Annotated in this window: 47 protein-coding genes and 1 pseudogene (1 of these 48 running past the window's edge); 39 read left to right on the plus strand and 9 right to left on the minus strand. The window is 71.7% G+C overall.

From position 1 onward, the window contains the following. The first annotated feature begins 199 nt into the window (after window positions 1-199). Together AB0P03_RS28955 and AB0P03_RS28960 are read left to right on the plus strand one after the other, a co-directional pair. Window positions 200-2,107, plus strand: coding sequence for a site-specific integrase (locus AB0P03_RS28955; RefSeq protein ID WP_363631573.1), 1,908 nt, complete (start codon window positions 200-202; stop codon window positions 2,105-2,107). Continuing rightward, the gene (locus tag AB0P03_RS28960) at window positions 2,104-2,667 is read left to right on the plus strand and encodes a DUF6262 family protein (protein ID WP_363631575.1); all 564 of its coding nucleotides are present in this window, start codon (window positions 2,104-2,106) and stop codon (window positions 2,665-2,667) included. The genes AB0P03_RS28955 and AB0P03_RS28960 overlap by 4 nt, the downstream gene beginning before the upstream one ends. 235 nt (window positions 2,668-2,902) lie before the next feature. Here the strand turns inward: AB0P03_RS28960 and AB0P03_RS28965 are convergent, their stop codons facing one another. Together AB0P03_RS28965 and AB0P03_RS28970 are read right to left on the minus strand one after the other, a co-directional pair. Then, window positions 2,903-3,343: a hypothetical protein gene (locus AB0P03_RS28965; RefSeq protein WP_363631576.1), complete on the minus strand. Its 441-nt coding sequence runs from the start codon at window positions 3,341-3,343 to the stop codon at window positions 2,903-2,905. A gap of 56 nt (window positions 3,344-3,399) precedes the next feature. Next, a complete protein-coding gene (locus AB0P03_RS28970) occupies window positions 3,400-4,050 on the minus strand; it encodes a hypothetical protein (protein ID WP_363631578.1) in 651 nt (216 codons plus the stop codon). Between the two features lie 359 nt (window positions 4,051-4,409). Here AB0P03_RS28970 and AB0P03_RS28975 point away from each other — a divergent pair, with 359 nt between their 5' ends. The 22 genes from AB0P03_RS28975 (at window position 4,410) to AB0P03_RS29080 (ending at window position 31,247) form a co-directional block, all read left to right on the plus strand. Beyond that, window positions 4,410-4,979, plus strand: a complete 570-nt coding sequence (locus tag AB0P03_RS28975; RefSeq protein ID WP_363631579.1) for a hypothetical protein — start codon at window positions 4,410-4,412, stop codon at window positions 4,977-4,979. 482 nt (window positions 4,980-5,461) lie between these two features. After that, window positions 5,462-5,932 (plus strand): hypothetical protein, encoded by a 471-nt coding sequence (locus AB0P03_RS28980; protein ID WP_363631581.1) that lies wholly within the window; start codon window positions 5,462-5,464, stop codon window positions 5,930-5,932. 386 nt (window positions 5,933-6,318) lie between these two features. Beyond that, window positions 6,319-7,413, plus strand: a complete 1,095-nt coding sequence (locus tag AB0P03_RS28985) for a hypothetical protein (protein ID WP_363631582.1) — start codon at window positions 6,319-6,321, stop codon at window positions 7,411-7,413. Between the two features lie 1,599 nt (window positions 7,414-9,012). Further along, a complete protein-coding gene (locus tag AB0P03_RS28990; RefSeq protein ID WP_363631583.1) occupies window positions 9,013-9,543 on the plus strand; it encodes a hypothetical protein in 531 nt (176 codons plus the stop codon). A 1,411-nt stretch (window positions 9,544-10,954) separates the two neighbouring features. Then, a complete protein-coding gene (locus AB0P03_RS28995; protein WP_363631585.1) occupies window positions 10,955-11,482 on the plus strand; it encodes a GGDEF domain-containing protein in 528 nt (175 codons plus the stop codon). An 871-nt stretch (window positions 11,483-12,353) separates the two neighbouring features. After that, complete coding sequence (locus tag AB0P03_RS29000) at window positions 12,354-13,949, plus strand: ISL3 family transposase (protein WP_363631587.1); 1,596 nt, start codon at window positions 12,354-12,356, stop codon at window positions 13,947-13,949. A 44-nt stretch (window positions 13,950-13,993) separates the two neighbouring features. Next, window positions 13,994-14,800, plus strand: a complete 807-nt coding sequence (locus tag AB0P03_RS29005; protein ID WP_363631589.1) for a hypothetical protein — start codon at window positions 13,994-13,996, stop codon at window positions 14,798-14,800. Window positions 14,801-15,063: 263 nt separating this feature from the next. Then, entirely contained in the window at window positions 15,064-15,576 is a 513-nt protein-coding gene (locus tag AB0P03_RS29010) for a hypothetical protein (RefSeq protein WP_363631591.1), read from the plus strand. Window positions 15,577-15,843: 267 nt separating this feature from the next. Continuing rightward, the gene (locus AB0P03_RS29015) at window positions 15,844-16,467 is read left to right on the plus strand and encodes a hypothetical protein (RefSeq protein ID WP_363631592.1); all 624 of its coding nucleotides are present in this window, start codon (window positions 15,844-15,846) and stop codon (window positions 16,465-16,467) included. 636 nt (window positions 16,468-17,103) lie between these two features. Further along, window positions 17,104-17,937, plus strand: coding sequence for a hypothetical protein (locus AB0P03_RS29020; RefSeq protein ID WP_363631593.1), 834 nt, complete (start codon window positions 17,104-17,106; stop codon window positions 17,935-17,937). A 557-nt stretch (window positions 17,938-18,494) separates the two neighbouring features. Further along, a complete protein-coding gene (locus AB0P03_RS29025) occupies window positions 18,495-20,591 on the plus strand; it encodes a hypothetical protein (protein ID WP_363631594.1) in 2,097 nt (698 codons plus the stop codon). 868 nt (window positions 20,592-21,459) lie between these two features. Continuing rightward, complete coding sequence (locus AB0P03_RS29030) at window positions 21,460-22,068, plus strand: hypothetical protein (RefSeq protein WP_363631596.1); 609 nt, start codon at window positions 21,460-21,462, stop codon at window positions 22,066-22,068. A gap of 418 nt (window positions 22,069-22,486) precedes the next feature. Then, the gene (locus tag AB0P03_RS29035; RefSeq protein ID WP_363631597.1) at window positions 22,487-23,239 is read left to right on the plus strand and encodes a hypothetical protein; all 753 of its coding nucleotides are present in this window, start codon (window positions 22,487-22,489) and stop codon (window positions 23,237-23,239) included. 370 nt (window positions 23,240-23,609) lie between these two features. Beyond that, complete coding sequence (locus AB0P03_RS29040) at window positions 23,610-23,840, plus strand: hypothetical protein (protein ID WP_363631599.1); 231 nt, start codon at window positions 23,610-23,612, stop codon at window positions 23,838-23,840. 172 nt (window positions 23,841-24,012) lie between these two features. Continuing rightward, window positions 24,013-24,294 (plus strand): hypothetical protein, encoded by a 282-nt coding sequence (locus AB0P03_RS29045; RefSeq protein ID WP_363631601.1) that lies wholly within the window; start codon window positions 24,013-24,015, stop codon window positions 24,292-24,294. Window positions 24,295-25,484: 1,190 nt separating this feature from the next. Next, entirely contained in the window at window positions 25,485-26,228 is a 744-nt protein-coding gene (locus tag AB0P03_RS29050) for a hypothetical protein (protein WP_363631603.1), read from the plus strand. A gap of 119 nt (window positions 26,229-26,347) precedes the next feature. Further along, window positions 26,348-26,809 (plus strand): hypothetical protein, encoded by a 462-nt coding sequence (locus AB0P03_RS29055; protein ID WP_363631605.1) that lies wholly within the window; start codon window positions 26,348-26,350, stop codon window positions 26,807-26,809. A gap of 277 nt (window positions 26,810-27,086) precedes the next feature. After that, window positions 27,087-27,533, plus strand: a complete 447-nt coding sequence (locus AB0P03_RS29060) for an XF1762 family protein (protein WP_363631606.1) — start codon at window positions 27,087-27,089, stop codon at window positions 27,531-27,533. 193 nt (window positions 27,534-27,726) lie between these two features. Further along, window positions 27,727-27,861, plus strand: coding sequence for a hypothetical protein (locus AB0P03_RS29065; RefSeq protein ID WP_363631608.1), 135 nt, complete (start codon window positions 27,727-27,729; stop codon window positions 27,859-27,861). A 24-nt stretch (window positions 27,862-27,885) separates the two neighbouring features. Further along, entirely contained in the window at window positions 27,886-28,374 is a 489-nt protein-coding gene (locus AB0P03_RS29070; protein ID WP_363631610.1) for a hypothetical protein, read from the plus strand. 246 nt (window positions 28,375-28,620) lie between these two features. Further along, window positions 28,621-28,899, plus strand: coding sequence for a hypothetical protein (locus tag AB0P03_RS29075; protein ID WP_363631611.1), 279 nt, complete (start codon window positions 28,621-28,623; stop codon window positions 28,897-28,899). Window positions 28,900-30,041: 1,142 nt separating this feature from the next. Further along, window positions 30,042-31,247, plus strand: a complete 1,206-nt coding sequence (locus tag AB0P03_RS29080) for an IS110 family transposase (RefSeq protein ID WP_363631613.1) — start codon at window positions 30,042-30,044, stop codon at window positions 31,245-31,247. Here the strand turns inward: AB0P03_RS29080 and AB0P03_RS29085 are convergent. Further along, window positions 31,214-31,729, minus strand: a complete 516-nt coding sequence (locus tag AB0P03_RS29085; protein ID WP_363631615.1) for a hypothetical protein — start codon at window positions 31,727-31,729, stop codon at window positions 31,214-31,216. The two genes, AB0P03_RS29080 and AB0P03_RS29085, sit on opposite strands and share 34 nt — an antisense overlap. A gap of 649 nt (window positions 31,730-32,378) precedes the next feature. Between AB0P03_RS29085 and AB0P03_RS29090 the strand changes: the two genes are divergently transcribed. The 7 genes from AB0P03_RS29090 to AB0P03_RS29120 all read left to right on the plus strand — a co-directional run bounded on the left by AB0P03_RS29090 (window position 32,379) and on the right by AB0P03_RS29120 (window position 39,841). Then, entirely contained in the window at window positions 32,379-33,059 is a 681-nt protein-coding gene (locus tag AB0P03_RS29090) for a hypothetical protein (protein WP_363631617.1), read from the plus strand. 188 nt (window positions 33,060-33,247) lie between these two features. Further along, window positions 33,248-33,586: a hypothetical protein gene (locus tag AB0P03_RS29095; RefSeq protein ID WP_363631619.1), complete on the plus strand. Its 339-nt coding sequence runs from the start codon at window positions 33,248-33,250 to the stop codon at window positions 33,584-33,586. Window positions 33,587-34,647: 1,061 nt separating this feature from the next. Beyond that, window positions 34,648-35,043 (plus strand): hypothetical protein, encoded by a 396-nt coding sequence (locus AB0P03_RS29100; RefSeq protein ID WP_363631620.1) that lies wholly within the window; start codon window positions 34,648-34,650, stop codon window positions 35,041-35,043. 325 nt (window positions 35,044-35,368) lie between these two features. Then, entirely contained in the window at window positions 35,369-35,668 is a 300-nt protein-coding gene (locus AB0P03_RS29105; protein WP_363631622.1) for a hypothetical protein, read from the plus strand. An 824-nt stretch (window positions 35,669-36,492) separates the two neighbouring features. Continuing rightward, complete coding sequence (locus AB0P03_RS29110; protein WP_363631623.1) at window positions 36,493-37,020, plus strand: hypothetical protein; 528 nt, start codon at window positions 36,493-36,495, stop codon at window positions 37,018-37,020. Window positions 37,021-37,203: 183 nt separating this feature from the next. After that, the gene (locus tag AB0P03_RS29115; protein ID WP_363631625.1) at window positions 37,204-37,638 is read left to right on the plus strand and encodes a DUF6283 family protein; all 435 of its coding nucleotides are present in this window, start codon (window positions 37,204-37,206) and stop codon (window positions 37,636-37,638) included. Between the two features lie 688 nt (window positions 37,639-38,326). Beyond that, window positions 38,327-39,841, plus strand: a complete 1,515-nt coding sequence (locus tag AB0P03_RS29120; protein ID WP_363631627.1) for a hypothetical protein — start codon at window positions 38,327-38,329, stop codon at window positions 39,839-39,841. 148 nt (window positions 39,842-39,989) lie between these two features. Here AB0P03_RS29120 and AB0P03_RS29125 read toward each other — a convergent pair whose 3' ends face one another. Together AB0P03_RS29125 and AB0P03_RS29130 are read right to left on the minus strand one after the other, a co-directional pair. Then, on the minus strand, window positions 39,990-40,430 hold the full coding sequence (locus tag AB0P03_RS29125) for a hypothetical protein (RefSeq protein WP_363631629.1): 441 nt from the start codon (window positions 40,428-40,430) through the stop codon (window positions 39,990-39,992). Further along, window positions 40,430-41,041 (minus strand): hypothetical protein, encoded by a 612-nt coding sequence (locus tag AB0P03_RS29130; protein WP_363631630.1) that lies wholly within the window; start codon window positions 41,039-41,041, stop codon window positions 40,430-40,432. The genes AB0P03_RS29125 and AB0P03_RS29130 overlap by 1 nt, the downstream gene beginning before the upstream one ends. Before the next feature lie 384 nt (window positions 41,042-41,425). Between AB0P03_RS29130 and mobF the strand changes: the two genes are divergently transcribed. The 4 genes and pseudogenes from mobF (at window position 41,426) to AB0P03_RS29150 (ending at window position 49,759) form a co-directional block, all read left to right on the plus strand. Further along, entirely contained in the window at window positions 41,426-46,237 is a 4,812-nt protein-coding gene (gene mobF, locus AB0P03_RS29135; RefSeq protein WP_363631682.1) for a MobF family relaxase, read from the plus strand. A gap of 172 nt (window positions 46,238-46,409) precedes the next feature. Beyond that, the gene (locus AB0P03_RS29140; RefSeq protein ID WP_363631632.1) at window positions 46,410-48,344 is read left to right on the plus strand and encodes a hypothetical protein; all 1,935 of its coding nucleotides are present in this window, start codon (window positions 46,410-46,412) and stop codon (window positions 48,342-48,344) included. Between the two features lie 38 nt (window positions 48,345-48,382). Further along, window positions 48,383-48,628: pseudogene (locus AB0P03_RS29145) on the plus strand (WhiB family transcriptional regulator); the annotation flags it as partial. Window positions 48,629-49,381: 753 nt separating this feature from the next. Continuing rightward, the gene (locus AB0P03_RS29150; protein ID WP_363631634.1) at window positions 49,382-49,759 is read left to right on the plus strand and encodes a hypothetical protein; all 378 of its coding nucleotides are present in this window, start codon (window positions 49,382-49,384) and stop codon (window positions 49,757-49,759) included. A gap of 143 nt (window positions 49,760-49,902) precedes the next feature. Here AB0P03_RS29150 and AB0P03_RS29155 read toward each other — a convergent pair whose 3' ends face one another. Next, entirely contained in the window at window positions 49,903-50,934 is a 1,032-nt protein-coding gene (locus tag AB0P03_RS29155) for a hypothetical protein (protein WP_363631635.1), read from the minus strand. Window positions 50,935-51,195: 261 nt separating this feature from the next. Between AB0P03_RS29155 and AB0P03_RS29160 the strand changes: the two genes are divergently transcribed. Together AB0P03_RS29160 and AB0P03_RS29165 are read left to right on the plus strand one after the other, a co-directional pair. Further along, window positions 51,196-51,849 carry a hypothetical protein gene (locus AB0P03_RS29160; RefSeq protein WP_363631637.1) on the plus strand — a complete coding sequence of 218 codons (654 nt, stop codon included), beginning with the start codon at window positions 51,196-51,198 and terminating at the stop codon, window positions 51,847-51,849. 515 nt (window positions 51,850-52,364) lie between these two features. Then, window positions 52,365-53,426 (plus strand): hypothetical protein, encoded by a 1,062-nt coding sequence (locus AB0P03_RS29165; RefSeq protein ID WP_363631638.1) that lies wholly within the window; start codon window positions 52,365-52,367, stop codon window positions 53,424-53,426. 41 nt (window positions 53,427-53,467) lie between these two features. On the opposite strand, the gene AB0P03_RS29170 is transcribed toward AB0P03_RS29165, so the two are convergent. The 3 genes from AB0P03_RS29170 to AB0P03_RS29180 are packed head-to-tail and all read right to left on the minus strand — an operon-like array spanning window position 53,468 to window position 56,063. Continuing rightward, window positions 53,468-54,256, minus strand: coding sequence for a hypothetical protein (locus AB0P03_RS29170; RefSeq protein ID WP_363631639.1), 789 nt, complete (start codon window positions 54,254-54,256; stop codon window positions 53,468-53,470). Between the two features lie 41 nt (window positions 54,257-54,297). Beyond that, window positions 54,298-55,755, minus strand: a complete 1,458-nt coding sequence (locus AB0P03_RS29175; RefSeq protein ID WP_363631641.1) for a DnaB-like helicase N-terminal domain-containing protein — start codon at window positions 55,753-55,755, stop codon at window positions 54,298-54,300. Further along, on the minus strand, window positions 55,752-56,063 hold the full coding sequence (locus tag AB0P03_RS29180) for a hypothetical protein (protein ID WP_363631642.1): 312 nt from the start codon (window positions 56,061-56,063) through the stop codon (window positions 55,752-55,754). The genes AB0P03_RS29175 and AB0P03_RS29180 overlap by 4 nt, the downstream gene beginning before the upstream one ends. A 509-nt stretch (window positions 56,064-56,572) precedes the next feature. Between AB0P03_RS29180 and AB0P03_RS29185 the strand changes: the two genes are divergently transcribed. Further along, a complete protein-coding gene (locus AB0P03_RS29185; protein WP_363631644.1) occupies window positions 56,573-57,067 on the plus strand; it encodes a hypothetical protein in 495 nt (164 codons plus the stop codon). 22 nt (window positions 57,068-57,089) lie between these two features. Beyond that, on the plus strand, window positions 57,090-57,671 hold the start of the coding sequence (locus AB0P03_RS29190) for a hypothetical protein (RefSeq protein WP_363631646.1). Its footprint extends 948 nt past the window's final position; the window shows 582 of its 1,530 coding nt (coding positions 1-582); it begins with the start codon at window positions 57,090-57,092; the stop codon falls past the right edge of the window.

Below are 57,671 nucleotides of genomic sequence, written 5' to 3' on the forward strand. Positions count from 1 at the left end.
CAGCGCGGCAGCCTCCAAGCGCACGGCCTCACGGCGCTGTCGTGCCTTCGCCGTCAGCCCGCCCCCATCCGCATATCGCATGCGAGACGGTCTACACCGACAGGTGACCGTCCGTCAGTAAAACGGCAGATCCGTCACCCCAAAGAGCAAATGTCAGTACGACCGCTGGCGGCGGGATCGGAGGCAGTCGGGGACCGCGATGGGCCCTGAGCAGTGGGCGCGCAAGCAGCTCCCGTACTTGACGGGTGCCAGCTTCTCGCTGATCGGCCTGAGGCCGGTCGTCCAGTTGGAGCTGCTGTTCGCTCTCCAGGCCCGCGACGCTCGCGGCGGGAGGATCGCTCCGCATGTGCTGAGGACGATCACGACGAAGATCGCGGATCTGCCCAGTCTGGTGATGGCCCCACCCGAACGGATGGCCGTGGAGGTGTTCGGTAGAGGCGGGGATGTCCACGCCTTCGTGCGCGAGGCGATGCGGCATCTGAACGGCGCGTTCGACGAGCTCAACGGTGTTGACCCGACCGAACGGAACGTGTGGGACCTGGTGACGGTCGGCATCGCTTCGGAGAAGGGCGACGCTCCGCGCCGCAACACCGGGTATGCCGACTTCACGACCGTGGTCCAGCCATGGCTTCGGCAGGTGGTCATGGAGTGGGCCCGAACCGTCCGCCCGCAGGGGTCCCAGCTGAGCAAGCGACTGTTCGCGACGACGGCCGCATCGCGTGCGCTGTTCAGGCGTGTCGGCGGCGGAATGGAACCGTCCTCGCTGCAGTTCGCCGACATGACGGCGGTCGCGGACGCCTTCCGCGGCCTGCAGAAGGAGGACGGCAGCGACTACGCCAACAAGTACCGGGCGACGCTGTTCTCCGAGTTCTGCCAGTTGCTGGAATTCGGGCGGCAGGCGGGCCTGATGGACACCGTCCCTGGCGGTTTCGCCCGCCACAGTTCGCTTCGGATCGTCGTCGAGGAGCCGAACGAGGACGAGGTCGGCAAGGCGGTGCCAGAGTCCGTCATCCGCCAGCTCGACGCCTACCTAGGCAGCTTCGGCGACGGCATCACCTATGGCGACCTGGGATCCGACGACCTCAAGCTGATGTTCCAGGCCATCTACGAGTTGCTGCGGGATACCGGTCGGCGGCCGAACGAGATCGCCTCGCTGCACATGGACTGCTTGGAGCGGATCGACGGCGACTACAACCTGGTCTGGAACAACTACAAGGGCAAGCGGATGAACCGCCGGCTCCCGATCGACTCCGACACGGCAGGGGTCATTCAGCGATGGCAGCGGCGGCGTCGGGAGATGGCCGGGGCCGAGCACAGTCCGACGTTCATGTTCCCGGCCGCCACATCGGGCGACACGCGCCGCCACATACGCACCGGCGCGATCTCGAACGCAATGCGTGCCTGGGTGGACGGCATCGAGCGTCTGGACTCGGAGGTCCCCGACAGTGATGGCCGGCCGCTGCCCTTCGACCGGCAGCTGGTCTACCCGTATGCCTTCCGGCACTCCTACGCCCAACGGCACGCGGACGGCGGGACCCCGCTTGACGTGCTGAAAGAGCTTATGGATCACCGGGATGCGAAGACCACGCTGGGGTACTACAAGGTGTCCCTGAAGCGGAAACGCGAGGCCGTGGCGACGATGCGTCAGCACGTCGTGAACCGCTCCGGTCAGCCGGCGCCGATGTCTTCCAACACCGCCTACGAGCGGCGTTCGGTGCAGGTGGCGTTCGGTGGCTGTGTCGAGCCTAGCAACGTGAAAGCGGGCGGCAAGGCCTGTCCGATCCGCTTCCAGTGCGCCGGATGCGGATTTTACCGGCCTGATCCCTCCTACCTGCCCGCGATTGAGGACCACATCCGAGGCCTGAAGGCCGACCGGGAGATCGCGTTGGCGATGGACGCGGAGGACTGGGTCGTACGCAACATGACAGAGGAGGTTGCGGCGTTCAAGGACGTTGCCGAGAGGATGAAGACAAAGCTTGACCAGCTCGCTCCCGGAGAGCGGGCCGAGATCGAGGAGGCGAGCAAGATCTTGCGCAAGACCAGGGCAGTTAGGGGCCGCACCGTGCTGCCGGTGACCGTCGTCCAGCGGAAGGAACACGGGGCGTGAAGCGCACCCCGGCCGAGGTGCTGGCCGAAGCCCGCCGCCGTGACAGCCGCGACAAGCGAGCGAGGGCTCTGGCCGTGGTGGACGCTCTTGCGGCCCGCGGGGAGCCGGTCACCTTCGCCACGGTGGCCAAGACGGCCGGGGTGTCGAGCTGGCTCGTCTACGCGGAGGGAGTCCGTGAACACATCGAAGCGGCTCGCGCCCGACAGGCGGCCACCGACCGACGTGCAGGTGCTGCCGTCACCGGGGCCGGTACAGCGGGCTTGAAGACCGACCTGGAGTTGGCCCGCCAGGAAATCACCGCCCTCCGCGGCGAGCGGGACCGGCTTAAGGGCGCGCTGAGGCGACAGTTGGGCCAGCAGCTCGACCAGGCCGCCGCCGGCGACCTGGTCGCCCGTATCGAAGAGCTGACCCAACAGAACGAGGCACTGACCGTTGAGCGGGACACCCTCAGGCGTGAGAACGCCATGCTGGCAGAGAAGTTGGAGGAGGCGGAGGAGGATCTGATCGTGGCCAGGACCAGCCTGCGTCAGATGATCCGGGCCGAAAACAGGACCGACTAGCGGCAGACATTGGCCGCGTCCAGGCGGTGATCGAGCGTCCGGTCCGGATGCGCCTGTCGATGACAAGAGGCCCCCGCCAGCACAGGTGGGGGCCTTTCGCGCTCTGGGTGGTTGTCCTCGATATGCGCGCCCGCCTCCGCAACATCCCCGACGTCGAGAAGCTCGACGACCGCGCAGGAGAAATCGGAGATCCATCTCAGGACTGCAGGGTGACCAGCCATGGCCTATCGCGGACTTACGGCGGCGGTGGCTCGGGGGACCTCTGTGCTTGTGAAGCCGCGTTCACTGAAGTCTGCCCAGCCATGGCGACGGCCTTCATGTCGCCAGCATCGCTTCGTCGCAAGACGAAGATCTTGGCCAGGGCAAGCAAACTCGGCCCGCACAGCATGACGGAAAGCCACCAGGAAGTCGTCGCAACAAAAACGCCAGCGCCGAGCATCGCGATAGACACAACTGTTCCGGCCATGAGGTCAGCCATGTGTCGCCTGTGCGCCCGTTCTTCCCGCTTCTCGCATGCAGCTCGCTCCTCGGAAGCCATCTTCATGTCAAGCTGCCGCACACGCAAAAGGTGCTCACGTTTGAGCTGAGGCTCCAGCCCCTTGAGCGCAATGTCGAGCTTTTCGGGTCCAAGTACCTGGCCCCACTGAGCCGCAATGTTCATGGCAGCGGACAGCATCGGGTCGTCGCTGATGGGAGGCTGCCAGCGTGGTGCCGACGAGTCCTCATATGTACTCAACGTGTGACCCCTCCGCCTCCGCCAGAACCGATGCCGCGGGTAAGCGCGGTCGGCTCTGGCGGCGGTCCAAGACGCAGGAACAGCCGTGCCAGTGAATGGTCGATAGTTACTTCTGCAGCCTCTGCAAGCTCGGCGTCGACAACACCATCGGGCCGTTCAACCCGATACTGCCCAGGCGGCCGCAGCTCCCGTGCGTAAGGGATGTACCGCCAAGGCAGGCCCCAGGAAAGCGCTGGGGCCTTCTCCGTCTGCAGCATCTGTGCGAATTTCGAAAGATCACCGATGATGCTGACCACTTGAAGGCAGAACTCCCGGGCTTCCGTACTGCGCTCGCTGTCCATGAGGAGCTTGATGAGGTGGTTGTCAGCGATGACCCGTACCGATCCGTCTACTGTATCTAGATCAACCGAGTCCAGCGCATGGCTGACATCTTCCTCAAGCGCGTTCATTGAGGAGATCTCTTTGAGACCTTCCTTATCGCCGATGAGGAAGGCGTAGATCGCAGCCCGCTCTAGGTAGGTCAGATCAAGTAGTCCGTCCGGTAGGCGTTTCGTGACTACAACTTCGGCCGGCTGCCTACAGCTCTCGCGCTTGCGGTCCTTGCGCCACGAGATGAGGGACCGGAGCCGGGGGCTCACCCTTCCCATGATCACCTCCGCTTCACGCCAAGAGGCTTACAGGATATGCGCCTTGGAGCGCCCGTGGGGATGGATCCGCGATTGCGAGCCAGAAGCTAGACCTTCTGCAGCCACCCAAGCGCTGGATCCCTGCGGCAGCACGGTCCGGTCGTGTTGACCCCGGCGTCGAAGAGCATCAACCAGCGGGCAGTAGCTCTCATGCAGCATCCTCGCCAGGACCTGCTGGAGGCCTGGCACATCGGCAATGTTCCTTATGTGTCAGAAGGACGGATAGCTAGCTGACCTGGCTAGTGACTTGACAGCTCTAGATAACCAAGGATCTTTGGCGGTTCGCGCAAGATGCCAGCCGGATTCTCGACATTCCGCTGGTGCGGGTCGCGGACGGCCGCGACCCGTTCCAGGTCTTCCATGACGAGAAGTTCCTCGGGAACAGCCGGTTCACCCCGTGCACCCGCGTCCTGAAGATCATCCCGTGCCTCAGGTGGCTCACCGAGAACGCTGATCCCGAGCAGACGACGCTCTACATCGGCATCGACGCCAGCACGCACGACCGCCGGCGCATCCCGCCGATCGCCACCAACTGGCGACCCTGGCGCACTGCCTTCCCCCTGTGCGAAGAAGGAGAGCCGGCGCTCACCAAGGAAGAACTTCTCGACGAAGCCAGAAGAATGGGGATCGAGCCGCCCCGGCTGTACGAAATGGGCTATACCCATAATAATTGTGGGGGAGCGTGCGTGCGCGCTGGAAAGGCTCAGTGGATTTTGACTCTCAAGACCTTCCCCGAGCGATACGCGATGGCCGAGGCGCAGGAGGAGGAATTCCGAAGGAAGAACGGGGACTATGCCATCTTGAAGGAGCAGAGAAACAGGGTGGTCTACCCGCTGACCCTCAGGGAGCTCCGAGAGCGCGAGCAGGCCCGCCAGGGTGCCAACTCCTGACCGCACCCACCCTGCGCCCCCGCCGCTGCAAGCGGCCCAGCCGCCGCGCCGACCAAGTCCCCGGTCGGTGCGGCGTGCCCCTTGCCCGGCCTTGATCGAACCAGGGTGACGGCGCCGGAGCCGGTGGCATCGGGGTTGGCCGGCTCCACGCCGTCGCTTCGGTGCGACCAGCAATCCGGAAGCCCCGCAACCGCCCCGGCATGACCCGCTGAGGCCGCCCGCTCGCGGCGTTCAACGGTTCAGGTCGGCCGGACCGCTCCCGCACGTCACCGGGCCCGCCGGCGTGACCGGCCGGCCTGGCCGGGACACGCCCTCGGCGGTTCGGAAAACAACCCGGCAACCCCCTTGAATCGCCCAGCCACGCCGCTAAGTTGACGCCGTCGGCCGACCTGGATGAGGCGTACTTCTCTCCCGCGACCGAGACCTGCCGTGCGTGCGATCCGCCGCAAGCGGCCCCCCTACTCTCCACCCGGAGCTACCCCATGCCCCGATTCCTTCGCCTCCTCTCTGCCCGTGCACGCGCCCCGCACCCCGACCGGCCGCAGAACCCGCCCACCGACGACCGGCCCCGTCGCTACACCGCTACCGTCCTGCTCAACGTGACCACTGGCCCGCGCGGCGAGGCCCTCCACCTCTTCGGCTACCAGCACGGCCAGCCGCTCGCTCTGGTGGAGGTCCTCGGCGACGGTCCACTGGTCCTGACCGTCGACACGAGCACCATCGACGCGGCGGCCAACTCCGTATTTATCATCGGCAACGGTTCCTTCGCCGACTCGCTCGGCCGAAGCTGGCCTGGCGGCGTCCGGTGGGTGTCCATCGGCGATGTCCTGCAGATCACTGATCCCGGCGGCGACGTCCACTACCTGGCTGTCGCCTCCGACACGCTCGATCCCGTCGACGCCCCGACCAACCTCGTGCCGCTGCTCGGCAGCACCGCCACGAGCCACCCGTAGACGCGACCGCCGCGGACTCACACCGGCCGCCCGATTGTCCTGGCGGCCGGTGTCTTCAGCCGGGCCCGAAGGAACCCCAGCACCGTCCCCGGGCCACAGCGACATCGCTCTGCCCCGGGCCCGACTGGCCGCAAGCGCGAAGACCAGCCCCGTGTGGTGAACAACGCAAGCTCCTTCCCGCCGCTCGCAGGCGGGCGGAGGACCACGTCGAGTCCCTCCGCCCGTCGGCGGCCGATGTCCCATCGGCCCGGTCCAAGGCCGGTGCAGACACCGGCTGCGGGGGTCGGCTCATGACCTCCTTTCCTAACACCCCTTCCCCGTCCGCCGCAACGCATCGGTAGGCGTGGCGGCGGCGCCACCCACCGCCCTGACACTCAGGAGAACTCATGACCATGCCATCGCGTCGCCCGCACGCAGCCCGCGGATGCCTGCCCGAGCACGCCGATGTGGCCACCGTCCGATCCGTGCTCGACATCCTGGCCGGTGCCCGGATCCCCCGCGCCGACCTCGCCTCTGAGGAGGACCACCAGGCCGACGGCACCGGCTGCGGGGCCGGCGCCGTTGTGACCCCGAACGACCACCGCGCAGGGGTGACGGTGCAGTGGTACGAGGACGGAACCACCGATGAGGCCGGTCTCCCGACCCGCCGCGTGCCGACCGTCCGCGGCATGCGAAACCGTGCTCTCGACGAATGCGCCAGTCTGCTGATGGGCTTCGGCTACTCGGTGACCTCCTCGGCCTCGCCGCGGACCCGCACGAGGCGGGTGCAGTCCCTGCTCGTCTGCGGCGAACCGAGTGAACTGGCCACGACGGTGGCGCACGCCCTCGCCGCCCACGGCTTCGCGCCGGTCGGGGTGTTGCCGCTCTACTGGGACAGGCCGGACTGGTACCAGCTCGCGAGCGGGTCGGAAACCCTCAGTCTGAGCCTCTCCTACGCGACACCGGTGGAACGAGTTCGGGACGCGGTCGCCGCGCTTCGCGTGCGAGGCCTGAACGCCAACGAGGACCAACCCAGGCCGTACGGCAATGGCTACGGCATCCTGGTGCGCAAGGACAAGCGGCCCACCGGGGAACGCGACGGACTGCTCCCGGACACCCCCGAGTGTCGGGCGGCACGGGAGGTGCTGTGGCTTCGCGGCTTCTCCCGTGAGAACACCGAGCACGGGACGATCGGGCACCGGGTCTATCCGCAGCTGACCTCCGACCTGCGGAGCACCAGCACCGTTGGCAGCACCCCGGCCTTCGCACTCCCCGCACTGCACGACAAGGTGAGTGTCACCGCGCCGGACACCGCCTACGCGGAAGGGCGCGGCCGAGAACTGGCAACGGCACTGTCGGCCGCGCACGAAGAAGCGTTCACAGCGGTTGGCTGGCGGGTGGTCCGAGAAGACCCGATCACCATCACCGTGTGCCGGCGGCCCGCGTCCGAGGACGCGACCGAGCCGGACACGACACCCGCGGACGCTGAACCCGCGGCCTGACGGTTGCCCACCCGGGCACGCGTGCGCCGGGATCGGAACGGGCAGGCCCCCTTTGCGGTGCGCCACGCCGACAGCAGCGCACAACGGCTCAGCGCCACCTGCGGCCCAGCCGCGGAGGCCCTCCGGCCCAACGCAGTACCACCCTGTGCCGACCCCCGGCGCCCCGGACCGGACCCGGGGCGCCGGAGCGGTCGGTGCCCGCCCAGCGGCGAGCGGTCGGCCCGCGCCCGGGCCTCGACTTCATGCAAGCCCCGCAATCTGGGCACTCGCCGCGCTTGATCGGACGTGGCGTATGGCTACCTTCCGGTTGGGGGAGCGCCCCGGCGGCTGCACGACCAGCGAAGTCCCGCCGGGTCGCGCCGACCGGGCACCACACTCACCGTGCGCGGCCGAACGCCGTTGCCGACGTGCGTGCTGACCCTCACCCACATCCCCGCTTCGAACGGAGAGCCATGACCGCCCCACAGAACACCCCGGGATCCGTCACCGCAGCCATGCTGCTTTCGGCGGCAACCTGCCTGTACTGCCTCTGCTTTAGCGACGTCCCGGAACCCGCGACGCACCTCCTGACCCACCACCCCCGCGGCGAGGTACTGACGGTGTGCGGCCCGTGCGCAGAAGATCCCTGGGTCCACAACGCACTCGAGGAGATTGCGCTGGCTGCCGCCGCCCCATTCCGTCTCACGGGCTGACCGCAGGCGCCCCCCGGGCGCAGCCGCCGCAAGCCAGCGGCGCCGCTCCTCGGCGTCGGACTGGGCGTTCGGCCCCCCCCGAGCGGGGGGCACGCGGTCCCGCCACCCGCCGTCCATCAACGAGGGCAGTCTGCCATCACGCCCGTCCCGTAGCCGCTTCGGGACGGGCTCTTGGCGTGGTGTCGAACGGCGTGGCCGACTCCCTTGGGGGAGGCAGTTCAAAGATGCAAGTGTTGGTGACTTCGCTATCCGCCGACCGGGGGCGGACACAGTGCCCACCGTCCTGGGCAGCGGCGTCGGTGGAACGGGACTGGACAGCCCGGCCCGCCAGCGGCAACTGCGGTGCGCTACCACGGAGGTCGACTGCCGAGTCCGCGCGAGGACATACGGACGGCATACTTCCCAGCCCCGCTTCTGGAGGTTGACCGGAGAGCTGTCACGCCTAGCGTGCCCACAGGCGCCGGCTCGGCTCCGACCTTCTGATGCTCCTCGCCGACAGGCGCGCGAGCCATCCCAGCACGACCGCGCCCCGGCGCCCTCGCCCGACCTGCGGTCGACGCCGGGTCGACCGCCAATACCCCCTCAGGGAGCCAACCAGCCATGACCGATCCAATGAAGGCCGCGCGCAACCCTGTGGACCGGCTCGCAGGCCTCGCCGGCCGCTTGGGCGTCGACGCGCCACATCGCCGACGAGATCCACGAAGCTCTTGCCGCCTTTCACCTCGCCGACCAACACCTGGACGACGCAGAGGCTGAAGCGACACCCCTCACCGTCCGCTGGGGCGGGGAGGAGACGTGGAAGGAGCCCGGCCCGGACGGCACCACTGCGTGCGTTCCGCTCACCGGTCCCGGCGGAGTCCCCCTGGTCCTGCGCCTCGACGGTGAGGCACCGGAGGTTCTCGCCGGCATGCTCACTCTCGGAGACCTGCCGGTGGAGTTCGAAGACGAACCCGCCCGCACCGACCCTTGCCAGGCCACGGGCAGGGGAGGCCAGCACGACTACGACGTCACTGAGACGGCTTCCGTGCGCGGAGCCAGCCTTCTGGAGGCCGCCCGCGTGGCGGCCGAGGCGAGGCCGTGCTCCCACCCGCGCGACGTAGACGACCTCGGCATCGACGACCCCGCCACGGGTTCCACCACCATGGTCGACCTGGCCGCCGGCACCGGCCGGGCGGGCCCCCGGTCGCCGGACGTGGACGTGCTGCTGGTCGACCACCACCACGACGGGACCGAGATCCACGTCTTCGTCGACGGCGTCGAGACAGATCCCGAGGACTCCACCTCCGGTGCCGCCTTCCACATCGTCGACCCCGGCTGTGAGGAGGACACCCCCGACCACGAATGGTTCCTCGCCCAGGTCACCCACCAACCGCGCACGCCGGCCGCCGTACGGGCCTTCCCTCGGCACTGTGGCCAGGCGCTACCACCGCTGCGATGAGGCCTGCAGGCCCCAGCCCGGTATCAGGAGCGGGGCTGACCAGTGAGCACGACCCACTGATCACACCTCACCCGGGTATCCCCGCCCAGAGGCAGGCCGGCGATACCCGCCCCAGAGCCCACGGCTCCGGTACCCGGCGGCCTGCGGGACGGGACCCACTCGCCGGGACGTCGTCGGCGCCCGCGCGGTGCTGGCCGACTCAAGCACCGTCGCAGCCGCGCCCACCGGCGCACCGCCGCAGCCCGCCCCCGGTCCAGCAGTGCTTGGGATACGGGGTCTGGCTCTTGCGGGACACCTACCGGGACGCCCGCTGCCTTGCCCACGGGCACGGACACCGTGCTGGCTACCGGCGTGCCACACAGTCCGCCGCCCGCCGCCCGTTCGTCGAGCAGCAACTCGACCAGGGCACCGCCTCGGCCGAGCCGACGAAGGACGGCACCTGGTCCTCGGACGACATAGCCACCACGAGCGGTCCGGCCGCACACAGGCGGCCGGACCACTCGTGCTACCGCGATCCGCCCTCCCGCGCAGCCGCTCCACCGCGTCGCCCCACTGTTGAACCCCCAGCGCTATAGCCGGCCCCGCCTCTGCCCGCCACCTTGGCGCGATTCCGGGGGAACCGCGCCGCTGGCTCACCCCCATCCCGTGGAGAGCGGCCGGCCGCGACACCGTTCGGCAGTCCGTCCGCAACCCAACCGGCGGCAGCGGTGGTCGCGTGCCGACCAAGGGACGGCCCACCCGTCCACTCACCAGGATGGGGACGGGAAGCGGTCGGCCGGGCGGCCGCCGCCGCTGCCGCTGCCGCTGCCGTTCTGCAACCAGAGCCAGGCCGGTCGGGGGTTGATTCCCGAAATCGCGCGCCTACGTTCCGGGGTGGCCCGAGTACGGCCTTCAATCCCGCATCCAACGTCACCCCCCGCCCGCGCCGTCCCACCCCTGCCCGGGTGGATCTGGCTAGCCCCAGGGCGGTGCGCAGGGGAGATGCCGGGGGGGCAAGGCACCCGGGCCTGCCCCGGGGCCCCACAGCCCCGGAGTGTGGTTGTTCATCTGGCCAGACGGTGACCACACCCCGGAACGGGGTCCCCAACTCCGCTACAGGAGAGGTGGATCCACCATGGCACACGCGAGTCCGCGAATTCCAGCAGTACCCCGACGAGCCACCCCACAAGGCGATACCACGCCCGCCCGTCGGACCAGGTCCGCCGTCCCACCCGCACAGGCCGGTCCCAGCGGCCACGACCAGGCCTCACCCGGCGCCGAGGGGAAGGCGTCCTCGACGGCAGCGGCCCGGGCCCTGGCCCTGGCCCGAACCCCGGCGACTGTACGGATCGCCGTCCTACGTGACACCGTCCGACGGCTCCTGGAGACGAACCGGCGGCTGCGGCAGCAGCTGGCCGCGAGCGAGGACCGGGTGCGGGCGCTGACCGAGGAACGAGGCCACCTGCTCACCGAGTTGGCAGACGCCCGCATCGACCCGCTCAGCGGCCTGGCAGTTCGCCGGGCCTTCACTCGCAACGCCACCGAACTGCTGCGCGCCACCGGCCACAGGTACTGCCTGCTCCTGCTCGACCTCGACGAGTTCAAGCCGGTGAACGACCAGTTCGGACATGCGGCCGGTGACGCCGTCCTGACAGAGGTCGGAGCACGCATCACCCGATGGCTGGGACCGACAGAAACCGCCGCACGATCCGGCGGCGACGAGTTCGTCGTCATGGCCGCGCAGGACGCCCGCCTGCTAGCTCGCATTCGGGCCCTGCGCGAGGCGATCGCCGAACCCGTCGCCTACCAGGATCTGCACCTGACCGTCGGAGTGACGGTGGGATCGGCCGAGGTGACAGACGGCTTGTCCAAAGCGCTCGGCGAGGCCGACCAGGCGATGTACAAGGCCAAGGGCTCCGGTCGGCGGGGACGCTCCGCCATCACACCCGGCCACGCGTAGCGGCCCTCCCGCCCGGTACCTCACACGAGGTGCCGGGCAGCCGCGTCCGGCCCCGGCGCCGGACTGACCCCGTGCACGACGCCGGGGGTTGCGCACGCGGAGACCGGCTGCGCCCGTCGGACCCAGACATCTCGGCCGATGGCCGCCCGGGCCGGGGCGGAAGCCCAGGCCGGAGCAGACCGGACTGGATCAGTTGACCGGCTGTCCGGAGTGGCTACCTTCTACCTTGCGGCCGGCGGTCGCAGCCGAGCGCCCGGCCTCGTGTGCGGGTGGTACGGGACCTTCGCGCCCGACACCCTGCTGAATGAGTCGCAAGACGCCGACGCCGCCCCGTCTCTCGGTGTCACCACACCGAGGCCCGCGGCGGCCCGTCGGCCGCGGGGCCGAACCCCGACCGCGCTCCGTCCGCCATTCACACCGCGCTGCTGCCCACCCGGGCTCCCGGCGTGTTCGCCTCTCAAGCCGCCACCCCCTAGGGACAGGCGGGGACGGCCGAACCCGCAGCGACGGAAGGCCAACCAACCCTCTACCAAGGAGGTTTCCGCATGCTCTGGGACCTTGTCCCCGGCCAGCGACTCGACCGCTCCGACGTGCACGCCCGCTTCGGCGGCCTCGCCCGAGGACGCATAAGCCCCTCACGTGCCAGCGAGAACATCCTGCTGTTCACCACCCCGACCACCATCGCCAGCGCCTTCGACGGCTGGACCGGCGACCGCGTCCTGTTCGGAGGGACAGGCGGCTCCAACGGTGGGGCTCTGGTCCACTTCTTGTGGGCGAGTACGCAGGGTGACTGTCGCTTGTCGTCAGATGGCTGTCGAGGTCGCCCGAAAATCGTCCCGACTGGGTGGAGTGGGGTCGACAGTTCTGCCCCGTGAACGAAGTACAACCGCAGCTGGACGAGCTGTTGTTCTGGTCGGTGGAGAACGTGTCGGTGGAGTCGGTAGATGTGGCCGACGCTGTCGTGCGCGTGGAGGCCCGGACTTTGGCCAGCGGGGCAGCCTGTCCGGGCTGCGGGTGTTGGTCGGAGCGAATACACGGCTCTTACCTGCGGTTTCCCCGCGACCTGCCGACCGCTGGCAAGCTGGTTGTGGTGTCGTTAAGGGTGCGCCGGTTCGTTTGCGCGGAGGGCTCCTGTCCGCGCAAGACGTTTGTCGAGCAGGTACCGGGACTCACGCGTCGGTTCGGTCGGCGGACGGAGCGGCTGCGATCGACGCTGGTCTCGGTCGGTCTCGCGCTCGCGGGACGGGCCGGTGCCCGAATGTCGGACGCCTTTGGGGTACGGGTCAGCCGGAACACGCTGCTGCGGCTGGTCACCTCCCTGCCGGATCCACCCACCGCCACACCCCGCGTTGTCGGCGTGGACGAATACGCTCAGCGCAAGGGCCGGGTCTACGGAACGGTGCTCGTCGACGTTGAGACACGTCGGCCGGTGGACCTCCTGCCAGACCGAGAGGCGGACACACTCGCCGCCTGGCTTTCCGAGCGGCCCGGAATCGAGATCATCTGCCGTGACCGCGCCGTCTTCTACGCCGAAGGCGCTACCCGCGGCGCCCCGCAGGCCCTCCAGGTGGCCGACAGATGGCACCTCTGGCACAACCTCGGCGAAGCCGCCGAGAAATGCGTCTTCCAGCACCGCGCCTGCCTGCGCCCGGCACCGGCGCCGTTGGAGGGGCCAAAGCCGGCGCCGGATTCACCCGTGTCGTCACCGTGGCCGACCGGCCACCGATTCGCTGAGCGGACCCGCGCCAAGCACGCCGCCATCCACGCACTCCTGGCCGCCGGCCACAGCAAGCGGTCCATCGCCCGCCAGCTCGGTATGGGCCTCAACACCATCCTCCGCTTCTCCCGAGCCGCCGAGCCCGAGCAGTTGTTCACCGGCCAGTGGCAAAGCCGCCCCACCAAGCTCGATGCCTTCAAGCCCTACCTCGACCAGCGATGGCAGGACGGCTGCACCAACGCCTGGAAGCTATGGGAGGAGATCAAGGAACAGGGCTACCCAGACGGCTACGGCAGAGTTCGCGACTACGTCAGCCGGAACTTACGCGGCAAACCCCAGCCGGTCGGCCCTCGGCCGCCATCCGCCCGCGCCGTCACCCGCTGGATCCTCACCCACCCCGACGCCCTGGCCGAAAGCGACCAGCTCCAGCTAAAAGCCGTAATGGCCAACTGCCCCGAACTGGACGCACTCGCCAGGCACGTCCGCTCCTTCGCTCACATGCTCACCCAGCTGCAAGGCCACCAACTGCCGGAATGGATCGAGGCCGCGACGACCGCCAACCTGCCCAGCCTCCAGCGATTCGCCCGGCACCTGGAACGCGACCTCGACGCCGTTACTGCCGGACTCTCACAGCCGTGGAACTCCGGAGTCGTCGAAGGCCACGTCAACAGGATCAAGATGCTGAAGCGCCAGATGTTCGGCCGCGCCGGCTTCGAACTCCTCCGCAAGCGCGTCCTGCTTTACACGTGACACCCGGGCAGGGCTCCGGCTCGTCGACGCAATAGCCTCGGTCTGTGACCCAAAGCCGCAGACAGACCGAGCAGCCTCATCCCGCCGAGCTCCCTACCTTTCGGACACTGCTGGACAGGACGAACTGGGCGTCGCTCGCCACGGCCCGTGGGACGGGTGAAGCCCTGCCGGCGGCGCTGACACTCCTCACCGACCCTGACCCGGTCATCAGGGAGTCTGCTATCCAGGATGCGCTGGGGCCCGTGTCTCACCAGAACAGCATCTACGAGGCCACCGTGCCCGTGGCGCTCTACGTCGCAGCGATCCTCAACCATCCGCCTGTCACGACAGGCGACTTCAGCCACGACGCCAAGACACCCCCGACCCGCCCGACTCTCGTGCGGCTGCTCGACTGGCTCGGCGACACCGCCTACGACGCCGACGACGAGTGCGTTGCCATTAGCGAACGTCACTACGGTAAGAGTTTTCTCGATGAGTACGAGGAAATGCGTGCGTTTCGGGACGCGCGCCCTGCAATCTTCTCCGCTGTTCATGCCCTCCTCAGTCATGACAACGCCGACGTGCGCCACACCGCCCTTGTCGCTGCCATCCCCCTCATAGAGCACCCCCTTCTCACCCAGCACCAGGCCGATCTGGCCGGCCACGCCCGACGTCTACTGGCCACCAGCACTGACCGGCGCCACCGAGACCGCGTCCTGGACGCGCTGAAGGCTTGGGGTCACGACACCGGCGGCCTGGAGAACGCGTCCGACGTCGCAGCCCGCGAGCACTACGCCCGCCTCGAAGCTGCACGCGCTTCTGCGGACGGCAACTGGACGGGCTGCGGCTACAGCGAAGACCCGCCGTTCTGACTCAAGGTTCAAAGCGCTCCGAATCACCCACTGATCACCCGGCGTGGCTGCCCCACAAGAAGTGGACCAGAGCCAACGGTGGGGACCAGAGCCTGACCTACGGCAACGCGACTATCCTCCGGCACGAGGAGGAACAGCGCGCACTGCGCCTGTTCCTCCAGCAGGACAACGGCATCGTCGAATACGTCGGCGCGTACCGCCTCGACCCACTCCTGCCCTTCGTACACGCCGACGCCCCCGCAGACCTTCGCCGCTCGCTGGAGGTGAGGCGCGTCGTCATCTTCCGGCTGATCCCGGTCGACGACCCGCCGAAAGGCCTGCCAATCGCGTCCCCCACCTCCAGCGAGCGTGAGATCCACAAGACCGAGCCAGGAGTCCGCAGCAGCCCATTCGACGGAGAGCCGAGCCCGGCCCAACAAACGGCCGCCAAGCTGCTGCTGCGATACGCAGCATTCGCACGCTGGTCCCGTCAAGCAGAGGTCACCGGATACCGGATCAAGACCCGCGCCAGCCTTACCGATCTGCACGTCGACCTGTTCGACGTCACCCACAACGAAGTGCTGGTGGTACTGCCCAGCTGCGCCCGCCCGGGCATCTGGGAGGCGTTGGGAAGGTTGCACGACCAGGCCCGGTTCTTCACACCCTTGCCCCGTCGTGTGCTGCTCCTGCCCGATGAACCCGACGCCGACCTAACCGAACTGCTCCTGGTCCAGCACGTCACCGCCGTGTGGCCCTCCGGCCCGCGTGAGTTCTCCCGCACCAGCTCCATGCTCTGATCGCCCCGCCCCGCCGTTCGGCATAGGCGGGGCGCCAGCATGTTCGGGGCCCGCCACCCGCCTCTGCGGGTCGAACAGAGTTGCGCCCCACAGCGCGTAGAGACTGCCAGCAGCTGCCGCACACACAACTGCAGGTTGACCGGCTCGACGCCGTGTCTACCGTCCACCCCGGCAAGCACACCGGCCGGACCCGCCCCCGTAGCGGAGCACATTGCCTGTGCCACCCGGGCGGGCCCCGAATCTGACAAACGAGGAGGTCACCCGACCATGACCCCGTTCGCCGCGCACGTCCGCGCGCTGCTTACCGACGAGACCACCGCCGACATCGGCGCCGTCCTCATCGAACTGGAGAAGACAGTCCAGCAGGCCACTCCGTTGGAGGCCATCGGACCACTGAACGAGAGCGACGTGCTGCCGCGGTTGATGCGCATCTGTCGCCCCGACCCCGAGACACACCGCTTCCAGGGCATACAGCCCGGCGCTGAACTCACAGCTGTCGGAGACCTCGAACTCCCCGGACGGATCCCGGGCAGCGGTATCTCATTCCCGGACGACATGCTGGCCTATGCCCGCTCCCTCGCCGACAACGTGCGGACCCCGCGCTTGGACAGCCTCGACGCGGTCGAGGGTACGACGGTCGGAGTACTCCTCATCGTTGGCTGTCGGATCGTCGGGCCGGTCGGGAGAAATCGTCAGCGTGCCCTGTTCGCTGTCCTGGCAGACGGCACGGTGTTCTCCATCGTTCGTACCCAGGGGCAGAATGCGCTCTGGAAGGGCAGGCACCACATAGCCACCAGCCGACACGACCTTCTGTCGGCTCTGTGGCGTATCGGACAGGCAGTGCGGGTCTTCCCGACCGTCACACCGCTTCCGCCTGCTCACTTCTGGTAGAAGGAACTCTTCGTTGATCAATCTCGGCCGCGGTCTGTAGAGACCGCGGCCGACGACCGTTTCCTCGCCGAACTGCATCCGAGCCCGGTCTGTCGGCAGCCTCATCACCCAGGGTTGACCGCTCTCGCACTGGCCTTGGAGGCAGCGATCGCCGCTCTCGTTGCGTACCGGGACGTTGCCCTGACAGCGGGCGCCTCGGTCGGCACGGCCCCGCCTTCGAACCGCAGGACGTGCCGGAGACACTGGGCGCGGCGGACGCCGTCCTCTACGAGATCAAGGGCCGACAGCCGCCGGGGATGCGACGCGGCCGATCACAGGGCACGGTCGAGGGGACCGCACTCCCGCGTACCACCGCCCGGGCGGGGTCCCGAAGCGGACAGGGGCCCCGCCCGGACGGGCAGAGCCAGGCAACGACGCGGGCCGCTGCCTGCCGGCGCGCCAACGCCGGAACCGGATAGTGGACTTGACCGGCTACGCCCGGCGCCTACGGTTCCTCCCATCCGTCCGGCCACCCCAGGTCGCACGGCGCCACGCACCGGGTCCCGCCGATGGGCAGCCCGGCCAGCCCGGCGACACCACAACCGTCCGCTTCCGGACGGTGTGTGCGGCCCAAGCCACGAGCCCTGGAGACCCCCGATGCTCAACGACCTAGCCCTCAGCGTCACCGAACTCCTTCCCAAGCCCGCAACGCAACCACGCTCCTGGACCCTCGAAGCGGAGCCGTGCGTCCTCTTCAACAGCAGCCCGGCGGCGGCGCTGGCCGACGGTGCCCGCCGAGTCCTGATCGGCCAGGACTCACCGGACACGCTGATCGTGGCCGGCCACTACGGCCACGCAGTGCCTTTCCCGATCGGCGACTATGAATTCGTGCGCGTCGATCAGGCCGCCCCTCAGCGCATCGCCTCCGCGATCCTGCGTACGATCCTTCCCGACCTCGACCAGCACGCCGCCCGGACCGAAGGCAGCGGACGCCGCCTGCTGCGGCGCATGCGAGCCCAGCACACGCTCGTCCTGGCCGTACCCGAGGGCGCGATTGCCTCCGCCGTTTGCGAAGGCCAAAGCCTCTGCTGGACCCCCAGCCCGGGAACAGCAGCGAAGGCCACCGTGAACGAGCGCGGTGACATGGTGACCATCACCGCCGGGCTGACCCTCGCTACGGTCGAACGAGCCCTTCCCGTAGTCCTCCCGCACGGGCCCAGCCCCTGGACCACGCTCAACTCGGTCTACGGCCCCGTGGCCCGGCGGCTGATCGCCGCCCACCACGGCCTGCGCACCCACAAGAACGAGGACCGCCCGGGTACGGACATCATCGACACCACCGAGCTCGGCTACACCGCGGTGGACCGCCCTCTGTCCGTCGCCCTGAAGCTGCCCGTCCCACAGCGGGCTACTCCTACCGCCCGTGTCACGCTGACCACGACGACCGGCCTGGATCTGGCAACCGCCCTCATCCCCAAGCTCTCCCACTGACCCAATGGCCCGCCTTCCGCGCGGGCGCCAACTGGGTCTGGAGCCGGCTCCACACGCTGAGAACCTTTCCGGTCCGCTACGCCATGGCCGGGTCCGAGGAGGAGGTCATCCGGGCCGAGCGCGGGGATTAATCGATCCTCAAAGAACAGCGCAACAAAGTGGTCCACCGCCTGACGCTTCGAGGGCGGGGCCTGAGCCTGCGCGAAGAGGAAGCCCGAAACAACCAGGACGAATAACGGGACAACGCCGCAGCCGCCCCATCCCATACGGGACAGGGGCGGCTCGGCCGTTTTCCTGACCGCAACCCATAGGGGCGCATCCGTCGACGATCCCACGCCATGCGCGACCACACACATTCGGACCGGAAGACCAGGGGGAGAACCCCCACGGCCCTGGCCCGGCACAGGGAAGGGCCCGCAAAATGCCTACAGGAGAGGCCTCTCCGAAGGGGATTTCTCCCGGTTTAAGCACGACTTGACTGGCCCTTTCGAGGCCGTACCTTCACCTCCATCGAAAGCGACCCAAGAAGGAGTCGCTAAAGATGGAGAGAGAAATACATGAGCATCCCGAAGAATCATCGCGACCTCGGGCAGGGAACCGTCGTCCCATTTCCCATCTCGCCGGAATACGTGAAGGGATGGACCACCCCGAGGGCGATCGTCGAACTGATCGCCAACGCCCTCGACGAGGACCCCAATGCGACCGTCCACTGGGCCGACGGGAACCTCACCATCGAGGACAACGGCCCCGGAATCGCCCAGGACGCATTCCTCCTCGGAGCCTCCAAGAAGACCGCCAACCAGATCGGCCAGTTCGGCGAAGGCAAGAAGCTCGCCGCGCTCGTCCTGGCACGCGACCCGGCCATCGGCGAGATCTGGTTCGACACCGTCGGCTACACCTTCACCCCGACCATCGAGAACCGCAGCCTCCTGGACGGCATCGTCCCGACCCGGAACGGCACGGCATCCGCAACCCTGGTCTACACCCTCTACCCCTTGGACCGGACCGCCGGGACAAAGATCACCATCCAGTGCCCCCAAGAGGTCGCGGACGAGGCCATCGCACGCGTCCTGTACCTCACGGAACCCGACTACACCCCGCCCGCAGGCAAGGCCCGCATCCTGCTCGGCGGGGTCCCCGGACGGATCTACATCGGCGGAGTCCTCGTCACGGACGACCCACGGCTCTCCGTCAGCTACGACCTCCCTCTGGCCCTCGCCAAGGGGGACCAGAACCGGGACCGAACCTTCATCGACGGCCGGGCACTGGAACGGCACCTCACTGGCGCCCTCGCCAGCTGCGCCGAACCGGGCGTCATCGAGCACTTCGTGAGCAGGGCCCTCGCCAAGGAGCCCATCGCCGCCCAAGAGCAGTACTTCGCCGCCGTCCACGACTACGACGTCCGACTCGCTTTCCGGCGGATCGCCGAGCAGGTCCTCCCAGCCGGAAAGCGGGTGTACTACCAGGGCAAGAACGAAGGAGTCGAGGGCATCGAAACCGACGCCTGGCTTCTGGACAGCGGTGTACACCTCGTGGAGACCGATCTGCCCAGGTGGCAGCACGAAGAACTCATGAGGCTTCTCGGGGTCGAGCGCAGGCACACGGCAGAGCACAGGGAGGCCGACCGGCAAGAGCGCACGACCATATGGGTCAACCACAAGGACCTCTCCGAAGCACAGCGTCAGAACCTGGACGACGCCGCAATGCTGCTCCGCTCAACCCTGGGGGAAGAAAGCGTCGGAAGGGTCCGGGCCTATACCGAGAGCCGCCTGGTCGGCTACGGCACCCTCGGAATCTACGACCACAAGGCCGATACCATCGGCTTCCACCTCGACACACTGAGCAGCCGAGACACGACCATCAGCACCGCCATCCGTATGGCGGGCCACCGCAAGGCCTATCTCCAGAAGACCCGCCACACCGAAGGCGCCCACGGATTCACGGAGGCCCTCACGGAGATAGCCGTCACCTTCCTTGAGGCGTATCTGGCTCTGGCAGCCGACTCGACTGTCAGTCGCCAGCCCGCCGCCGACGGAACCCAGCAGGGAACAACCCTTCCCGCCGACACCGGGTCCACCAGTCACAAGTCCCCCACCAAGTACACCAAGCCGAACCGCAACGAAATCGCACGGGCGAGGCACCTCCGTGACGCGCCGCCGGTGCGCCGCCGCCTCGCCGAACTGCTCCACCAACGCATGAACGAGGTCCAGACCGCGACCGAAACCAAGAGCATCGTCCGCATCCTCCAGACCGTTGCCCTGACCAAGGCCTACTGGGACGTGCTCGACAGCCCCCACCCCGTGGGCTGGCGCCGCCGCCAAGGCATTAGCTGCGTGATCGACTATGACAAGATCACCGCCATCGCCGACCTCGTGGGGGTCAACCCCGCCGTGATCTTCCTCGCCCACATGGCAGAGGAAGGCCCCACCTACAACCGGCGCGGCAACGACCACAGCCAGAAGCCGTGGTCCGGCCGCCTCCAGGGACCGGTCACCCGAGCCATCTCTGACCTCCAAGCAGCCGGAGGCATCTACGCCGAACAGATCCCCAGCATCCAGGCCATGGCCAACGGACAGACCCCCTACGACAACGAAGGACAGTGGCTGAAGCCGCTTCACACCCTGCTCAAGGCCGAAGAGGAACGACTCGGTTAAAGCACCAGTGCCGCCCGGCTCACCACATGGAGAACCGGGCGGCACACCCATCTCTACCCGCCAAGCAGGAACACGGTCCGGACGGCAGCGCATTCGCCTGCGACGTTTTCCGGTCCGACGAGGAGTTGGGCTGCCCGTCTGGGAACTCCAGCGTGAGGAGCACAGACTGCACGTCCCCCGCGACTGACACCCGTGTCGTGCGGGCCGCAGGATGCAGAGGGGAATCCTGCCGGGGGTTGACCGGCCGGGCGCCAGGCCTACCTTCCCTCTCGCACCGCACCGCCTGCTGTACCGGCAGCCGGGCCGTGCGATCGGGTGCCCGCCCCCGGCCCTGTCCCGCTCACTCCTGGCCGGCGGCGTGCACCCCGGGTACCGACGCCCGCCCGGCACTCCCGGGCCCGCACCCGAGCCGCCCGCACGCCTCGACTCGGTGCGGGCACCCACCTGCCGCCCACCTGCGTGCACTGTTCCGCCGACCGCGCCCGCCTCACCGCCCTCCACCTGCACGCCCTGAACGGTCTCGCAAACCAGCGCGGTTGGGGTGTTGACCGGTTCGATCCCGTGGCTACTTTCCTCCCCGGGAGAGCGCCCCGGCCCGGCTGCTGTGCTGTACACCACCGCCCCGGCCGCGCCCTGGCCGGTTTGCCAACTCGTGCCTACCGTCCCACGGCCCCGGTCCGCTACGCCGCCCCAGTCCGTGTCCCGTCTGACAACTGACCATGCCGGGCGGGCGGTACCCAGGCCTGGCCAGCCCACCTCATCGTCCCGAACCCCCTGCACGCCGCGCCTTCCGAGTGCGCGTCACCATCCGAGCGCCGCTCGCAGCCACACGTCCGGCACTACCCCAGACCAGCCACCAGGAGAAGAGATGTCCGACACCACCACGAAGCTCACTGAGAAGATCAAAGCGCTGAGTGCGTTGATCGACCATCCGCGCACCGGAGAAGGGGAACGAGACACGGCCCGCCGGATGCTCGCCCGGGCACTGACCAAGGCGCAGAGGGACGGCGTTGACGTCGGCGAGAGGGAGTCACGTGATCACCGGGTGTACGGCGAGAAGTACCACCAGGTACGGACACTCGGCCTGGTGGCGATCGCCAAGCTGATGCGTGAGGACGTGAAGCTGGCCCGAAGGCTCGGCCGACTTCCGGCGACCACACCGGGCGCGCTCGCCCTGGTCGACGGGCTCGGTGCCCTCCCACCTGAGGTGAAGGTCTCGATTCGCAGCGAGTACTACTCCGGCGGAGGCTCGATCCACATCCGGGTCAAGGCCATCCCCTGCGGTTGGGGGTTCGTTCAGGGGACGCGTCACGGCCGGGAGGTAATGGTTCCCTCGCCCATATTCCAGGCCGCTCTAGATGACCTGAAGGCGATCCACGCCGCCTACAACTATGACGGCAGCGACCTGACAACGGACCACTTCGACCGCAACTACCTTGGCATCGTCGACTACGAGCGTCCGACGGAACGTGCCTGACAGCCACCGCCCACACTTGAACGCACCGCCGCTGCGTCCCGTGCCCAGTCGGTGCCCGGCCCAGGCGGCCACCGTCTGCCGCGCGGCCGAGGCGTTGCCGCTGTACCCCGGCCCGCCTGCCCCGTGCCTGGGGGCGTGCCGCCGTGCGCATGCTGTTCCCCGGCTCCCGGCAACCAGAGGGGCGGGTCCAGCGCGGGGTGAGTGCCCGCGTCCGGCTGTCCGACCCCCACGCAACCCGCTTGGCGCCCGGCTAGGTCGGATGTTGACCGGCCCTGTCCCGCGGCTACCTTCCAACCCGGGAGAGCCCCGGCGCTGCGCCGCGCCGCCGGCCGCTTTCCTACGCCTGCCCCCGGGTAGGCGGGCCCGTTCGATCCGTTCCGGGCCCTCAGAGCCGTCCACCAACTCACCGGAGCACACCATGGACCCCACCGCTACCGCACACGCTCTCGCGACCGCTCTCTCCCAGCACGGCATCCCCGCCGAGAGGACCGACCTCTCCGGTGACCGTGCCGTCGCGGTCGAGCTCACCATCCGTACCAGCCCCGCAGGATCCCGTGACTACCACGTCCTCTACCTCGAACCCGACGACCAGGGCGACACCGTGCTGTGGCAGCTCACCACCGCCCACGGCGAGATCACCATCAACGGCACCGGCGCCTGGCACATCCCCGACGCCCCGCTGCTGACGACCGAGTACCGCCACCAGCACACCGTCACCGCCCTGTCCGGCTGGATGAAGGAGCGCGGCGCCCGTCCCGGCGCCCCCGCGCTCCCCCCGACCGAGGTCCTCCTCAGCCTCGAACTGCAAGGGTGGGAACTGGGGCTTCTGCGTCTCACCGCCGCCTACGCCGAGGCACTGATCAGCGGTCAGGCGACGGCCGACACCACGCCCGCCGACCTCGCCGCCCTCCACCCCGAACTCACCGCCCGGTACGACAACCCGAACCTGGATGGATGGCACCTCGCAGGGGACGCCATACGCGCGCTCGCGGACGGCCGCGTCACCGAGGACACGTCCGCCGCCAGTGACCACATCGACGTCACCCCCGACCTGGTCAACAGGTACGGTCCGCGCGCCCTCGCCCGACTTCGGCAAGGCTTCGACGGCGACGTCCTCGCCGCCGCCCGCTTCTTCCTCGCCGCCAACACCCCTATCTCAGATACCCCCTGACCCCGCTGACTCTCCGGGGCCGCGCGGAGCAACACCGCGTGGCCCCGTCCGGGCTGGTCCGCAGACGCGGCCAGCAGGAACAGACCCGTAGCAGGCCCGCAGCGCTGTCCGCCCGTTGCGGCCGGGGGTTGACTGGTTGTCCGCCGGTTCTATGGTTCGTCGTGCTCCCAGCCGGCCACTGTCGAGGGCTGATGCGCTCTGGTGGTGCGGGTCCCCCGCCCCGGTCCCTCCGCGCCCCCGGGGGCGGGTGGCACACCGGCGGCCGGGACCCCGTACCCCCATTCGCAGGGTCCCGGCTGCTGGGGCGGGTCGTCAAGGGCGGGAGTTCCCCGATCGTCAGACACACAGCGAGAGGGAAGAGAGACACCACATGGGCGTCACACTCGGAAAGAATCAGCGCGCGGTGCTGGAAAGCATGGCCGCCCCGGACCACTCCGACACCTGGTACCCAGGCTGTGGGTGGATATGGGGCAATCGCTCCGAAACCGAGCGAATCATGGTTGCTCTCGAACGACGCGGCCTCCTCGACCGTGTACCCGTCACCGATCGCGTGACCGGATGGCGGATCAACACCACCGGCAAAGCCGAGGCCGCCCGGTGATCAAGCGATGAGGCCACGCGATCCAGATTCAGTTCGAGGTCGGTCCCCGCCGTGTGACGGCGCCGCATCTCTTCGCTGTGGCCGACGGCTTCCTCGCCGTCGGCACCGGCACCGTCCTCATCGCCCGCCATCCACACGGCCGCACCCAGCAGCCACCCGAGACAATAGACCCGTGCGCCAGACCGCCGAGACCAGCGGCCTTGTTCCCGCGACCCGGAGGTACCACATGATCAAGCGCCACCAGGTCTACCGCGACTGCGACCCCCGCAGCAGCGTCACCATCCGCATCCTCCGCTACACCCCCGGCGACGTGCGGGCCCTGGTCGTCGACGCCATCACCGGCAAGCGCCAGCGCCAGATTCTCGCCAGCCGCCTCCACGCCAGCGCTGTCACCGCAACCGGGCAACCCCGCCGCAGCGGCTACGTGCTCGTCCAGGACGCCGGGGAGCCGTAGCCGTGACCGCCTACGCCCGCCCTGCACCGCTCTCACCCTCGCCGAGATCGACCGGCTCGGCGCCGTCCTCGATGGAGCCCGTAGCACCGCGCTCACCGAGGCCGCCGAGCTGATCGAAGCGTTCCCCGCCGACTACGAACTCGTCGAGGCCAACCGCCTGATCGACTAGATCATCCGCACACGGCGGAACCTTCGTCTCGGCTGAACACCACCGCCCGGCCGCGCACGACTCGTCCGGCTGGGCCACCACACCACTGCCCGACCTCGCACCGCGCGCTCCGCCCGCTTCCCCCGGCCAGGACATGGAACCGGCCACGCCGCTGCTGATGCCCCGGCCGGCCCCCCTCCAGGCCTGGTGCCGGCTGTGTCGCCGTTGCGTTTCCGGCGGTCCTGGCCGGCATCCCAGGGCCGCCTGGCGGTGTGTGCTCTCCCCTCCTGGTGCGGCCGGGTGGGGGGCCGGGGTACCTTCCCTCCCCTGTTCCTCGCCTCCTTCCCTCGGAGGCGGGAGGCGGGAGGCGGGTTGCAGGTGCCGTTGCCGCCCTGTCCTGCCCCACCCGCCGGCCAGGGGCCCGTGTGGCGGCACGCCGACCGGGGGCCCTTCCTTGCCCTGACGGTGCCCCGGCCAGCACCCCCGAAGGCCGCTCGGCCGGGTGACCACAGCACCCGGTCCCGCCTGGCCGATGGGATGCGGTCCGTGCGGTCCGCTCCGCCAGCCGGGCATCCCACCCGCCCGAGCATTCTGCCCCGGGAACCGGCAGGGCGGTGCCCGCCCCGACCCTGCTCCGGGTGCAGGGGTGTCGCTGGTCGGTGTCCGGCAACCAGGAGGGGGAGGCCCGGTGCGGGGCGGGTGCGCCGCGTCCGGCCGCCCGTTCAAACCCACCCCTCACCCGGACTGAACGGGCCTGTCACCCACTGGGGTTGGGGTGTTGACCGGCTCCGTCTCGTGGCTACTTTCCTTCCCAGACAGAGCACCCGGCAGCCCGGCGCCCAGCCGTGCCGTACCAGCCCCGGTCCGGGTACGGGCCAACACCGACGGCCTGGACCCCCCTTTCACCCCGAGCGGGGTCCCGGCCGTTCCGCGCACACCACGCACCTGCCTCTCCGTCCCCGTGTCGGGGCCTCTGTCCCGTGCACCCCCGTGCCTTGACCCAGTCGCCCGCGCCACCGACCAGTGAAGGAACCACCAGCCGATGACCGCCCGCCGCCACCTGTCCGATCTCGCGTACGAGCCCGAGTCGGGCGCCGCCGTCTACGAGGCCGTCGCTGCCTGCACCGATTTCTTGAACCAGTGGGGCGAGTACGGTTTTTGCGATCCTCGCACCCTGGCGCTTTACGCCTACCGCGCCGCGGCCGAGGAAGCGTTCGAGGACACCCTCGCCCTTCTGGCCCCCCGCCCCCCCGAGCAGACGGCCGAGTCCCTGGGGCGCGGTTCCCGCATCCGCCACGCCGTTCAGGTCCGGGGCTGGACGCTCGCTCTCACCGCCGCCTCCAGCCACCTGCACGCCACCCTCACCCGCCCCCACCTCCCGGGCCCCGGCCGGTGGCGCGGCCCCGAGCCCGCCCTCGAACTCACCGTCAACGCGCGCCTCACCGACCCCCACACCCCCACCCCGGACCCGGTCCACGCCCACGACCCGCTGCGCCAGCGGGCACTGCGCCTGTGGCAGCGCTGGGCCCACCGCCACCCCGCGGCCCGCTACCAGCCCGGCGGCCTCACCCGGCCCGGCGTCCTCACCGCCGGTCCGTGGCTGATCGCCGTCCACCGCCTGAGCGTGATCGTGGAGCGCCTGCCCGAGTTCGACTGCCCCTGGCACGAGCCCTTCGACGACGGGCCCCACTGCTACCCCGAAGGGTGCACCTGCCCCCGGATCCGGCCCCGGCTGGAGGCCTCCTTGACCCGGCCCGAGCGCCACCCCGAGGAAGCTCCGTTCTGACCGGCCCCACGCCCCGCAACCCCGGGCGGCACCGTGCCCCCGCCCCGTCCGGCCGGGGTGGGGCGCGGTGCCGCCCCGGCGGTCCACACACACCGACCAACACCATCATGGAGCACCCCATGACCACCGTCACCGTCACCGGTTACCGGCTCGCCAGCGCCGCCCGCACGCTCATCTTCGACGACCTCAACTACGATCCCGTGCGCGACGCCCTCACCGACCTGATCAGCGGCGGCCACACCGGCGAGGTGTACCTCTGGGAGAGCGTCGACACGGGCAAGCCAGACCCCTCCATCCCCGGCCGCACCATCACGGACTGGCGCCTGGTCACCATCCGCAATCCCGCTCCCCAGCGCTTGCGGCCCGCGCACCGCGCCGACTGCGACGACGACGAGCTCTGCGCGTGCGAGCCGACCGTGCCCGTCCCGCTGCCCGCGTGGTGCAACCTCTTCGCCGGACTCACCCTCAGCCCCCTGTTCCACCTCCACCCCGCCGACCGCGCCCGCCTCACCGCTCTTCAGTGGCCCGCCCCCAAGGACGCCGAAGGGTGGACCTACCCCGACGGCACCACCACCGGCTGAACACCCCGGCCCGCCGCTCGCCGTCGCGGCCCGGGTTGACCGGCGCTCAGCCGTTCCTACCGCGCGCCCTGTTCCCGCCGGTGGCCGTGACCGCCCCGGCCGTACGGGCTCCCCCCGGCCCGCCCCCGCGGGTGCGGGGCGGGCCAGCCCCGTACCCCGGTCGGTCCGGAATCCGCCGGCGACGGAGGGCCACGTACTTACGAACCATCCCACCCCCGCCGACCCGCTCCATGCCACTGCCCGGCCATCGGAGTCCTACCCGCACCAGGAAGCCGCGATGCTCCACATCACACCGGTCCGCTCACGTGCCGCGCGCGCCTTCGTCGCGATGTGGCACCGGCACCTCCAGCCACCACCAGGCCAGATCTTCGCCCTCGGCGTCGCCGACCACGACAGCGTCCTTCGCGGCGTCGCGATCGTCGGCCGACCCGTCGCACGCCACCTCGACAACGGTCACACACTGGAGGTCGCCCGAGTGGCCACCGACGGAACCCGCAACGCCTGCTCCATGCTGTACGCCGCCGCCTGGCGGGCGACCTCAGCACTCGGCTACACCCGGCTGGTCACCTATACGCAGGCCGGCGAGACGGGCGCATCGCTGCGCGCCGCAGGATGGCGTGTCATCGGCCAGCGCACGCCCCACGCGGGCTGGGACCGACCGTCGCGTCCGCGTCGGGCGCTCGGCAGCGAGCACATACCCCGCACGCTCTGGGAAGCACCCTGATCACCCGCCCTTCCCCGGCCCCTGCCGACTGGCCTGTCCCCAGCCACTGACCCACCCGGGGCGCGGTACTGCCGCTGCGCTCCGGGTCGGGCCTGCCGGCTCTGGTCCGGGGGCTGGAGGGGTTGACCGGCCGTCTGCCGCTCCTACTGTGCGTCCTGTTCCCGCCCGGGGGCCGTTGGCCCGTCCCGGCCGTGTGGGATTTCCCGGCGCCTCCCCGCCCCCTGGGGGCGGGGTCTGGGCCGCCACCGACAGCAGGCACTGGGCGGCCGTCACCGCCGTCGCCGGCCTGATCCGGCTCGGCGAACTCATCCTCGACGACCTGCTCTGACCCGTCCCTCCCGAAGGAGCCCCGATGCGCAAGCCCCATTCCCTGACCAGGGCCTGCCCGCACCGCTGGTGCCGCCCCCTGCACCGCGTCCTCACCACCGAAGGCATCGTCCTCATCGTGGCGATATCCATCCACCAACTGGCCTACCTGGCCTACATGCTGGTGCTCATCGTCCTCGTGAACTCCGTCGTTTCCCTCGCCACCCGGCGCACCGTCGCCGACATGGCGATGGACGACTTCAAGAAGGTCGACCAGGTCAACGTGCGTACCGGCTGGGCGAACCTCGCCGTCAGCCTCGACCTGGCCTTCGCAGTGATCAGCCCGTTCGTTATCGCCGGCGTCCTCCAGGCAGAGCACAACACGATGATCACCACCGCGGTCGGCCAAGGCCCCGCCGCCACCGTCATCGGCACGGTCGTCGGCTGCGCACCCGCCATTCTCTGCCTGGCCGCGCACTACCTCGCCACGAGGCCCCGCCGCCGCAAGCGCGCCCTTGCGCCCGCCACCAACTAGCCACCCACCGCCCGGCCGAGCCGCTCCGGCCAGTACCCCCGAAAGGCTGCCCGGCCGCCCTCGCCCTCCCCCTTTGGTGCGGGCGGCCGGGCTTTCCCCCACCGTCCCCACCTTTCATCCCCTCCCAAGCGGTGGGCTGAGACGCCGCCCGCCGCCCCACCCCGCCCCGCCCTGTTCCGGCTTCCTGTCGCCGGACTCCGGCCCGGCCACCACCGCTGTCCGCGATCCCTTCCCCTGGAGACGACGATGTCCCGCTACGCCCGTTCACTCGACTCCACCACCTCCACCCAACTGGAGTGGGGCTACGACCGGCCGCTGCACAACGTGTTCGCGTACCTGGTCATCGACGACGACTTCGTCGACGACCGCGGCCTGTACCCGCCCATCACGACCGTCGGCGAGCTGATGCCCGCCATCGCCGACATGCTCACCCGCAACAACGTCCGCCTGCTGACGGACGAGGAGGCCATCACGATGATGGCGCAACTCATCGCCGACGGCGCCGACGGGGGAACCCTCACCTGACGTCCCCGCCGTCCCCTGCGGACGTGTCCGCTGCGCCCGCCCCCGCCCTGCGCGGGGGCGGGCGCAGGCGTGTCCCGGTCGGCCCAGGTCGGCCCGGCCCCGGCCCCGGGCCGGGTGTGTGCCATGGCGCTACCGCCCGCCGCAGGCTGCGGCCGGCGTGTCGGGGCCGCCTGCCCCCCAGGCCGTCGCTGTTCCCCAGACCGGTGTCCGACCCGGTCGGATACCACGCAGGCCGGGGGAGCGGCCCGGTGCCGCAGAGGCCGGTATCCGGGCCGGCCGGGTGTCGCGGTGGCCCCAGGGGCGACCACACAGACTGCGCCAACTCCGACCAATGGCTAGTGGGTTGACCGGCCAGCTGTCGTGCCTATCCTCCGTTGCGCCTGCCGGGCCCTACCGCCTGCCCGGGGCCGTGGACGCGCCGCACGGCCGTCCCGTCCTCGCGCGCCGGTTGCCAGCACACTCTGCTGCTCCCCTCGAAGGCAACCATGCTCGACAAGCTCCTCAACGACTTCCTCACGGCGCGGACCCCGAGCAGCATGCTGATCAACAGCCTGTCCCTGTACGGGGCCTTCCACCTGGGACTGCGCTCCGGGCGCCGTGAGGCCGCCGCGCCCAGACCGACGTACACGCCGACGACCAGCCGGCCGTCAAAGCCCTCCACTGACAGATCAGCACCGGAGCCCGGCGGCCCGCCCACCCCTTGGCGGGCCGCCGGACCCTGTCGTTCCGTGGCCCGGCCGCCGCGCCCGTTCGGTCTGGTCGGGTCTGGTCCGTCCGGTTCGGTCCAAGGCCGGGGGTTGACCGGTCGTCTGCCGCCCCTACCGTGGGTCTTGTTCCCGCCCGGCCGCTGTCGAGTACCGACGTGCTCCGGCGGTGCGGGCTTCAACGGTGTCTCCCCGCCCCCCTCCCCCCGTTACCGTTTTCGTGACCCCGCAACGGGGCTCCCGGCCTCCGGTCCGGCATGACTGTTCCCCCCTGTAGTTCGCATGATCCGGGGGGTGGTGTCACCGGGCCGGAGGCACCGGTAGACCGCTGATAGAGGCAGGACCACCAGCTCGCTGGGAGGCTCTTCGTAACGTGGATGCCGGCGACTGGTGCCACGCCAACGAGGCCGGGACAGCACGACCTCGTAAGGGAACAGTGTGATCGACATCGGCGATGTGGACGTCTTCCTCGGCCTGGACGTCGGCAAGGGCGAGCACCACGGAACCGCCCTGACCCGGGTCGGCAAGCGCGTCTTCGACAAGCGGCTGCCGAACAGCGAGCCCAAGATGCGGGCCATGCTGGACAAGCTCACCGCCAAGCACGGCACCGTCCTGGTCGTCGTCGACCAGCCCGCCTCCATCGGCGCCCTGCCGCTCGCGGTGGCCCGGGACGCCGGCTGCCGCGTCGCCTACCTGCCCGGCCTCACGATGCGCCGCATCGCCGACCTCTACCCCGGCGAGGCCAAGACCGACGCCCGCGACGCCTTCGTCATCGCCGACGCCGCCCGCACCATGCCGCACACCCTGCGCGGCATCGAGCTCACCGACGAGACCGTCGCCGAGCTGGAGATGATCGTCGGATTCGATGACGACCTGGCCGGCGAGGCAACCCGCATCGCCAACCGGCTGCGCGGACTGCTCACCCAGATCCACCCGCACTTGGAGCGCGTGTTGGGGCCGCGGCTCGATCACCCGGCGGTGCTGGCCCTGCTGGAGCGGTTCGGCTCCCCGGCCGCCCTGCGCAGAGCCGGACGCCGCCGCCTGCTCACCGTCGCCCGGCCCTTGGCCCCACGCATGTTCGAACGCCTCGTCGAGGACATCCTCACCGCGCTCGACGAGCAGACCGTCGTCGTCCCGGGCACCGAGGCGGCCGCGCTGATCGTGCCGAGCCTGGCCGGCTCGCTGCGAGCCGTCCTCGACCAGCGCAAGCTCCTGGAGAAGCGGATCCAGGAACTGCTGGACGAACATCCGCTCTCGAAGGTCCTGACCTCCATGCCCGGCATCGGAACCCGCACCGGCGCCCGCGTCCTGATCGACGTCGGCGACGCGAGCGCCTTCCCGACCGCCGCCCACCTCGCCTCCTACGCCGGCCTCGCCCCAGCCACCCGCAGTTCCGGCTCCTCCATACGCGGCGAGCAACCCGCCCGCCGGGGCAACAAGCAGCTGAAACGGGCGTTCTTCCTAGCCGCGTTCGCCGCGCTCAACGACCCCGCCTCCCGGGCCTACTACGACAAGAAGATCAACCAGGGAAAGCGCCACACCCAGGCACTCCTCTGCCTGGCCAGACGCCGGGTCGACGTCCTGTTCGCCATGCTCCGCGACGGCACCTTCTACGAGTCCCGGCCCGCAGCGGCCGGCAGTTGAACTCCGCGGGGATCCGCCAGCAGCACCACACGGTCAGCCGCCGGTTCGAACCCGAGCACCGGGTTCCCCCAGTCGCCCTCCGCGGTCATCCGCACGGGCTTGCCCAGCCGGCGCCCGATCGCACCCAGGAAGCCGCACAGGACATCCACCCCTCCCTGGCCCTGCAGCTCCCGGAGGTCGACGTCGAAGTCGATCTCGTCGGCAGACATCGGACGGAAGATCGCCAGCACTTCCGGGACCGGCCAGACCCGCAGATCGACCGTCTCCGCGTCGGCCGGTCGCGCCAACACGTCCGCCGCAGAGGGCAGCTGTCCGGCGACGCCGCCCTCGGAGTACTCCCACGTCCACCCGCTCGACCGGACCAGCTCGAACACCGCCTGCCAGTCCTCGACCGAGGTGTCGGCCACGGACATATCCGGCAGAGCACCCATCAGGTCAGGGTCGAAGAAGTTCCTGACGTCATCCCACAGCAGGTCCGACATCCCGCCATGCTGCCTGCTGGCCCGCCCGAACGCAGCCCGATTTCCTTGACGAACCCCATAGAGGCACCCCCCCGGGGCGGGTGGGTCGAGACACCCTCGGCACCCCGCCCACCCCTCACCCCCCGGGGCAGGTTGCAGGTGCCGTTGCCGCCCCGCTCTGTCCGGCCCCACACGCCGAGCAGGGGACCGTGTGGCGGCACGCTGGCCGGGACCCCTGCCCCACCCCCGGGGCAGGCGCCCCGGCCAGCACCCCGAAGGCTGCCCGGCCACTCTCGCTCCCCCTTGACATGGGCGACTGAGCTTCCCCCGGCACCCCGCTCGCCCCACCCCTGCCGCCGGGAGCGGGAACGTGTCGCTGCCCGGGTGCCCGGCAACCAGCAGGGCCAGGCCCGGCACGGGGTGCCGCCACCGCTGCTGCGCCCCACACCCCCCGGCCCGGGTGCGGGGCGGCCCCGCCACCCGGCGTTCACCGCCGTGTCCCAGGGCATGCCGGACGGGCCGCCGCCCTGCCCAAAGCCCCCAGCTGAATCGGGCCCAAGCCACCAGACCACCCCACAACGGTGACGGCCCCCGCCGCACCACGCCAAGCTGCGCGCGACCGTCCACCCGGCCGACGACGGCGGCCTCCAGTTCCGCATCCCCGGACCCGATGACACGTTCGTCCTCATCGGCAGCCCGGTGGACCTTCCCGACCCCGACGAGGCCCCCACCGGCTTCCACACCCAGCTCTACACCCCAGACGGCGACTACACCGACATCCTGCACCGCGGCTGCACCGACCCCACGTGCTGCACCCCGGCCGCCGGCCGACCCGCTCAACCCCCGCACCGCGGCGACCGCCATCGCCACCGCGCTGCGCACCCACGCCGCAACGCTCCCCGCGGTCGTCCCCACCACCGGGCAGATCCTCCACCGGGTCGCCGAGCTCATCGACGCCGACACCGGCCGCACCACCGCCCTCTACAGCCACCCCGTCGTGGTCCCGGGCCGCATGCTCGACTACCTGACCCAGCAGGCCGTATACGGCACCGACCCGCTGTGGTTCGGCAAGCGCTACGCCCACCTCGGCCGCCTGTGCGGCGTCGACGCCGTCACCGCCTGGACCCGGCTCCTCGACGCCGCGCTGAACGCCGTCCGGGGCCTGCTCCGTCCGCTCATCACCAACGCCGCGACGACCCTCGACCCGGACACGGTCCGCGAACTCGCCGACGCCCAGGACCGTCCGGCAGGCCCGCCCAAGGCGCCGTGCGACTGCTACAGCCAGGACCGCGGCGGCCGCTCGCACGACCCCGACTGTGTCGGCTTGCGCACCCCCGCCCCGACTGCCTGACCCCCGCCCTGGTCCGGCCGCTGGTGCGGCTGGTCCCGCCCCCGGAGGAACCCTCGTGAGCAGCCCCGCTGCCCTCGTGCCCTCGCTCTCCCCCTTTGGCGCGGGCGGCCGGGCTTCCCCCGGTACCCCCGCCGAGGGCGGCCGGTAACCACCGGCCGCCACACCCACCCACCACGGAGGATCCCGCCATGACCCACCACCCCGACGACGTCCTCACCGAGTTGTCCAAGAACTGGGTGGCCGCGCAGCCCAGTCCCGCCATCGCGGTACAGCGAGCCCGGTACGAGTTCAACCTCAACTTCGGTCTCCTCGGCGGATTCGCCACCAAACTCCACCGGTTCGAGGCCGCCATCCGCGCCGATGCCCTGGAGCGGGCCGCCGACGAACTGGAGCGCATCGCCGATGAGGCCGAGGCCCGCGTCGCCGAGCACTACGGAGCCGCATCCGCGATCGGCCCCGGCTCGGCCGACATGGTTCGCGAGGCAGCGAAGACCGTTCGCTCGATGACGGCCCGGGCTGACCGGTGACCGACACCACGCCGCCGGCCGACCTCACCGTCCGCAGGGGGCCGGAGGGGTTGACCGGCGGCCTGCCGTCCCCCGCGGTCATATCCCGTTCCTGTTCCCGCCTGGCGGCCGTGAGCCATTCCGGCCGTGCGGGCTTCCCCGGCGCCTCCCCGCCATTCTTCCCCGCACACGGGAGAACATCCGTCTCGGCTGAGCACGACCACCCGGCCGGGCCCCGGGCCGGCGCCGACCCCCGCCCGCCCCGCCGCCTCCGCACCGTCTGCCGTACCGGCGGCCGGGTTCGGGTGCCTTCCCGTGTCCTGCCGGGCCCGGCATACGGGAATCCTGGCGGGGGTTGACCGGCCGGGCGCCAGGCATACCTTCCCTCTCGCAGTGCACCGTGCCGCCTGCTGTTCCGGCGGCCGGGGCGTGCGATCGGGTGCCCGCCCCCGGCCTTGTCCCGCTCACTCCTGGCCGAAGGCGTGCACCCCGGGTACCGACGCCCGCCCGGCACTCCCGGCACGGCGGCCGGTCCCACCGTCCCGCGCCTCGCCGCCGACGAGAACAGGCGAGGTGCGGGACCCCGAGCCTCCGGGCCCCTGAAACCGTCCGCACGGCCCGTCGACTCGATCCCCACCAGGCCCGGCACCGCTGACCACCCCGGCCACCACCCCGGCCACCAGCCGGGCCACCCGGAGCCCGGAGCGGGCCCGGTGACCACCCCGGCCACCCGGCCGGACACCCGACAACGAAGGACCTCATGACCACCCACACCAAACCGCCTCCGCCAACTGCTGCGCACCATCCTCGACGCCGCCGAACCTGCGGCCACCATCGCCGCCGGCGCCATCGCAGGCCTCGCCACCTACCGCACCATCAGCACGAACCGACCCACCGAACTGCGCGCCACCCTGGCGCTGGCCGCCGCAGCCCTGGCCGCCACCACCACCGACAACCACATCGCCGACCTCACCGCACCGCTGCGCCGCCGGTTCGCCCTGCACCGCCACCCCCACCCGTCCATCGACACGCTCTCCCACGACGTCCTCGCCACGGCGGCCCGCGACGCTGCAATCCGCTCCTTGCGCATCGCGGCCTACAACAGCTCCCTCAGCCACCCCGACTCCTGGACCGGGCACGCGGACGGCACCGCCACCTCCAAGCTCGCCTCCGGAGCCGTCCTGCGCTTCCAGCCCGCCCACAAGGACCTGCACACCAGCGCCTCGCGTGGCTGGGACGAGCGTTACGACCTGATCGTCGACCACCAGCAGATCAAGATCGAGTCGGTCGCGCAGCTGCATGAGCTCCTGAAGAAGCTGGCCGCGGGCCAGTCGACGAACGAAGCGGAGGCCGACGCCGTCGACCCCCTGGGTGACGGCGACGACCGAACCGAACCGCTCGTGTATGAGGACGACGACCAGTGGGCCGACGCCGAGACGGGCGAGGACCCGCAGTGGGACACCGTCGAGGCGATCTGACCACCCCTGCCGCTGAACCGCCGGGCGGGGCACCCGCCCGGCGGTGCCCCACACCTGGCCCAGCCTGGCTTGGCGGGGGAGGGGGCACCCACCCGCCGCCCGGCTGGTGTCTGTCCGGCCGGTGGGGATTCACCGGGGCGGGGGGTATGCCGCGACCGCACCCGGCCACCCGCCCGCCCGCTGCTCGGATTCGGCGGTTGACCCGCCCCGCACCGCGGCTACGTTGCACCCCGGCAAGAGCACCGCGAGCCATCCCACCGCCCGCACCTATCCCGCCCCGCCCCCGGACCACGGGCCCGCCCCTGACGTCACGAGGAGACTCCGCATGACCGTACACACCCGCCAGTTCCGGCTCCGCGGTTGGACGATCGCGCTCACCACCGCCCGCAGCCGCTTGGACGTCACCCTCACCCGCCCCCACCCCCTGGACCCCTACCGCTGGGACGGCCCCCAACCCGCCCTCGCCCTCACCCTCCACGGTGGCCTGACCGACACCCACGCCACCGACCCGACCCCGGAACGGGTCGACCTGCTGCGCCGCTACCCCCGCCGCCTATGGCAGCGCTGGGCCCACCGCCACCCCGACGCCGCCGATCAGCCCGGTACCCTCACCGTCGGCCCGTAGACCGCCACCCTCGACCGCCGCGGCCTGGACGTGCGGCGCCTGCCCGAGTACGACTGCCCCTGGCACGCGCCCATTCCCGACGACGACTGCTACCCCGAGGGCTGGTGCGGGTGCGCGTCCGTGCCCGATACCCAGCCTGACGCCGACGCGTGCACCTGCCCCCGCATCCGGCCCTGGCTGAGCGCGCGCCTGCTGAGGCCCGAACTCCTCCCGGTGGATCCGCCGTTCTGACCCCCGCGCCCGCTGACGGGGCGACCGCCCCGCCAGCCCTCACCAGCCCCGTCACACCCCCGAATGCGATGCCGACTGCCAGGACCACGAGCAGTAACCCCGCCCGCTGACGGCTGTGCCCATCCCCGGGCCGGCCTGAGCGCGACACTGTCGCTGGGCCCGGCCCGCTCTGGTTCGGGGCCGTAGGGGTTGACCAGCGCCCGGCCGGCCCTACGGTGTGGCCTGTTCCCGCCCGGTGGCCGTGACCGCCCCGGCCGCGCGGGCTTCCCCGGGGTGCCTTCCCGCCCCCGCCCCCCGAGACGGGCAAGGCGCCCCTGTGCCGCCCCCGTATCCCCCGGGCGGGGCGGCACGCACGGCGGCCGGGCCCCTCCGACTCCCCCACAGGGGCCCGGCCGCCCACCAACCGGACGACCCGGCGGAAGAGCGGCGAGCGGCCACGGCCTCCCCGCCAGCGACACCCAGGCAAGCACGCAGACCGTCGCCCGCCTGCCCTCACGGCCACGTGACCCGCCCGCGAGCGGCCGCCGGAGCCCAGACCGGTGCCCCTCGGCCCAACACCCAGAACCGCACCGAACCGACAGGAAGGCCACACCATGAGCCGCACGATCACCCTCCACCCGGACGCCCTCGCCGCCCTCACCCCCCACGCGTTCGGAGCGTTCACCGTCGCCGTGTGGGAGGACGGCGGATACCTGGCCAGCTGGGATCACACAGTGACCGGCTGCGCCTGCCTGGTGAGCGTCTGGCCCGAGAACATGGTCAACGACCCCCACGCCCCAGCCGAGTTCATGCCGGCCGGTCCGTGGTCGTACACCGGCCGGTTCGACGTCGCCACCGCGGAAGCCTGCCTCAACCCCGACGACTGGACCAACCCCGACAACCAGGACGACCACCCGACCCCGCACCACGCCCTGGCCGCCGCCCTGGACGAGCACCGAGCCGTGTGCTTCGAATACCGGTTGGCGATCACCCTCTGCCTGAACTGCAACCAGACCAAGCAGTGGCACGGCCCGGAGGGCAGCGTGTTCGCCTGCCAGGACTTCCGGCCCGGCGAGCAGTCGGGCCGCCGCGCATGGGAACGCCAGCGCGAGGAACGCGGACTGCACGTCCCCCGCGACTGACGCCCCGCCAGAGGGGGGAGCACCCCACCCGGCACCCGGCGGCCCGCACACCGACTCAGGCACCACGTCGTTGCGTCCCCGCAGCCGCCCCGTCACCCGGCCTGTCCCGGCCACCACCGCACCGCCCTGCACCCGCCGACCCCGAAAGGCCCCGCCGTGCCCCGCAACCCGCATACTCGTTCCGTGTCCTCCACGATCCGCCCACCCGCGCCGCGTCCCTGCGACAGCTGTCCCTACCGGCGTGACGTCCCCTCGGGGATCTGGGCCGCCGAGGAGTACGACAAGCTCCGCGCCTACGACGCCCCGACAGCAGAACAGCCGACTGCGGTCTTCATGTGCCACCAGACGGACGCCGATAGCCAGGCGCGCCGCGTGTGCGCGGGCTGGGCCGGATGTCACGGCGAGACCCTGCTGGCGCCACGGATCGCCCTGATGAAGGGCGTCATGGACGGCTCGACCCTCGAAACCGTGGTCACCTACGTATCCCCAGTGCCGCTGTTCTCCTCGGGAGACGAGGCGGCCGCCCACGGCCAGGCCGACATCGACAGCCCCGGCCCCGAGGCCGACCGCCTGGGCGACAAGATCATCCGCACGCGGCGGCACATCCGCCTCGGCTGAGCACCACCACCCGGCCGGCCGGGCCGCCATGCCACCATCCGATGTCGTGCACCACCCGGCAAGCACGCTTCCCAGCGGCACCTGAGATCTCGCCGCCAGGACCGGGTGGCCGCCGCCCCCGAGGCCGGGCCGGACGCCCAGCGCGATGCGGTAGCCCGGCGCACCAACCCGAGGCCCGCGCCACCACCAGGGCCACCACCCGGCCTGTTCCGGACCCGGCCGCTGCCACACCCGGCAGAGCCCACCGACACGGTGACGTGCCCGCCCCCGCGCTGCGCCCCGGCCCCGGTCCCGGTCGGGTGAGTCTGCCACTCGCCAGGACCACTGAGACCGGCCGCATCACCCGCTCTGCCCGAGCCTGCCCGGCGGTCCGCCCGCGCGGGCCGCTGCTCAGCCCCCAGGCCAGGAACGCCCCGCTGCTCCCCGCCCCTGCCGGTCCGGCAAGCCGGGAGGGGAAACGGCCCGGTGTGGGGCGTGTGTCCCGTGCCCGGCGTACCAACCCCAACCCGGCCGTCCGTCAGCCCGGTTGGCCCGGTTGACCGGCTCCCTCCCGTGCCTACCTTCGGGCACATCGAGACCGGCCAGGCCCCGCCGGGCGAGCGCGTCAACCGCCCCGGCCTCCGTCACCCGCTCCCGCCCCACGGGCCGGAGCCCGGCCGCCGGTCACCCACTCCAGGCCGGGAGCCACATGCCCACACCCACACCCGCATCTACCCCTGCCACCACACCCGCCACCCGCCCCACCGGGCACGAGGATCTCCCCCTCTTCGCCCACGAGGACCTCCCGCTCTTCACCCTCGACACCGACCAGCCCACCACGCCCACGCCGACCCACGAGGACCTGTTCGCCCTCGACGGCCCCGAACTCACCGCCCTCCTCGACTCCCTCACCACAGCGCAACGCGCCCAGCTCGCCGGCCCCTACCCGGCCCGCTGGCTCTACCCGCCCCAGCCCGGCGACGCCCCCCGCGGGGTGAATGTCTGCGCCGGATGCGGCGGCGGCTGCGCCGGACTGCGCCTGGTCCTCGGCGTCGAAGCCGACATGGTGTGCATCGAGCTGAAGAAGGACCCGGCTGCCACCAGCACAGCCGCCGGATGCACCGTCATCCAACAGGACATCAAGACGCTCGACCCCCGCCACCCCACACTGCGCTGGACCCGCCGCGTCATGTGCACGATGCCGTGCATCGACTGGACCCGCGCCGGTCGCGGAGCCGGTCGCGACGCCTCCAACCTCGAAATCCTCCTCGACGCGATCGACCAGGTCGGCGCCCACATGGGAAACGTGTGGGTCGACGGGGCAGAAGTCTGCACCCACGACGACCCCGCCGACTGCGACGACAACTGCTACGACCACATGATCGAGCCCTCCGGCGCCCCCATCACCGAACTGTGGGAACTGGTCGACGACATGACCGCCGACACCGCCGGACTCATGCTCGCCCCGGTCATCTGGATCCTGGGCCTGCGCTCCATCGGCGCACCGGTCGAGTCCATCGTCATCGAGCAAAGCTCCGCCCTGCCGGAAGACGTCCAGGACTACATCCAGAGCGAACTATGGATCGCCGGATGCGAGTCGGTGCAGTGGGCAGACCTGGACGCCGCCGACTTCGGCTCACCCAGCAACCGCAAACGCGCCATCATGTCCGCGCACTGGTACCGCAGCCCCGGCCCGGTCACCATCCCCGGGATCCGCACCAACGCCGCCCTCGTACTCGGCTGGCCAACGGACACCCGCATCAACACCCGGGGCGAACGCAAGACCAGCGGCGGCAACGTGTTCACCCTGAACCGCACCATCCCGGCCGTGACCGGGAAAATCCGCGGCTGGTACTGCCAGGAGACCGGACGCCGGTTCACCATCCCCGAAGTGTGCGCACTGGTCGGCCTGCCCCGCCACCACCCGGTGACCGGCTCCCGCACGAGCCAGTGCCAGCAACTCGGCGACATCCTCTCACCGCTGGTCTCCGCCGCCGTCTGGGGCACCCTGCTGGGCCTGCCCTGGCTCGACATGCTCCGCACCTACCTCGCCCAGATCTACCCGACCGTCCACAGCCAACCCACCGCGGCCATCCTGTACAACCCCGCCCCCGCCCCCACCCGCCCCGCCCCGGCCGTCACCGACGCCGACATCCTGCGCCTGTTCGCCCAGGGCGACTACCCGCGCCTCCGCATCCAGACCCACCCGACCACCCCGCACTGACCAACCCCACACCGCCACCCTGCCCGGCCGCCAGTCCCACGGCGGCCGGGCACCGCCCTGCGCACCCCCGGCCAGCAACCACCCCCTGTCTCACCCACCCCACCGGGCCCGCCCCACCGCGCCAGCAGACCGCCCGTCCCCGGCCGCGTCAGCTCGCCGGCGGCCGCCGCATCCACGGCGCGGCCGGACCCCCCGGCCCGGGCGGGGCAGCGACGGGCCCCGGCTGCGCAACCGCACCTGGCCCCGGTTGCCCGGGCGCCACCGGATACCCGCCCGCCACCGGATATCCCACCCCCGCCACCGGCTGCGCCACCACCACCTGCGGCGCGGCTCCGTCCACCAGCGCCCCCGTCCACCCGTCCGCCACCGCCACAGCGACGTGAAACGCCAGCCGCACCGACGACTCCACCACCACACTGGTGTTCTCACCCACCAGCACCACCCGCTCCCGCCCCATCACCTTCCGATAGGACACCAGACGCATCCCGTGAACCAGCGGACCGTCCTGCCCCTCCTCCACAACCTCGAGCGCACCCCCCAGCCACGTCGGGTCCAACTCACCCGCCGTCACCTCGGACACCCGCGCCATCACCGCACCTCCTTCACACCGTCCACCACCCCGGCCCCCCGCGCGGCCTCAGGCACCACAGGCCCGCCGCCACCCCCGCCCGGCCCCTCCACCCCGGCCCCCACCGGCCGCCCCGTCACCAGCCCGCCCCCGCCCAACAACGCCCCCACACCAGACCCAACCAACTCGCCACCACCCCCCGCCGCCCGCCGCGCACCGGACCCCGACCCGCCCGCCACCCCCGCCGCGAACCCGCCCCGCCCGCCGCCCGCCGCCTTCACCTGCGCGAGCATCCGCCGCAACTCACCCACCTCCACACCGAGCCGGTCCGCGACCTCCTCCTCACGAACCCCCACCCCCCGCACCTGAAGACCCCGCATCCGCGCAGCCACCCGCGCACCCTGCTCCCACCCCTCACGCCGCGCCTGATCCCGCGCCGCCTCCAGCCTCTCGATCTGCTGGTCGATGACCTCCACCGCCTTGCCGGTGCGTTCCTGAAGCGTCAGGAACTCCTCCGCACCCTGGACCAGCGCCACATCACGGGCCTCGTACATGGCCCGCAGCTCACGCGCCCGCCGACGAGCCGCCACCGACGCCACGGCGCCGCGCTCAACCGCCGCCCCCTTCGCCATCCCACATACCCTTTCCGCCAGGAGCCCCGGCACGAACCGGCACCCCGCCACAGGCACACACGCCCCACACCGGGGCGCCGCACCAGCCCAGGCAACCGGCCACCGCCGCTCGGCGAAAGGACACAGACCCCCGGATCCCGTCAGACGGGATCCGGCCCGCACGGCGACCGGCGAAGTTCCCGCCCGGCCGCACACCGCACCCACCCACCCCCACCCGGCCCGTGCCGGCGAGCACACGCCCCCGCCTGCGCGAACACCCGCCACCCGTACGCCGAAGCCACCACCGGACACGGCACCCCACAGTCGTGGCGGCCGCCAGTCAGGGGGCCGACTTCCCAACACCTCTTGCATCTTCGAGGTGTCCCTGCGGAGCCTGGCGGCGTGATGGAAGCCCATACGTTCACCCCGGGCGACGGCTGGCTGTACTTCAAGAACCAGATCGCCGCGGGTGACGAGCCCCGCAGACGGGGCCGCGACCTGGCTTCCCAGCAGCGTGAGCGGGGCGTTCCGCCGGGCCGTTGGGCGGGACGCGCGGCCGCCCTGCTCGGCGTGGAAGGGGAGGTGACGGAGGCGCAGATGCGCTCGCTGTTCGGCGAGGGCCTGCACCCACGCGCCGACGCGATCACGGCCGAGCGGCTACGCGACGGAGCGACGGTCCGCCAGGCCATGCGTGCGGCCAGGCTCGGCGCGGCGTACTACCAGTTCGGGAAGACGCCCACCGAACTGGCCAAAGCGGTGCAGGAACAGATCGACCGATTGGAGAAGCAGCACGGGCGGGCCCTGACCGATACGGAGCGCCGGCAGGTGCGCTGGAAGATCGGCGGCAAGGCGTTCCGCGCAGAGTACGGGCGCGACCCCGCCGACGGCCCGGAACTGGGCCGCTACATCGCCGCCCGGATGAAGCCGGCACGCCAGCCCGTCGCCGGCTACCACGCGGTCCTGCAGGCCCCGGCCAGCGTCCAGGTCCTCCTCGCGGCAGGCGACGACACCACCGCGGCCGCCGTCCTGGCCGCCCACGACCAAGCCGTGGCCGCCACCCTCGCGTGGATCGAGGACCACGCGCTGGCCACCCGTACCGGGCCGGGCGGCGTCGCTCAGCACGACGTCACCACCGGCCTGGTGGCCGCCCGCTTCCGGCACTTCGACTCCCGGGCCGGACAGGCCGGACTGCACGACCACGTGCTGATCGCTAACAAGGTGCAGGGCCCCGGCGGGCGGTGGCGAACCATCGACGGCCGGCTGTTCCTCTCCCAGGTCGTCGCCGCGTCCGAGCTCTACAACGAGGAGGTCCTGCGCCGGGTCTGCACTGCCCTGGACTTGGTGGTGGAGGAACGCCCCCGCCCCGACGGGCGGCGCCCCGTGATGGAGATCGCCGGGATCGGCCCCGACCTGGTCGACGCGAACTCGGCACGCGCCCGGCAGGTACGCCAGCGCCTGCCCCACCTGGTCGCCGCCTACCGGGCCCAGCACGGCAAGGAACCGACCCTTCCTGCGCGCCTGGCCCTGATGCGCCAGGCCACCCTCGAGAGCCGCCCGCCCAAGAAGCAGACCCGCCCGCTCGCGGCGCTGCGCGAACACTGGCACGCCTCGATGGCCGCCGCGTTCGGCCGCCCCCGCACCGACGGCCTGCTGGCGGACGCCCGTACGCTCGCTCGCCAGGTACTACGCCAGGAGGCAACGCCCAGCCTGGACGTGGACGCGGCCGCCCGCGAAGTGGTGGCCGCCGTCTCCCTGCACCGCGCCGTCTTCGGACGCCGCCATCTGCTGGCCCAGGCCCGCCGCCACGTCACCCGCACCACCCGTGGCCGCGCAGGCGAGGGCTGGGCCGAGACCATCACCGACCACGCACTGGCCCGGCTGTGTCTGGACCTCACCCCGCCCGACATCAACCCCGCCTTCGCGCCACTGCAGCGCCCCGACGGCTCCAGCGTCTACCGCCGACGCGGCGCCGAGCTCTACACCACCCCCCAGATCCTCGCCGCCGAGGACGCGATCGTCGCCGCCGCACACCGCCGCACCGGCCCGGCCTGCGGCGAGCGCACCTTCGAGCGCGCCGCCGCCCGCCACAAGGGCCCCCTGGACGCCGGACAACGCGCCATGGCCAAGGCCTTCGCCACCTCCGACCGCGCCCTGGTCGCCGCGATCGGACCGGCCGGCGCGGGCAAGACCACCGCCCTGCGCCTGGCCCACGCCGCCGTCACCGCGGCCGGCCACCACACAGTGGCACTCGCCCCCTCCGCCCGCGCCGCCCACGTCATGGCCGAGGAACTCAGCGCTCCCGCCCACACCCTCCACTCCTGGCTGCGCCGCCAACGCCTCGCCGACGCCGGCAAGCTCCTCCTGCCCCGCGCCGAGCGCCTGCGCCGAGGCGACGTGATCATCGTGGACGAAGCCGGCATGGCGGCCACCACCCACCTCGCCGCCATCGTGCGCCACGCCGCCAAGGCCGGAGCCCACGTCCGCCTGATCGGCGACCCCGCCCAACTCGCCGCCGTCGAAGCAGGCGGCGCGCTGCGCCTGCTCCAGAGCGAGGTCGGCGCCGTCCACCTGACCGCCGTCCACCGCTTCCGCCACCCCGAAGAAGCCGACGCCTCCCTCAAACTGCGCGACGGCGACCCCACGGAGGCGTTCACCTGGTACCGCCGCCAAGGCCGCGTCCAGGGCGGCACCACCACCGCCATGGCCGACGCCGTCTTCACCGCCTGGCGCCGCGACCTCACCGCCAAACGCACCCCGCTGATGACCGCACCCGACCGAGACCTGGTCGCCGCCCTCAACCGCCGCGCCCAGGCCTGGCGCATGGACAGCGGCCAACTCCTCAAACCCTCCCGCTGGCGCCCCCGCCCGGCCCGGCTGCGCGACGGCCACCACGCACACGTCGGCGACCTCATCGTCACCCGCCAAAACCAGCGTCGACTCACCTGCCGCGCCGGCCGAGACTTCGTCAAGAACGGCGACGTATGGGCCATCGAGCGCTACACCCCCACCGGCGACGCCATCGTGCGCCACACCCAGCACCGCGGCCGCCTCACCCTGCCCGCCGACTACCTCACCGAGCACTGCGAACTCGGCTACGCCTCCACCATCCACCGCGCCCAGGGCATGACCGTCACCCGCTCCCACGCCCTGCTGACCACCCGCACCTCCCGCGAGGCCGCCTACGTCGCCGCCACCCGCGGCCGCACCGGCAACCACCTCTACATCGCCCTCGAACACGACCAGACCCTCGACCAGGCCCTGACCCGGATCGCCACCTACAACTCCTTCTCCCCAAGCGCCCGCCAGACCATCCGCGACGAGCAGCAACGCGCCTGGGGCATCAAACAACTGACCGCCGAGTACGCCGACGCCACCGAACAGGCCGCCCGCCTGCGCTACGCCGCCGCCGCCCGCCACGCACTCGGCACCGCCGCCGACCCACTGTTCGCCGACGACGCGCTCACCGCCATCGCCAACGCCCTCGCACGCGCAGAACGGGCGGGCTTCACCCCCGAACGGATCCTGGCCGCCGCCTACCACGAAGGCCCGCTCACCGGCGTGGACGTGCCCGGCGCGGTCCTCGCCTGGCGCATCGACCGCCGCCTGCGCACCGCCCGCGCCGCCGAAGCCCAAGCCGACGCGGACCCCCACCCCAACACCCGCCTGCTGCGCACCCTCACCGACACCCAACTCGAACGCATCGTCCTGCTCGCCGAACAGCACCGCGCCCGGGCCCTGACCGAACTGCACGCCGCCGACGCCCAGAGCGCCGCCACCCCGAAACCCGTCACCGCCCACGGCCGCCGCCACCCGCCCTGGCCCCACCGCCCCTACGGCACCTTCACCCCCGGCCAGCTCGCCGACCGGCTGCGCGCCACACGCCGCGCCGTCCTGCGGGCCGGCGACGAAGGCGACCACCAGGCGGAGCTCACCGCTGTGGAGGACCTGGTGCGCCTGCGTGAGGAACAGACACTGCGCCGCCAGATGCCCTGGCGCGACCGCTCCCGGGAGGACTACCAGCGCGCCCGCCCCGGCTCGCCGGCCACCGCGCCCGACCCCGCCGCGGCGGCCGCCGCCGACGCCGAGCGGGCGCGCGAGCGCACCGCGTCGGCCCGCGACGCCTGGCAGCGGGCCGAGGCCGTCACCGCCCGCGCCAGCGCGGAGCGGCACCTGCGCCGACTACTGCCCGACCACCCGCCCGCCCACGACGACAGCACGGACCTGCCCGACTGGCTCACCCCCACCGCCGCCCTGAACGACCCGCACACCCCCGCCCACTGGCGCCGCCACCTCACCGAACGCCGCGACATCCTCGACCGTCACCTCGCCGCCCGCGGCGCCCTGCTGGCCGACGACACCCCCGCCTGGGCCGCCCCGCTCGGCCCCCTCCCACCCCCGCAGGCCGGCCGCGCCCTGCGCACGCGATGGGAACGCACCGCCGCCCTCACCGACGCCTGGCGCACCCTCCACCAGGTCCCCGCCCACGAGGCGGGCCTGGGCCCCCGCCCCGAAGCCGCCGAACACGCCGCCGCCTGGAACGCCCTCGACGCCCGCATCCGCGCCCTGCACCACGCCACCCGCACCGCCCACCAGCCCCACCCCGCACCGCAACCCGACACCCTCACCCGCCAGACCCTCGAACAACTCGCCCAACTGCGGCTGCTGCGCACCGCCCGCACCCCCGATCCCGTGGCGCCGCCCCGGCCCGCGCCCCCCGCCGGACCCGCCACCCCCGTGCCGGCCGGCCGCACCACCCCGGCGCCGGCCCTGCTGCCACAGGCCGAACGCATGTCCCAGGAAGCCCTGGGCGCAGCCCTGGCCGGACAGAAGGCACCCGAGGAATGGGTCGAGCAGATCCCCGCCCCCGACGAGGACGACACCGCCCAGCAACACCTCTACCGGCGCCTGGTGGCGGCCGTCGCCGACTGGCGGCTGCGCCAGGGCGTCAGCGGCACCGACCCGCTCGGCCCGCCCCCCGAGACCGACCGCGCCACCGAGTGGCAGCACCTGTCCAAGGCCCTCGACCTCTACCGCACCTCCCGCATCAACGACCGCCTGCAACTGCTGCGGGTACGGCGCGAAGCCGACCGCGAACGCCTGGAGGCCGCCGCCCAGCAGGCCGCCCAGACCGGCGCCCGCACCACCAGCGGACCGCCCTCCCGCCGGACGAGCGGCAAACCCTCCCGCCCCCGCCGCACCGGCCGCCGCCGACGGTGAAACACCCGCCCGCCGGGTACCGCGCGATCCCGCCAGATGGGAGAGAGCGCCCACCGCTCCCGCCCACCGGGACCAGGACGCCGCCACGATTGCGGCCGCCCGCAGCGCCCGCGCACGCTCGCCTTCCCACCCCCGCAACCGATCCCGCCACCAGAAGAATTGGGGAAGGCCGTTGACCGCGCCGCAGCCCGAACCCGTGCACTACGCGCTCACCACCGTCTACACCGACCCCTTCCTCGGCGGCACGGACGGACCCTCGATGCTCACCACCGACCCGGCCGCCGCCGCGCACTTCTTCCTCGACACCGACCGCCCGGGCCACCTGGAGGTCATGGCCCACGCCACCGGGCCCGACACCACCCTGGTACCGGTCAGGCCGGGTGAGATCGTGGAACGGGCACTGGAAGAACTGCCCCCGGACGACCCACGCCGCCACACACTGCACTCGGCGCAGGCCGACTGGCTCGAGAACCGCCTCTGGGACGGTCAGGACGAACCGTTCGGCACGGCCCCCGGCGGCCCGGACTGGACGCGGGCCGGGGCAGCCTGGGGCGGCGCGTTCACCACCCTGCCCGGCGCCGACGTCCTCACCGAACTCGCCTCGCGCCACCCGGCAACGGAAGAAGCACACGGGCCGCTGGTGATCACGGCGCTACGCACCGCCCGCGCGATCCGCCAGGCCCACGGCCGCGCAGGCGGGGCCGACCGGCAACTGCTCGCCGCGAACTGGCGGATCCTGAACTCGGTGCGGCCGGCCAGCGAGGAACCCGCGCTCCGCGCCGCGGCCACCTGGTACCTGGAGCGCCTGGCCGACCTCGACCCCGTCACCGCACGGCACCCCGACGGCCTCACCGACGCCCAACGCGCCCGCTGGCGCGAGGCCGCCATCGACCTGCAACGCGACCTCCTCGTCCTAGACTCGGCCCGGCACCCCGCCCGGATCCAGGCGTTCACCGCCCGCGTGTCCACCCAACCCGCCGACCCGGCCCCGGACGGCGCGGCCCACCCCGAGGAGGAGAGGGCGGACCGCCAGCGCCTGGAGGCCGCTCTCACCGGAGCCTTCGAGCACCTGCCGCTGGACGGCGCGGTACGCGAGAGCGTCGAAGCCGTCGCCGCCCGCGTCCTGAAACCGCCGCCGCTCCTGCCACTGCCCGCACAGCCCGCCGGCGACGCCGACGCCGCCCTCCACTGGCGCCGGCGGGTGCCCTCCGCGCAACGGGCGGCCGCCGACGCCGACGACGCCCTCACCCAGGCCTACACCTACGTCGCCCAGGCCTACCACCAGACCCGCGGCGACGCCCTGCCCTCCGTCGCGCACGGCAGCACCACCCTCGCACGGACCCTGGCCGTGGAGACCACCGGGCGTCACGCCGTCCTGGGCCGCATGCTCGTCCTCGCGGACGCCGAACGCGCCGCCACCGCCCACGAGCCGCGCCTGCACACCGACGCCCAGGCCACGGCCGACGCGGCCCGCGCCGAGGCCCAAGACCGGGGCCTTCACCCGATGGAGGTCCACTACGCCGCGCAGGTCGCCTACACGGCGACCTTCGACGCCGGGCGCTCCCTCCTCGACGAGGCCCTCACCGAGCAGCGCCTTACGGTGCGGGCCACCATCGCCGCGCACTTCCCCCGCCCCGACTACCGCCTGCGGGACATCCTGGTGGGCAGCATCGACCACCAGGCCGTCACCCGCGCGCACAACGCCGTCACCGTCCTGGTTGGCGCGCTGGACGACCTGCTCGCCCGGGACCGCGACCCCGGCGAACACCCGCGGCCCACCGCCGAGCAGATCACCCGGGCCCGTTCCCGCGTCGACGCGGCCTCCAGGCGCCTCGACGGTGTCATCCGCAAGGACAGACCCGCGATGGTGGCGGCACTGGGGGCCCTGGAAGCGGTCATGAAGATGCCCGCACCGCCCCCGCAGGACAGCGACGGCACCGCCCGGCTGACCCGCCACCGTGAGCAGCTCACCGAACGGCTCACCGGCACCGTCCCGGCCGCCGGTACCGGCCCGCAGGCCGCCACCACCCCAGCAGGGCCGCGCCCGGCCCGCGACCTGCCCCGGCAGGCCACCCGCCCCACCACCGCGAACCGAGGAATGCGATGACCCGCCGTGAAGACCGCCAGGCTACGCGGCGCGACTGGATGGAACGCGCCGTCTGCCGCGAAGAGGACCCGGAACTGTTCTTCCCCATCGGCAACCGGGGCCAGGCCCTGCTGCAGATCGAAGAGGCCAAGGCCGTGTGCCGACGCTGCCCCGCGCGCCCCCAATGCCTGCTGTGGGCCTTGGAGACCCACCAGGAGACCGGCGTGTGGGGAGGCGTCAGTGAGGACGAACTGCGCGCCATCCACCGCCGAGCCGCCCGGGAACGGCGCAAGGCCAAGGAGGCCAAGGACACAGGCCAGGACGGGCAGCGCCCGCATTCCCCCGCACCTGCCCCCGCTCTTGCCCGCGCGTGAACTCCCACCGCCGGGCGGCAACCGCACCCGTCCGGATGGTGACGTCCCCGGCCCCGTCGGGGACGTCACCATCCGAAGACGTCGGTGAGGGCCGCACCGCAACGGCAACCCGACATCCCGCCGGGTGCCGGACACGGGCGGCGTCCCCACCGGGCCGCCGCCCGGGGCAGGTGTCCGCAGGCGCGCCCGGGCGGGAGAGCATGCGGCACCGTCCCGTACTTCATTTGCGCGACCGTCCAGACCCCGGTCCGGACCGTCCGCGGCAACACGCCTGCGGCTCTGCAGGCGAGCATCGGAGCGTCTACCGGCGACGTCCGGCAGCGATGACCGGCTGCCGGTGCCCGCGATGCCGCCGGGTTCCAGCAGCGCCTGCCGGCAGTCGCCGACGAGGTGTCGGCGACAGCGGATACGGTACGCCGTCGTGAACGCCGCTGGTCTTGACTACCGTGCCCGGACGCAGCAGTGCGGCTGCATCCCACCGCAGCCGCGTACCGGCTCCTGGAGCGGTGAACCTCCGTTCTGAAATCCGCACCTCCGGGGTCTTGTCGGCGCCGGACGGCCACCCTGATCGGCCGGCGCACCCACGGCGCCCACCGGCGCAAGCCCCGGCTGCCTCGGCGAGCCTTGCCAGGCAGAAGCGGAAAGTCGTGGACCGCCTGGGCGAGGGCGTGATCCACTTCGCGCATGAGCTTGTTGGTGGATGTGTTCACCGTCGACGGGAGCGGTGAGTTCCGCTTCCTCGACGTTCCCGAAGGGGCGTCAGACCTTGCTGGCTTCGAGAGCTGGCGTACGACGGTCTGGGGATCGGAGGCCGTCTGCTCGCTCGGCGCACGGTTCTTCCCTCAGCTGGCCGGGGACGCCCTCCGGGTTGCCCCAGAAGACGTCCCGGAGTTCATCAGGGAAGTTCTCCTGCTCCAGAACAACGTCGAATCCATCAGCGCCCGCATGGACTCACCCAAGCCCGCCGCCCGGCGCACCAGCGAGATCGCCGATCGTCTGAACAACATCCTCGACGCTGCTCAGCGAGCCTTGCAGGTCCACGGCGGAGTGCAGATCTGGTAGCAGACGCGCACCGGCGCTGTGACGGAGCCGCTCACTCACCGCGGCTGACCACCGAAGGCGGACCAGAACCTGAGAAGCGACAGTGCCCGGCTACGGACCATGACGACGATGCCCGATTGCGGTGATGCGCCGGGCCCAGCAAGTTATTGGATGCTCCACCGGTGCGGATGGACGGGTTCGTCGGGGCAGAAGAAGACGTTGAGCTCACCCCAGCGGCCCACCGTGACCGCGGTGGGAGTGGCGTGTGGGTTCGGAGGGAAACCCTGCTCCTCCAGCGGCCTCCAACTGCCGCTGCCGCCGTCCCATTCCGAGCTGTCTATGGTCAGCAGCAGCTGCATCGGCGTCCCGCAGGCCAGACAGTCCATGGCGTATGGGTCGGTCAAATGCCAGGAGGCGTAGCCGCCGACGCGCCAGCCTGGCGGGATGGACAGGTCGTACTGGTAGAGGACCGGCTCTGCCATGTTCTCGTCCGGCGACCGCCCGGCCTCCGCCTCAAGGGCTTCCTCCCGGGCGTTGATCCGGGCGCACAGGTCCTCGGGCAGGAGACCGGCGAACGGGTAGGTGACCACCTGCTCCGGATGCAACACGCAGGGCTCGGGAACGAACCCGTCGGACTCGACGACCTGAGGCTGCGGTGGCGCGCTCAGCACCTCACCGACCTCCCACGACCGCAGCCAGCGCAGGTCCAGCTTCAGGTCGTAGCGGCCCGGGCCGTGTGTGTGGAAGGGGCACCAGAACACCTGGAGCAGATCGCAGTCGTCCGGTCCCGCCGGCAGGTCGGGTACATCCCGCCGGTACAACTGCGCAAGGCCGATCAGAGGCAGCGGACCCGTCCCGGACGCCCCAGGAACCCGGAGATTTTGATGCAGCTCTTCGAAGAGCTCCCGATCCTCGTCCGTGAGGCCCGTACCCGGCTCGCGGGCCCCGGCGCAGGCCAGAGCCTGCCGGTACCTGTGAGTGGCGGCGAGCCGTCGGCCACGCCAGCGGGCATGGGCCTCGCCGCACACCGGCCACGGTTCATCCGCCGGCCACAACATCGGACCGCCCACGGAACTGGCCGTCACCCCCGGGCTTCCCGGCCGCGGATGGAGCCGGGTGGTCGTCCCCCGGTGCGCGGCCAGTTCCGGAAAGAGCGCCTCGACATCGAGAGGGCGCGGCGGAGTGGTCCTCGTCATGGTGCGACTTTAGACACCCGGCAGGCTCGGCCATCGAGCACCCCAGCAGCGGTTCCTTCGCCAGAGCCTGCTGCCTCCCGAAGCAGAGCACAGCTGCGGTCCGCTCGTTCTCGCGGCAGAGCCAACACGGCAGACCACCGGTCCGGGGCGGGCCCGTTCCGGCCGGGGGTGATACTCCTTGGACAGGGCAACGCCGTTGCCCGACAGGCCGATTGCGCATCGCCGACCAAGGCTGTCCCGCCGTCACCACCGGAGAACGCCGTGTCCCGCGACCCCTACCAGCACCTGTACGAGGACAGCGAGATCTTCGCGCTGCACCTCGTCCGCCGGGCCGCAGACCCGACGATCACCGCCGACACCGAGCACGCCCTGCGCGACCTGGTACACCGCCACCAGCCCCTGACCGGGCAGGACGCCGCGATCGCCGTCACCGGTGCCCTCGCCCGCCTGGCCTACACGGCGCTGCGCGCGGCTTCCTCGCGTCACCACCCCCTGGCCGCCCGGCTCCTCGACGGCCCGCGGACACCGACTCCCGCCCAGACCCGTGAGATCGCCACCGTCCTCGACCGGCTGGACGCCGACCTGCTGAGCGGCGACGCCACCGCGCTCGGGCACTGCTTCGTCGAACTCACCCGCCTCGCCCTGGCCGAGCAACTGCCCGGCGGCCGCCCCCTGCACGAGAGCGCCGCCGACCCCCTCGGCTACGCCTTCGCCTCCACGCCCGTGCCCGCCGACGCTCTCCTGCCCCTCGTCGTCCGCGCCGCCCACCTCACCCTCACCTGCCTGCGCCACCTGCTCGGCGCCGACACCGCCACCGCCCACACCGCCACCGCGTACGGCGCGCTGGAGCAGGTCCTGGACGGCTTCGAGCTCTACAAGATCACGCAGCAGGCGGCCGGCGCCGACGCGTCGTAGCCGGGCGACCCAGGCCGTGTGACGGTTCGTCAATCACCGGCCTGTACAAGGTGTGGAACGACGTCCACATCCGATCGGCCGATGGCGGTCTGGCGCTGCCGGGTAGCGTGATCGCCATCAGCATCCGCCGGAGGGGGGAAGGATGTCATGGCGCACAACGCCGTACCGGCACCGCGGAGCAGCGCGCCCCGCGGTGCCCTGACATGCTGCTGCACGCACCCTCCCGGCCGAACGGCACGCACACCCGGCCGCGCCGCCTACCCCGGCGGTGAGCCGCTCTGCCAGCACCCTGGCGGGTCCGTGCGACCGGTCCAGCCCCGGCATCCGCGGCTTCGGACCGCATCACCCATTCTCCTGACCGCGTCGGGCAGTGCTCCCCAACTGCCGACCTCGGCGCCCCCAACGGTCAGCCGCCCCCGCCTGCCCCGCCAGGCCAAGTGCCCGCGCCCTGCGCGGGGACTGCGTCGAACCCATCAGGCCCGCCCCCGCGGGCCGAGCCCCGAAGGATCGTTCAGATGACCACCACGGCCTACGTCTCCCGACCCGCCCTGGTCCTCGGCGAGTACACCGTCGACGCCTACCGGATCCGGGACGACATCCTCGCCTTCAACCCTGACCACCCCAAGCGCGAAGCCATCCGCAAAGCCCTCACCAACCTCCCCGGCACCCGCCGCTACCTGCGCCCCTACGAGGAGATAGTCGCCGAGCGCACAACCGTCCAACGCAAAGACGACGTCTTCGAGGCCATCCTCGAAGCCGCGCGAAAGGCCGTGATCGCAGCCACGGAGGATGTCGGAGTCGCCCTCGCCGACATCGACTGCCTCGTCGTCTCCAGCTCCACCGGTGACCGCGTGCCCGGCCTCGGTGTCCATCTGTGCAACGCGCTGGGCCTGCGTCCCGACATCCGGATCCGCAGTATGACCCAGGCCGCGTGTGCGGGGGGTGCCCTGGCGCTCATCTGCGCGGAGGAGCACCTCGCCCGGTATCCCGACCACACGGTCGTGGTGGTCACCGGCGAATTCCTGTCCGCCCTCTACCAGCGCTCCGCGCTCTCACTTGAGGACCAGATCTACAAGGCGCTGTGGGGCGACCTGGCGGCGGCCGCCGTTGTCGCGGCCCGGCCGCTGGGACGGTCCCCTTCGCTGCGGATCGATCACACCAAGGAGTTCACGATCCCCGACACCGTGGAGCGCTACAGGAAGGTGACGGACGAGCGCGGTGACCACTTCGCCTCCACCCGGGCTTCGCTGCGCTCGGTCGCGGACCTGGCCCCCGAACTGCTGAAGTGGCTGGACAAGCACGCGCGGGGCCCCCTGGGCTTCGGCATCCTGCACCCCGGGGGCCCCGCCATCCTGGCCAAGCTGGCGAAAGTCCTCGACGTCGACGACCAGTTCGTCAAACACTCACGAGACGTGCTGGAGCAGGAGGGCAATCTCGGCGGACCGACCATCTTCTCGGTCCTGGACCGCACCCACCGCACCCCGCCCCGGTACGGCCAGCAGGGCCTGGTGTTCGGCCTGGGCCCCGGGGTCACGTTCGCCTCGCTCCTGGTGACCTGGACCGATCCGCACGCCTGACCCCACAGACCGGGCGCCCCGCCCGGCCGGCCTCCGGCCTCCTACCCTGCGGCAACCGCAGCACAGCCCGCACCGGGGGAGAAAACCGGCACGGGCACCGCCCCGCGGACGGTCCGCGCCGGCGGGCGCCAGGAGGATCCGGCCGGGCGGGGCCGGCGCACCAGCACCGGCGAAGCGGGGCACAGGGCCTCGAACCCGGCCCGCCCGTAGAGGCGGGCGAGACGCTCGTCGGCGGCCACCGCCACCAGAGCGACCCCATTGCCGTCAGCCCATTCGAGGACCGCGCGCACCAGATCGCGAGTCGCCTGACCGTCGCGCCCGCCCGCCAGCGACCCCACCTCCGCCCACGGCCCGTCCCCCCGCAACACCCGCACGGCACGGCGCAGCCGCACCCCCGCCCGGGCGGCCGGGACGAGGGAGACGAACTGCCACAACAGGAGCACCGCGACCAGGGCCACAGCCACCGCCATCCCGTACCAGCGGCCCACGGCCCCGGCGGCGGCGGTGCCGGCCACCGCCCCCACCACAGCGGCCGGGGCGAACACCGCGCAGAACGCGGCCACGGCGGCGGGCAGGAGCACCACCGTCTCCAGGACCCGGCGCCCCCAGGGCCGCGGCTGGCACAGCACGAGGGTGGCCGGGCCCTGGGACAGCACCCGGCCCGTGCAGCGCTGGATGCCAGCCTCGACCAGCCAGAACGGGGCGAACAGGGCGCGCAGCCACCCGGGGTGCGCCGCGGCGGGCGCGAAGGCCTGCGCGAGGACGCCGGCGAGCTCCGGCAGACGACGCCAGGGCGCGCGCAGGTCCGCCGGCGGGCGCGGTGCCCTCACGCCACCGCGCCGGGCCGGCGCCGCCGCGGCGGTAGAGCCCATCACCGCACACCCGGGCCGGTACGCGCGGCGGACCAGGTGGCCTGGGTAAGGCGGGCGGCCTGGGAGGAGGCGTGCTGCAGGTGCCCGCGGGCGGTGCCGATGACCATGCCGGGAGCGGCCGTGGGATCCCCGACGGCGGCGTTGATCGCCGACGTCGCCGAGCGCACGTGGTGCACGATGTTGGCCTCCACCAGCTGACGGCCCCCGCCCTGCGCCACACCGGGCCGACCAGCCTGGTACATCGCCCAGACCTGCTCAGGGGGGAGCGCGCCCGGCGATGCGGTGCCTCTGCGGTGGGCGTCCCACACCACCAGTGCCGGGTCGATGGTGCCCCGGGTGCTGACCGCGTCCCGGATGGTGGTGAACAGTTCGGCCCGGCCCGGCTGGGTGAAGTCACCGGCGCGCAGCCACCGGCCGACCTGCTCCATCTGGCCGGGGTCGCGCATCAGGGAGCCGAGCACGGCGTCCTCGGTGGAGGCCATCTCCGCGCGAGGGGAGGTCTGCGGAGGCAGGGCCGCGCCGACCGCTTCGCCGCGCCCCACCGCCTGCTCCCAGCGATCCTCCAGCCGCTGGAGCGTGCCGAGCATGCTGTTGATCTCCATCTCGGCGGCTGGGGCGCCCGGCGCCTGCAGGGTGCTCTCGATGCGCCAGGACCCTTCGGCGACCTGCTGCTGGATGCTCGTCTGCAGGACCCGCTGGCCGAGCTGGGCGGCGTGCTCGGGGTGCGGGACCTGGTGGGTGGTGGTGAGGGCCAGGATCTGCTGGGCGACGGCCGGCCAGACCGTGTGAGGGACCGTCCAGCGCTCCTCGGCCGCCTTGTACTGGAACTGCTCGTACAGCATCCGGCCGAGCACCTGCTGACGCTCGGCGGGGGAGCTGCGGACGGTGGCGGCAGGATGGGCGTACAGGCGGTCCTGGACCAGGGCCCTGTACATCTGGCCCATCCACGGGTCGGTGAAGTCCTCCGCCCTGAGCCAGCCGCGCAGCCGTTCGCCCTCCTCGGGCCGGGCCAGGACGGCGGCCAGCACCGCCCGTTCGGCGAACTCCCCCCGCTGCCCGACCGTGCGCTCCAGGCTCGCCTGGGCGACCACCCGGCCGTAGTGGGCGGCATGGGCGGCGTTGGGCACGTTGTCGGGCAGCGGCAGAGCGGCGACGTAGTCGGCGACCTGGCGCCAGGTCGCGTCGGACACCTGCCAGCCGTCGGCCGAGGCCCTCACGTACAAGTCCTCCACCACCAGGCGCCCGAGCACCTGGGCGCGCTGCCCCGGCGCAGCGGCCAGGACCGCCGGATGGGCGTAGAGATGGCCGTCCACCAGCACGCGGTAGATCTCCCGGCGCCAAGGGTCCGCGAAGTCCTCGGCCCGCAGCCAGGCGCGCACCTCCAGCGCCCGGCGAGGATCCTGCAGGACGGATCCGAGAACGGCCGCCTCGGCGTACGCCTCCGCCGGGGTGCTCACTCCTGCTCCGCCGTGCCGGGGCCTGGCTGGGTGAAGACGGCCTGCTGGGACAGAGCCCAGCGGCGGGCCTCCTCGTCCAGGGCCGCGACCGCCGCCTCCTCCAGCGGCTCCCACCACGCCTCACCCGCGCGCCACCACCGCTCGACGAAGCGCACGGGAGCCCCGGGGAAGTCGCCCAGCAGCACCGCTTCGCCCGCCTGCAGGTGCTGGCGCATCGCCTCGATACTGACCGGCCCGCAGCGCAGCCGTTCCGCGCGGGCGGTGGCGAAGTCCGCCAAGGAGGACAACTGCCCGTCGCTCAAAGCCATGACGCCCCTCCCTTCCCATCGTCAAATCCCCGCAGCCCGCCCGCTGCACGGCTCGCCGAAACGGGCACACGGGCAGGGCCCTGCCTCGCCATGAAAGGCCCGCACGGGGCGTACCGGGCAGCCCACCCGGCGCCCGATCCCGCCAGGAGGAATCCGTGGCCGCACACATCCCGCCCGGCGGGACACACCGCCCGGCAGGCTGTGCCACGGCCCTGCGGCCGGGCACCGTGGCCAGGGCCCGGCCCACCCGGACCGGCCATCCGGGACGGCGAGCTCCCCCCATGCCTGCTCGCCGTCCCGCCCATCCGCCGGCCGAACCAGGAGATCCGTTGGAGCGCGACGAGGTAAGCGACGAAGAGTGGGATCAGGCGATGGGCCGCGAGTGCGAGGACGTCCTCGGCCTTGACGACGACGGCTACGAGCGCCGGGCGACCTGACCCGATTCCCACCTCACGGTGGACGGCGGCCGCAGCCCCCGTCCGGACCAGGACACAAACGCCAGCCCACCGATGACGACGCCAGAGGTCCACGGCGCAACCGCCGGCCGGAACCAGCACGGCCGCTCGCCCACCGGGCAAGGCGCCGCCCTGGACGAGACGGACCGGTGGACTGCGACCTGCAGCATCCAGCGGGAACCGGACCTGTCCACGCTGCCCGAGACCGACCCGCGGGCCCCACGCGAGGCTGCCGTCACCGCGCACGGCTACGCGGAGACCGGCCAGGACCCCAACCGGACCTGCTCCGGCGCACCGACCGCCACCGGCGGGCGCTGGACCGGCCCAGAACCCACAACCCGACGAGACCCACACCCCGCCGGAGTCGACCTCGTCGCCCACGATGCCTTCGTCCACGCGGACGCAACACCAGCCGACGTGTCCGTCAGCGCGCCCGGCCACCGCAGTTCGAGAGCTTCACCACCGAGGGCACACCACCCGCCCGCCACCACCGGCATCCCCAGCGCGGTCGTGCGCGAGCAGCCCGCCGCACCGCCCGCCACCCCGTAGCCGGACAAGGAGAACGCCCGCAGTGCACCCCCACTGGTGGACGCAACGGGACCGGTGGGGCCACTCGCCATGGCTGCGCATCCCCCACACCGAGCGCACCGTCGACGAGGACGACCCCATCGCCCGCCTGATCGACGACGAGTTCACCGCTGTCGGCCCGTCCTGGCAGGTCGGGCACACCCTCTACACCCTCGTCGACCACGACGCCCTCGGCACCCGCGCACTGTACGCCCTGCGCTCCTCCGGCACCCTGCACCGCCTGCTCGAGGAACTCCACCCGGACCACCTCTACGGCGCCTGGCTGCTCCTCACCTCCCCGACGGCACCGGCCGAACCGCTCGGCCAGCTCGCCTTCGAGTACCTCCTGGAACAGAACTACACCACGGCGGCGCCCCTGGAGACCCTGGAGGGGATCGAACGGCGCCGCTACCTCCAGGCCCGCGAGCTCAACACCTGGGCCCGCGAGCAGGGCATCGCCCCCGCCCCGGCCGCCGCCCCGGACCAGGGCGTGCCCGACAGCCTGCGCCTGGAGCCCTACACCGCCCAGGAACAGGCCGCCGTCCGACGGTGGCTGCACGCCCTGGAACGCGAACTCGATCTGCCC

The organism is Kitasatospora sp. NPDC088779, from assembly GCF_040685395.1.
In the GTDB taxonomy this organism is placed as follows: Bacteria; Actinomycetota; Actinomycetes; order Streptomycetales; family Streptomycetaceae; genus Kitasatospora.

What these genes read in the sequence shown, in the direction of transcription:
- AB0P03_RS29085 (WP_363631615.1), bottom strand. Translation starts at nt 31,729, where the DNA reads ATGTCGGACCTGCTGTGGGATGACGTCAGGAACTTCTTCGACCCTGAC.
- mobF (WP_363631682.1), top strand. Translation starts at nt 41,426, where the DNA reads ATGGAAGCCCATACGTTCACCCCGGGCGACGGCTGGCTGTACTTCAAG.
- AB0P03_RS28970 (WP_363631578.1), bottom strand. Translation starts at nt 4,050, where the DNA reads ATGGGAAGGGTGAGCCCCCGGCTCCGGTCCCTCATCTCGTGGCGCAAG.
- AB0P03_RS29030 (WP_363631596.1), top strand. Translation starts at nt 21,460, where the DNA reads ATGTCCGACACCACCACGAAGCTCACTGAGAAGATCAAAGCGCTGAGT.
- AB0P03_RS29050 (WP_363631603.1), top strand. Translation starts at nt 25,485, where the DNA reads ATGACCGCCCGCCGCCACCTGTCCGATCTCGCGTACGAGCCCGAGTCG.
- AB0P03_RS29120 (WP_363631627.1), top strand. Translation starts at nt 38,327, where the DNA reads ATGCCCACACCCACACCCGCATCTACCCCTGCCACCACACCCGCCACC.
- AB0P03_RS29110 (WP_363631623.1), top strand. Translation starts at nt 36,493, where the DNA reads ATGAGCCGCACGATCACCCTCCACCCGGACGCCCTCGCCGCCCTCACC.
- AB0P03_RS29130 (WP_363631630.1), bottom strand. Translation starts at nt 41,041, where the DNA reads ATGGCGAAGGGGGCGGCGGTTGAGCGCGGCGCCGTGGCGTCGGTGGCG.
- AB0P03_RS29150 (WP_363631634.1), top strand. Translation starts at nt 49,382, where the DNA reads ATGAGCTTGTTGGTGGATGTGTTCACCGTCGACGGGAGCGGTGAGTTC.
- AB0P03_RS29165 (WP_363631638.1), top strand. Translation starts at nt 52,365, where the DNA reads ATGACCACCACGGCCTACGTCTCCCGACCCGCCCTGGTCCTCGGCGAG.
- AB0P03_RS29105 (WP_363631622.1), top strand. Translation starts at nt 35,369, where the DNA reads ATGACCGTACACACCCGCCAGTTCCGGCTCCGCGGTTGGACGATCGCG.
- AB0P03_RS29060 (WP_363631606.1), top strand. Translation starts at nt 27,087, where the DNA reads ATGCTCCACATCACACCGGTCCGCTCACGTGCCGCGCGCGCCTTCGTC.
- AB0P03_RS29095 (WP_363631619.1), top strand. Translation starts at nt 33,248, where the DNA reads ATGACCCACCACCCCGACGACGTCCTCACCGAGTTGTCCAAGAACTGG.
- AB0P03_RS29070 (WP_363631610.1), top strand. Translation starts at nt 27,886, where the DNA reads ATGCGCAAGCCCCATTCCCTGACCAGGGCCTGCCCGCACCGCTGGTGC.
- AB0P03_RS29090 (WP_363631617.1), top strand. Translation starts at nt 32,379, where the DNA reads ATGACACGTTCGTCCTCATCGGCAGCCCGGTGGACCTTCCCGACCCCG.
- AB0P03_RS29020 (WP_363631593.1), top strand. Translation starts at nt 17,104, where the DNA reads ATGCTCAACGACCTAGCCCTCAGCGTCACCGAACTCCTTCCCAAGCCC.
- AB0P03_RS28965 (WP_363631576.1), bottom strand. Translation starts at nt 3,343, where the DNA reads ATGCTGTCCGCTGCCATGAACATTGCGGCTCAGTGGGGCCAGGTACTT.
- AB0P03_RS28985 (WP_363631582.1), top strand. Translation starts at nt 6,319, where the DNA reads ATGACCATGCCATCGCGTCGCCCGCACGCAGCCCGCGGATGCCTGCCC.
- AB0P03_RS29015 (WP_363631592.1), top strand. Translation starts at nt 15,844, where the DNA reads ATGACCCCGTTCGCCGCGCACGTCCGCGCGCTGCTTACCGACGAGACC.
- AB0P03_RS29125 (WP_363631629.1), bottom strand. Translation starts at nt 40,430, where the DNA reads ATGGCGCGGGTGTCCGAGGTGACGGCGGGTGAGTTGGACCCGACGTGG.
- AB0P03_RS28955 (WP_363631573.1), top strand. Translation starts at nt 200, where the DNA reads ATGGGCCCTGAGCAGTGGGCGCGCAAGCAGCTCCCGTACTTGACGGGT.
- AB0P03_RS29035 (WP_363631597.1), top strand. Translation starts at nt 22,487, where the DNA reads ATGGACCCCACCGCTACCGCACACGCTCTCGCGACCGCTCTCTCCCAG.
- AB0P03_RS29075 (WP_363631611.1), top strand. Translation starts at nt 28,621, where the DNA reads ATGTCCCGCTACGCCCGTTCACTCGACTCCACCACCTCCACCCAACTG.
- AB0P03_RS28990 (WP_363631583.1), top strand. Translation starts at nt 9,013, where the DNA reads ATGCTCACTCTCGGAGACCTGCCGGTGGAGTTCGAAGACGAACCCGCC.
- AB0P03_RS29185 (WP_363631644.1), top strand. Translation starts at nt 56,573, where the DNA reads ATGACGACGCCAGAGGTCCACGGCGCAACCGCCGGCCGGAACCAGCAC.
- AB0P03_RS29155 (WP_363631635.1), bottom strand. Translation starts at nt 50,934, where the DNA reads ATGACGAGGACCACTCCGCCGCGCCCTCTCGATGTCGAGGCGCTCTTT.
- AB0P03_RS29025 (WP_363631594.1), top strand. Translation starts at nt 18,495, where the DNA reads ATGAGCATCCCGAAGAATCATCGCGACCTCGGGCAGGGAACCGTCGTC.
- AB0P03_RS29055 (WP_363631605.1), top strand. Translation starts at nt 26,348, where the DNA reads ATGACCACCGTCACCGTCACCGGTTACCGGCTCGCCAGCGCCGCCCGC.
- AB0P03_RS28980 (WP_363631581.1), top strand. Translation starts at nt 5,462, where the DNA reads ATGCCCCGATTCCTTCGCCTCCTCTCTGCCCGTGCACGCGCCCCGCAC.
- AB0P03_RS29040 (WP_363631599.1), top strand. Translation starts at nt 23,610, where the DNA reads ATGGGCGTCACACTCGGAAAGAATCAGCGCGCGGTGCTGGAAAGCATG.
- AB0P03_RS29180 (WP_363631642.1), bottom strand. Translation starts at nt 56,063, where the DNA reads ATGGCTTTGAGCGACGGGCAGTTGTCCTCCTTGGCGGACTTCGCCACC.